The sequence below is a fragment of the Actinoplanes auranticolor genome (genome assembly GCF_018332655.1).
GTDB classification, from domain to species: Bacteria; Actinomycetota; Actinomycetes; order Mycobacteriales; family Micromonosporaceae; genus Actinoplanes; species Actinoplanes auranticolor.
Genome location: NZ_BOQL01000059.1, coordinates 1 through 57,231, shown reverse-complemented (window position 1 = coordinate 57,231; position 57,231 = coordinate 1). Strand labels below are relative to the sequence as shown.

Genomic DNA, 57,231 nt, shown 5'->3' with positions numbered 1-57,231 from the left:
TCTATACCCCCACGCGTGTGTGTTGGAGCCTGCCCCTGACCGGGGCGGGCTCTTTTTTGCGTTCCCGGGCGATCCAACGGGTCAGGCTGGGTGGCCGGCGTGATCGGGAGGCCGGGCGGATCAAGCCGACCCGCGCGGGCAAAAGCTACGATGCTGCAGCCGGCGGGACTGGGTGACTCACACGCTGGCCTTGAGGCGAACAGCGTCGGCCGCGACTGAAGGTCCCGCACGCTCGACCCAGCAGCAGTCAGACAACCACGGCCGATGGCAGCTCACATGCATGCACGGGCGGCCGCCGGCTCTTGCGCCATGGCATGCGCACGGTTAGGCGGCCTACTCGGTGGCCTTGTCAGGCGTACTCAGTTGCGGGTTTGGGCTGCGGAGCGGATCTCGCTGAGGAGTTTGGCTGAGTCCTCGACTGTGCGGCCCGGGAACATCGCCAGGGCGAGGCTGCCGTGGTCGGCCCAGCCGCATACCGGCATGTCCGTGTCGTCCGCCTTCGTTGTTCCGCATTTCATCGTGCCGCCGAGGGGACCGGCCGGCACGTCGTGCAGCCCGGTCACCGAGCCCTGCTCGTCGGAGACCAGGTCGAATGCGGTCACCAGGTCGTCTTCCGGGGTCCAGAACAGCGTTGTGCCGCCGAAGAACAGGATGTCGTTTGCCGAGCCGTCGGTGAACACTGCTCCCACCGCACGATCCAGTTGCACGTCCGCGGACAGAGCGGTCTGCAGGTACTCCGCCGTGTTGCGGCCCTCGTCGCTGCTGTCGACGGTGAAACCTGCGACGTTGGCCGGGACCGTGAGAGTCGCGTCCTTCTGGGAGGCGATCCGCCAGCCCACGTACCCCAGGACGGATGCGCCCGCCAGGCCGACCGCCAGCATTGCGCTGAGCACGATCGTCTTGGTTCTAGACCTCGGCTTCCGTTCTTCCTTCTCCTCGCCGGCGGACTCGGTGAGGGGGAACGGGTCGGCGGCGATCTCCACCGGTGTTGCCTCGGGTGGTGGAGCAGAGCCAGGGCGTTCGGACATCGTGCGAGCCTAACAACCCGCGCTTCGCGGCCGGGCGTTGTCCACAGACCCCGCCTTGTCCACAGGAAGGCGGTGCGATCGCAGGCTTCCCCCACGGGCTCCGTAGACTTGTCGGGTGAGCGAAGCAACCGACACCCGTACCCCCGACAGCCGGCCCACCGGTGGCCTTTCCGCCCAGTACCAGCCGGGCGAGGTAGAGCAGCGGCGGTACGAGCAGTGGGTATCGGCCGGCTACTTCACGGCGGACCCGGCTAGTGACAAGCCGCCCTTCTCCATCGTCATCCCGCCGCCCAACGTGACCGGCTCCATGCACGTCGGCCACGCCCTCGAGCACACCATCATGGACACCTTGAGCCGCCTCAAGCGGATGCAGGGTTTCGAGGTGCTCTGGCTGCCCGGCATGGACCACGCCGGCATCGCCACCCAGAACGTCGTCGAGCGGCAGCTCGCCGCCCAGCAGATCTCCCGCCACGACCTCGGGCGGGAGGCGTTCGTCGATAAGGTCTGGCAGTGGAAGGCCGAGTCCGGTGGCGCGATCACCGGGCAGATGCGCCGGCTGGGCGACTCCGTGGACTGGAGCCGCGAGCGGTTCACCATGGACGAGGGCCTCTCCAAGGCCGTGCAGACGATCTTCAAGCAGCTGTACGACGATGGGCTCATCTACCGGGCCGAGCGCATCATCAACTGGTGCCCCCGCTGTCTCACCGCGCTCAGTGACATCGAGGTCGAGCACACCGACGACGACGGTGAGCTGGTCTCCATCCGCTACGGCGACGGTGACAACGCGATCGTGGTGGCCACGACCCGCGCCGAGACGATGCTCGGTGACACCGCGGTGGCCGTGCACCCCGAGGACGAGCGCTACCAGCACCTGATCGGCACCGAGGTCGAGCTTCCCCTCACCGGGCGGCGGATCCCGATCGTGGCCGACGAGCACGTCGACCCGGCTTTCGGTACGGGTGCGGTCAAGGTCACGCCGGCGCACGACCCGAACGACTTCGAGATCGGCCGGCGGCACGAGCTGCCGAGCATGACGATCATGGATGAGCGGGCCGTCATCACCGTACCGGGGCCTTTTGAGGGTCTGGACCGGTACGAGGCCCGGCCTGCGATTGTCGCCGCCCTGCGTGAGCAGGGGCGCATCGTCGCCGAGAAGCGGCCCTACCAGCACTCCGTCGGGCACTGTTCGCGGTGCAAGACGACTGTCGAGCCGCGGCTGTCGCTGCAGTGGTTCGTGAACACCGGGCCGCTGGCCAAGGCGGCTGGTGACGCCGTCCGTGACGGCCGGGTCACCATCGAGCCGCCGGAGCTGGCCAAGCGTTACTTCGCCTGGGTCGACAACATGCACGACTGGTGCATCTCGCGGCAGCTCTGGTGGGGACACCGCATCCCGGTCTGGTACGGCCCGGCCGGTGAGGTCGTCTGCGTCGGACCGGACGAGCAGCCGCCGACCGGCGAGGGCTGGCGGCAGGACGAGGACGTGCTCGACACGTGGTTCTCGTCCGGGCTGTGGCCGTTCTCCACGATGGGCTGGCCCGAGCAGACCGAGACGCTGGCGAAGTTCTACCCGACCAGCGTGCTGGTCACCGGCTACGACATCCTTTTCTTCTGGGTCGCCCGGATGATGATGTTCGGCCTGTACGCGATGGACGGCGTGCAGCCGTTCGACGTGGTGGCGCTGCACGGACTGGTTCGCGACGCGCACGGTAAGAAGATGTCGAAGTCGTTCGGCAACGCCGTCGACCCGCTGGACTGGATCGACCGGTACGGCGCGGACGCCACTCGCTTCACGCTTGCCCGCGGCGCCAACCCTGGTTCCGACGTGCCGATCAGCGAGGAGTGGTGCCAGGGCTCGCGTAACTTCTGCAACAAGCTGTGGAACGCGACTCGCTTCGCCCTGATGAACGGGGCCACGGTCGAGGGTGAGCTGCCGGCGTCGTCGGAGCTGTCGAGCGTCGACAAGTGGATCCTGTCGCGGCTGCAGCACGTCATCGCCGAGGTTGACGAGCAGCTGGCGACGTACGAGTTCGCCAAGGCCTGCGACACGCTCTACCACTTCGCGTGGGACGACGTCTGTGACTGGTATGTCGAGCTCAGCAAGCCAGTGCTGGCCACCGACGGCATTGAGGCGGCGCGCTCGCGCCGGGTGCTCGGGCATGTGCTCGACCAGTTGCTGCGTCTGTTGCACCCGGTGATCCCGTTTGTCACCGAGGAGCTGTGGACGGTGCTGACCGGTGCCGAGTCCGTAGTCGTGGCCGCGTGGCCGGTTGCCGACCAGGCGCGCGTCGACGATGTGGCCGAGGAAGAGCTCGCCGCGCTGCAGAAGGTCGTCACCGAGGTGCGGCGGTTCCGCTCCGACCAGGGCCTGCGCCCCGGTCAGCGGGTCAGCGCCGCGCTGACCGGCCTCGGCAACGTCGGGATCGACGTGCACGAGCCGTTGATCCGTGCGCTGGCCCGGCTGGATGCGCCCAGCGCCGAGTTCGCGGCCACGGCGACCCTCGCGGTCACCGGCGGCATCACGGTCGACCTCGACACCCGGGGCACCATCGACGTCGCGGCCGAACGGGCCCGGCTCGACAAGGACCGCGCCGCCGCCGAGAAGGAAGCGGCACAGTGCCGGGCCAAGCTCGACAACGACGCGTTCGTCGGCAAGGCGCCCGAGCAGGTCGTGGCCAAGATCAAGGATCGGCTCGCCACGGCGGAGGCCGACCTCGCGAGAATTGCGGCGGCCCTGAAAGCGTTGCCCACAGCATGAGCACATACCAAGAGGTGGTTGCCGCGCTCGACGGGCGCGGCTTCACCCGCATGGCCTTCGACATGCAGAAGATCCGTGACCTGATGGACGTGCTCGGCAGTCCGCAGCGGGCGTACCCGTCGATCCACCTGACCGGGACCAACGGCAAGACGTCCACGGCCCGGATGATCGACGGCCTGCTGCGCGCGCACGGGCTGCACACCGGCCGCTACACGAGCCCGCATCTGGAGACCGTCCGGGAACGGATCAGCCTGGACGGCGAGCCGATCTCCGAGGAACGGCTGGCCGCCGTCTACGACGAGATCGCTCCCCTGGCCCGGCTGATCGACGAGCGGTCGGCCGAGCCGCTCACCTACTTCGACATGACCACGGCGCTGGCGTACGCGACGTTCGCCGACGCGCCCGTGGACATCGCCGTGGTCGAGGTCGGCCTCGGTGGCGAGGAGGACGCGACCAACGTCCTCGAGGCCGGCGTCTGCGTCATCGCCCCGATCGGGCTCGACCACACCGAGTGGCTGGGCGACACGATCGAGGACATCGCCTGGGCCAAGGCCGGCATCATCCACAAGGACGCCACCGTCATCAGCGCGGTGCAGACCGAGGACGCGATGCGGCCGCTGCTGGAACGCTCCGCGCAGGTCGGCGCGACCGTCGCCCGCGAGGGCAGCGAGTTCGGCGTCATCCGGCGCGACCAGGCGGTCGGTGGGCAGGTGCTCACCCTGCAGGGGCTCGGCGGCGTGTACGACGAGGTGTTCCTGCCGCTCTTCGGTGCCCACCAGGCGCAGAACGCCGCCCTCGCGCTCGCGGCGGTCGAGGCGTTCCTCGGCGCGGGCGCGGCCAAGCAGCTCGACGTGGACCTGGTCCGGGAAGGCTTCGGCGGGGTCGACTCGCCGGGCCGGCTGGAACGGGTACGCAGCGCGCCCACGATCCTGCTCGACGGTGCGCACAATCCGCACGGGATGGCGGCGACCGTGACCGCGCTCGAGGAGGAGTTCGCGTTCCGGCACCTCGTCGCGGTGGTCGGGGTGCTGGGTGACAAGGACGTGGCGGGCCTGCTGGAGCTGCTGGAGCCGGTCGCGGCCCGCCTCGTGGTGACGCAGAACAGCTCGCCGCGGGCGATGCCGGTCGACGAGCTCGCGCAGATCGCGGAGGAGATCTTCGGCGAGGACCGGGTGACGATCACGGAGAACATGCCTGACGCCATCGAGGAAGCCGTCGTGCTCGCCGAGTCGGACACCGACGGGGAGCACAGTGGCGTTGCGGTGCTGATCACCGGGTCGATCGTGACCGTGGCTGACGCGCGGAAGCTCCTGAAGAAGTGACCACGCCGCCGCCGGAGCCGTCCTCGCCCGTGCCCTCGTCGCCTGAGGAGTCGCCGGGCGAGGAGCCTCTGGCCGGCGTCGAGGGCGAGGAGCCGCGGCGGTCCGGTCTGCGTAATCCGGAGGCGGCGGTACGAGGGCTGGGGGCGGGCACGCTCGCCCTGGAAGCCATCGTTCTGCTGCTGGCGATCCAGCCGATCCGGATCCTGGGCGGGGACCTCAGCGGCTGGGGTATCGGCGTGGTGGTCGGCCTGGCGGTGCTGGCGGCTGTGGTGGCCGGGAGCATGCGTCGCCGGTGGGCGTGGCATGCGGGTACGGCGTTGCAGGTGCTGCTGTTCGCGTCCGGGTTGCTGCACTGGTCGCTGGCGGCGCTGGGGTTGATCTTCGGGTTGACCTGGGCTTATGCGACTTCGGTGCGGTACAAGATCTTGGGTTAGCCGGCGAGCGGGTCCACCCACTGCCCGTAGGCGGCGGGTGGACCGGCGGCCGGTGGGGTCAGCGGATGGCGCGCCACTGGGTGATGGCGATGTTGTGCTGGTCGGGGTCGTGGAACGAGGCTGCCCAGAGTTCGAGTTTGTCGCCCCGGTTCACCGGGCGGGGGCCGTGGACGAACTTGACGCCCTTGCGCTTCAGTTCCTCGTGGACCGCTTCGACGTCGCCTACCTCGAGGTTCAGGTAGATCAGGCGGCCGGCTGCGCCCGACAGGTCGTGGACCGTGCGCAGGACCAGCCGCGTGTCGCCGGAGGCCAGCACTGCGCTGCCCGAGCCGGTGTCGATCTCGAAGAAGCCGAGCATGTCGCGGTAGAACGCGACTGAGCGGTCGAGGTTGGTGACCAGCACCGTGATTCCTACGCCGTGGATGGCGCCGGCCGGGCCCGGGCGGGCGCTCGGGTAGGCGGTGATCAGGTCGTCGGCGCGTTCGTCGGGTTCGAAGCCGCCTTCGAGGTCGGCCCAGGGCCTTCCTCGCTTCGGGGCGGGTGCTCCGGTGGCGGTGGAGCTCGCGGCGGTTGCGCGTGCGCTGACGGCGCCGGTGCCGGCTGGATTCGGGCTGGGTGGATTCGGGCTGGGTGGCGTCGGGGTGGCTGGGGTCGTGCTGTCCGGGGCCGGTGGGGCTGCGGCCTCGGCGGCGTAGACGGTTCCGGGTCGGGGTGGGGTGGGTTCCGGCCGGGGTTTGATGTCTGCGGGGTTGCCGCTTCCGGAGCCTCCGCCCGGGCCGAAGGCGGTGGGAGAGGCGTAGACCTGGCTGGGAGCGGCTTCGGGGGCCGGTCTGGAGTGCGTGGCGGAGACAGCGCCGGCGGGCGGGCCGGATGCCGCTGCGTTCAGGTCGGATGCGGCCTCGCGGTCGGGATCAGAAGCGGGATCGGAGCCAGACGCTGACGGCGGTCCGGGCACAGAGCTGGAGCCCGCCGCAGCGCCGGCACCCGCCGCAGACCTGAAGCCCGACGCAGCGCCGGAGTCTGACGCAGAGGCGGGACCCGACGCAGAGGTGGGACCTGACGCGGAGGCGGGACCCGATGCAGAGGTGGGACCTGACGCGGAGCCGGAGCCCGACGCAGAGGTGGAGCCGGACGCAAAGTTGGAGTCCGACGCAGAGGTGCTACCCGATCCGGCGCTGGGACGCGATGCAGGGTCGCTGGACGTGCTGCTGGGGCCGGAAGCCGCAGGTGAGTCGGTTGCTGCGACCGGTTCCGGGCGGTTCGGGGTGGCCGAGCGGTCCTCAGCCTCGGGGGAGGGGCGGCGTTCTTCCTGCTTCTTGTTGCGGAAGGCGTTGCCCAGGGCGGCGAAGCCCGCGGCCACCACCGCCCCTGCTGCCGCTGCCAAGCCGGTTGTCTGCGCTGTGCTGCTGCGGGGCTGGTCGTTCGCCGCCGCCTGCTGCTGGTCGGGCGGGGAGGTCGGGCGAGGCCGGGGCTTCGGGCGGGCTTCCGGCGCCGGGCGCGGCTCCTCCGCGATCGGCGGTGGCGGGGCGCCAACGGAATCAAGGTCTGGGGCGGCAGCGCGAGCAGGATCGGGGTCTGAAGCGGCAGCGCGAGCAGGATCGGGGTCCGGGGTAGCCGCGGGATCAGGGTTCTGCGCGGCGGCGGGGACCGCGTCGGGTTGCTGGGCGCGGACCTCCCACGGGGGTGGTTCCAGGTCGCCCAGCAGGTCGTCGTCTTCTGAGCGGGGCCGGCGCTGGCGTGGTGGGGCGTTTTCAGCGTCCAGGACGCGGCCTGCTCTGTCGTTCGGCGACTCGGTGGCGGGCGACGGGTCGGGCAGGCTCGTGGTAGCCGCCGGCGGGGCGATGATGTCCTCGTCCACCGCTGCGCGGGCGGCCCGGCTCTGCTGCTCCGGGGGTGGTTCCGGGTCTCCGTCCAGGGGCAGGTCGATTTCCGGGTCGTGGTGGTTGCCCGACGACTCCGTACCGCGCTGGGCGGGTGCCGGGGAGACGGGCTGAGCCGGGTCATGCTCATCGTGTGCGTCGTCGGCCACGGTTGAGGAGGGCGGCCGGGAGGTTGCTGTGGGGGCGGGGTCCGGTGCTGCTTCTGCCGGCTCTGTGCCCGTACCTTCGTCTTCGGGGTCCAGGGTGGCTGTCGCGTGTGGTCTTGGTCTCGGCCGGGGTTTCTCCGCCGGGCGCGGCGGCGCGGCCGTCGCCGTGCGGGCGCGTTGCGGCAGTGGTGCTGTGTATTCGTAGTCCGGCTCTACCAGCTGGCCTTCGAGGATCGGGCCACCCGGGGCGTCGCGGACTATCACCGGCGGGGGCGGGTCGTCGAGCAGACCCGCCTGCGGGGGCGGCGGGGGCGGACCGTCCAGGTCGCCCAGGCGGGGCGACGGCGGCGGTGGCGGGGGCGGCTCGTCCGGGCCGCGGCCCCACTGCCGGTCGCGGTTCGCCCACGGCGGCGGCTCCGGCTCGCCGCCCAGCAGGTCGTCGTCCGGCAGGTCCTCCTCGTAGTACGCCGGGGGGACGTTCAGCGTGCCGGTGTCGTAGGTCTCCGCCTCGTCCCAGTTGATGCGGACGCGGCGCATGTCGTCCACGTCCACCGTCACCGGCAGGGTGTCGCCCACCCGGGGCCATTTGGCCACCGGGACGCGGGGGTCGCGGACCGTCACCTCCGAGGTCGGCAGGCCCGGCGCCACGATCACGATCTGCAGCTCCGCGCGGCCGTAGATCGCCGTGGCCGGGGGCTCCGAGATCGCCTTGACCTGCGCTGATCCCGCTACCCAGGCGCGGGCGCCGCGGCGGACCACGTTCACCATGCCCAGGGCGATCGCCAGGATCAGCATCGCCAGGCCCAGTGCGACTATCGCCCAGCTCGACATGCCGAGGCCGAACAGCATCACGAAGACCGCGATCGTGCCGACGACGGCCGCCACGAGTTTGCGGGCCGGTGCGATCGGCCGGCCGTTCTGGTTCGCCACAGTGGACCTCCCGGGTGTACCCGTCAGGTTACGTAGCCGCGACCGCCCGTGGAAAGTGCGCTACCGGGCGGTTGCCGCTCGCGCCGGATGGCGGCCCGATAGGCTGACCTCCCGACCGGCGTGTCGGCTTGCCACGTCCTAACCAGGAGGAACAACCGGTGTCCACTGCCACCGAGCGCACGCTCGTGCTCGTCAAGCCCGATGCGCTGCGGCGCGGCCTGCTCGGGGAGATCCTCGGCCGGTTCGAGCGCAAGGGTCTCACGATCGACGCGCTGGTCGTGCGCACCATGGACGCGGAGCTGGCCGACCAGCACTACGCCGAGCACGTGGACAAGGCCTTCTACCCGCCGCTCAAGGAGTTCATGACCAGCGGCCCGCTCGCCGCGCTGGTGCTCTCCGGCGACGAGGTCATCGCGGTCGTCCGGGCCCTGGTCGGCGCCACCGACGGGCGCAAGGCCGCCGCGGGCACGATCCGCGGCGACCTGTCGCTGTCCAACCGGGAAAACCTCGTGCACGCCTCGGATTCCCCCGACAGCGCGAAGCGTGAGCTCGCCCTGTGGTTCCCGGAGCTCTGAGACGCCTCAGACCTCCAGCGGCGGTTGATTGCGCACCGCGATCGACAGCCGGTTCCACACGTTGATCGTGGCGATGGCCATCAGCAGGTCGGCCAGCTCCTGCTCGGTGAACTCCTCGGCGGCCGGCGCCCAGACCTCGTCCGGGACGCCGTGCTCGCCGAGGCGGGTCACCGCGTCGGTCAGCGCCAGCGCGGCCCGCTCCCGCTCAGTGAAGAACGGGGCATCGTGCCAGGTCGCGACGGCGAAGAGGCGCCGGCTCGACTCGCCGGCGGCCAGCGCGTCACGGCTGTGCATGTCGGTGCAGAAAGCGCAGCCGTTGATCATCGAGGCGCGCAGCTTGAGCAGCTCGTAAAGGGTGGGGTCGACGCGGTCGCGGCAGTACTGCTCCATGCCGAAGACGGCCTGGTAGGCAGCCGGTGAGATCTTGTCGATCGCCAAGCGGGACATGAATCCTCCTGTCGTGGTGGTCGTACACGGTCAGGACGAGACGGCGACGAAGGACGTGACAAGATGGCCGACGCCTGGGCTGACATCCGGCCGCGGCTCGCCGGGCTGGCCGCTGCCCCGGCGGCGGACGAAGTGTTCGGCAGCCTCGGCCACGAGTGGCTCCTCGAGCCGCCGCTCAGCCCGGGTGAGCTGGCCGAGCTGGAAGCCCAGCTGGGCGTGGAGCTGCCGGGCGAGTACCGGTCGTTCCTCCGCACGGCCGGCCGGGGCGGCGCGGGACCGGGCTATGGGCTCTTCCCGCTGCGGCGGATCGACGGCAGCTGGCAGTGGGAGGGTGACGGCGCGGACCTGACCCTCCGCGAGGCTCTGGCGCAGCCGTTCCCGCACACCGCGGCGTTCAACCCGGCGGACGGCTTCACCGACCCGCCGGACGAGGAGGACTTCGCCTCCGAGGAGGCGTTCACCGAGGCCGAGGACGCCTACTGGGCGCGGCACGACGCGGTCGTCTTCGCCCCCGAGCACGCGATCGGCCTGCTCTACCTGTGCCATCTCGGTTGTGCGCTGCGGGAGGTGCTGGTGGTCAGTGGCCCGGCCCGCGGCCAAATGTGGGCGGACGACACCGCCGACGACGGCGGTTTCCGGCCGCTGCTCGACGGCGACGGCACGCCGCTCGGCTTCGGCCGCTGGTATCGCCGCTGGCTGGACGCGGCGCAGCCGGCCGCCTGATCTTCGGCCGCCGTCCACCTCGGTCCCGCCCGGGCTTCACCTGCCCCCGAGAGCCTGCCGTTATGACCTCCATCGATCGACGTAGCCTGCTGCGGGCCGGGGTGGCCGGCGGCGTTCTCGGCGTCCTGCCCGCCGCGCCGGTCTTCGCCGGCTGGTCGGCGCAGCGGCCGGTGCTCACCCACGGGGTGCAGACCGGCGACGCCACCGCGGACACCGCGGTCGTCTGGGCGCGGGCCGACCGGCCCAGCCGGATGTGGGTCGAGGTGAGCCGGCGCCCGGACCTGCGGGGAGCGCGCCGCGTGCGCGGCCCGGTGCTGACCCCGGACACCGATTTCACCGGCAAGGTGCGCCTGCGCGGCCTGCCGGCGGGGGAGAAGCTGCACTACCGGGTACGGGCGGAGAGCCTCGACCGCGCCGGCCTGCTCAGCGAGCCCCTCGACGGCTCGTTCAGCACCGCACCGGTACGCCGGCAGGACATCTCCTTCGTCTGGACCGGTGACGTGGTCGGTCAGGGCTGGGGCATCGACCCGGCGTGCGGCGGCCTGGCCCTGTTCGAGTCGATGCGCCGGCGGCAGCCCGACTTCCTGCTGCACAGCGGTGACACCGTCTACGCCGACGGTCCCCTCGTACCGGCCGTGACGCTGCCGGACGGCCGGGTCTGGCGCAACCTGGTCACGCCGGAGAAGGCCAAGGTCGCCGAGACCCTGGGCGAGTACCGCGGCCAGTACGCGTACAACCTGCTGGACGACGCGTACAAGGCGTTCGCCGCGGAGGTTCCGCAGGTCAACCAGTGGGACGACCACGAGGTGGTCAACAACTGGTACCCGGGGGAGATCCTCGACGACGCCCGGTACACCGAGAAGCGGGTCGACGTGCTGGCGGCGCGGGCGCAGCGGGCGTACCACGAGTGGGTGCCGACCCCGCAGCGGTCCGGGCCGATCTACCGCAAGATCTCGTACGGGCCGCTGCTGGACGTGTTCGTGCTGGACATGCGCACGTTCAAGGACGTCAACGACGGCAACACGTACGCGGACCCGCACCGCGGCCTGCTCGGCGCCGAGCAGCGCGAATGGCTGATCCGCGGCCTGCGCTCGTCCCGGGCGACCTGGAAGGTGATCGCGAACGACCTGCCGCTGGGCGTGGTCGTGCCGGACGGCGCGGCGGCCCAGGAAGGCGTGGCCCAGGGCGACCCGGGTGCGCCGCGGGGCCGTGAGCTGGAGTTCGCCCAGGTCCTGCGGTCGGCGCACCGGGCCGGCGTGACCGGGATCGTGCTGCTCACCGCGGACGTGCACTACACCGCGGCCCACCACTACGACCCGGCCCGCGCCGCGGTGCAGGACTTCACGCCGTTCTGGGAGTTCGTCTCCGGGCCGGCGCACGCGGGGGCGTTCGGGCCCAACGCACTGGACGGCACGTTCGGCCCCGAGGCGGTCTTCGTGAACGCCCCGCCGGTCGCGAACACCTCGCCGGCCGACGGTTTCCAGCACTTCGGTGAGGTGCGGATCGACGGCCGGACCGGCGCGTTCCGGGTGGACCTGCGGGACCGGGCCGGGGTCTCGCTGTGGTCGACCACCCTGCCGAAGCCGCGGAACAAATGACGGCCGGTATCGTTGTGTAGTCAGGCGTTGATCCGGCCATCACCGGGGAGCCTCCGGAAGAACGGGCGAGTGCGCCTCAGTAGAACCGGGCGGTACCGGCCCGCACCCCAGCCGGCGAACGAGCGGGCGGTCCTGTGGCCGTCAAGCGAGGTGGTACCGCGGGCTCCGGCTCGTCCTCGCAGTCCACGCAAGTGCACTGCGCGAGGAGTGACCACCGATGGCTTATCCCAAGCACACCGACGCCGCCGGCGTACCGGCGAGCCCCGACCTGCCCGCGGTCGAGCGGGCCGTGCTGGAGCACTGGGCCGCCGACAAGACGTTCGAGGCCAGCGTCGACGCGCGCCCGGCCGGGGAGAACGGCAGCAACGAGTACGTCTTCTACGACGGCCCGCCGTTCGCCAACGGGCTGCCGCACTACGGCCACCTGTTCACCGGCTACGTCAAGGACCTGGTCCCGCGTTACCAGACCATGCGCGGCAAGCACGTCGAGCGCCGCTTCGGCTGGGACACCCACGGGCTGCCGGCCGAGGTCGAGGCCGAGAAGCAGCTCGGCATCACCACCAAGGCGCAGATCCTCGAGCTGGGCGTCGACAAGTTCAACGACGCCTGCCGGACCTCCGTGCTGGCCTACACCAAGGACTGGGAGCGCTACGTCACGCGCCAGGCCCGCTGGGTGGACTTCGGCAACGACTACAAGACCCTCGACCCCAGCTACATGGAGTCGGTCATGTGGGCCTTCAAGACCCTGCACTCCAAGGGTCTGATCTACGAGGGCTTCCGGGTGCTGGCGTACTGCTTCCGGTGCGAGACGCCGCTGTCGAACACCGAGACCCGGATGGACGACGTCTACCGGGACCGGACCGACCCGGCGCTGACCGTCACCTTCCAGCTGGAGACCGGCGAGCGGATCGCGGTCTGGACCACCACGCCGTGGACCCTGCCGTCGAACCTGGCGCTGGCCGTCGGCCCGGACATCGAGTACGCGGTCCTGGAGAAGGACGGCTCCCGCCTGATCGTCGGCGCGTCCCGGGTGGCCGCCTACGCCAGGGAGCTCGACGGGTACGAGCAGGTCGGGACGGTGCTGGGCCGGGAGCTGGCCGGGCGCCGGTACACCCCGATGTTCGACTTCCTGGTCGAGCAGGCCGGCCCGAACGCGTACCAGGTGCTCGCCGCCGACTACGTCAGTGACGAGGACGGCACCGGCGTGGTGCACCAGGCGCCCGCCTTCGGTGAGGACGACCAGAACGTCTGCAACGCCGCCGGCATCCCGACCATCGTGACCGTCGACGACCACACCCGGTTCACCGCGCTCGTGCCCGACTACCAGGGCGTCCAGGTCTTCGAGGCCAACAAGCCGATCACCGCCGAGCTCAAGGCCCGCGGCGTGGTGCTGCGGCACGAGGGGTACACGCACTCGTACCCGCACTGCTGGCGCTGTGACACCCCGCTGGTCTACAAGGCCGTGTCGTCGTGGTTCGTGGCCGTGACCAAGTTCCGGGACCGGATGGTCGAGCTGAACCAGGAGATCACCTGGACGCCGGCGCACATCAAGGACGGCTCGTTCGGCAAGTGGCTGGCCAACGCCCGGGACTGGTCGATCAGCCGGAACCGGTTCTGGGGCTCGCCCATCCCGGTGTGGAAGTCCGACGACCCGACCTACCCGCGGGTCGACGTCTACGGCTCGCTGGAGCAGCTCAGCGCGGACTTCGGTGTCGAGGTCACCGACCTGCACCGGCCGTACGTGGACGAGCTGACCCGGCCCAACCCGGACGACCCGACCGGGCAGTCCACCATGCGCCGGGTGCCCGAGGTGCTGGACTGCTGGTTCGAGTCCGGGTCGATGCCGTTCGCCCAGGTGCACTACCCGTTCGAGAACAAGGACTGGTTCGAGCACCACTACCCGGGCGACTTCATCGTCGAGTACATCGGGCAGACCCGCGGCTGGTTCTACACCATGCACGTGCTGGCCACGGCCCTGTTCGACCGGCCGGCGTTCCGTAACTGCCTGAGCCACGGCATCCTGCAGGGCGCCGACGGCCGCAAGATGTCCAAGAGCCTGCGCAACTACCCGGACGTCTACGAGGTCTTCGACTCCTACGGCTCGGACGCGATGCGCTGGATGCTGATGTCGTCGCCGGTGCTGCGCGGCGGGGACATGCCGGTGACCGAGACAGCGATCCGGGACTCGGTGCGCCAGGTGCTGCTGCCGGCCTGGAACGTCTGGTACTTCTTCAGCCTGTACGCCAACGCGGCCGGTCACGAGGCCCGGTTCCGCACCGACTCGACGCACCTGCTGGACCGCTACATCCTGGCCAAGACCAGCGAGCTCGTCGCGGACACCACCCGCCAGCTCGACGAGTACGACATCTCGGGCGCAGCCGCGTCGGTGCGGTCGTACCTGGACGCGCTGACCAACTGGTACGTGCGCCGCTCGCGGGACCGCTTCTGGGCCGGCGACGCGGACGCGTTCGACACCCTGGCCACGGTGCTGGAGACCCTGTGCCGGGTGGTGGCGCCGCTCGCGCCGCTGACCGCCGAGGAGATCTGGCGGGGCCTGACCGGCGAGCGGTCGGTGCACCTGACCGACTGGCCCGCGACCGACGCGTTCCCCGCCGACCCCGAGCTGGTGGCCTCCATGGACGCGATCCGCGAGGCGGCCTCGGCGGCGTTGTCGCTGCGCAAGGCCAAGGCGTTGCGGGTCCGGCTGCCGCTGGCCAAGCTCACCGTGGCCAGCCCGGACGCCGACGCGCTCCGGCCGTTCGCGGACCTGCTGGCCGACGAGGTCAACGTCAAGGAGGTGCAGCTCAGTGCCGATCTGGCCGCGTACTCCCAGCAGGTGTTGACCGTGGTCCCGCGGGCCCTGGGCCCGCGCCTGGGCAAGCAGGTCCAGGTGGTCATCAAGGCCGTCAAGGCCGGCGACTGGCAGCTCGTCGACGGCGCGCCCGTCGCCGCCGGCGTCACCCTGCAGGAGGGCGAGTACGAGCTCAAGCTCATCGCCGCCGACGCGGAGAACTCGGCGCCGCTGCCGGCCGGCCGTGGTGTGGTGCTGCTGGACACCCAGGTCACGCCGGAGCTGGCGGCCGAGGGCCTGGCCCGCGACCTGATCCGGGTCGTGCAGCAGGCCCGCCGCGACGCCGACCTCGACGTGTCCGACCGGATCGCCCTGCGGATCGCGGCGCCGCCCGTGGTCGCGGCGGCCGTCGACGTCCACCGGGACTTCGTCGCCGCCGAAACTCTGGCGACCTCACTGACGCTGGACGAGGCCGCGACCGGCTTCAGCGGCGAGGTCGGCGACGGCGATTCGGTCACGGTGGCGGTCACCCGCGTGTGAAATCCTGCCTCCCGGCTCGGCATTTGCCGCATTGCGCGGCAAATGCCGAGCCGACCGGCGGCAACTCGACGGGAGTTTTCCGGGCTGTTTCCGTTAACCTCACTTCGCCCCCCACATCACCTGCAGTCCCCGCCCGGAGGAACACGTTGCCGCTGCTCTACTCGATCGGCAAAGTCACTGTCGGTCACGCGATGACGCTCGGCTGGCGGCCGCACGTCGAAGGTCTCGAGAACATCCCCAAGACCGGCGGCGCCATCTTCGCCGGCAACCACCTGTCCGTCGCCGACGAGCTGTTCCTCGGCTCCGTCGTGCCCCGGCACATCGCGTTCTGGGCCAAGGCCGAGTACTTCCGCGGTGGCGGCCTCGGCGGCAACATCACGAAGTTCGTGATGCACGGCCTCGGCGCGATCAAGGTCGAGCGCGGCGGTGGCCGGGCCGCGCTGACCGCCTTCGACGGCGCGATCCCGGTGCTCAAGGCCGGTGACATGGTCGCGGTCTATCCCGAGGGCACCCGTTCGCCGGACGGCCGGCTCTACCGCGGGCGTACGGGCGTGGCCCGGCTCGCCGTCGCGGCGGGCGTGCCGATCATCCCGGTGGGCATGCTCGGCACCGACAAGGTGCAGCCGATCGGGCAGCGCTTTCCCCGGCCCGGCAAGGGCAAGGTCACGATCAAGTTCGGCACGCCGATCCCGACGGTCGACCGCAGCGACGACCGCACCGCGCTGCGCGCGCTGACCGACGAGGTCATGGCCGAGATCCAGAAGCTCACCGGCCAGGAGTACGTGCCCAGGTACGCCCCGCCGCGCGGGAACACCCCGCCGGCGGAAGTTTAGGGCGCCCGGGAGCCCCGGTCCTGCTCCTGCTCGACCAGGGCGTCCAGATCGGTCAGCCGGTGCAGGCCCTGCACCGGCCGGCGCATCCGGTGGTTGCCGGCCAGCCGCTGCTCGTTGCGGGCCAGGAAAGCCCAGTAGCCGGCCGTGTACGGGCACGCGTCGTCGCCCACCCGCACCTTGGGGTCGTACCGGCAGCCACCGCAGTAGTCACTCATCCGGTTGATGTACGCCCCGCCGGCCGCGTACGGCTTCGTGCTCATCCGGCCGGCGTCGGCGTACTGGCTCATCCCGACCACGTTGGCGGTCATCACCCACTCGTAGCCGTCGACGAACGCGCGGTGGAACCAGTCCGCCACGGCCCCCGGCCGCCAGCCGCGCTGCATCGCGTAGTTGCCGAGCACCATCAGCCGCGGGATGTGGTGCACCCAGCCCCGGTCGCGGACCCCGGCCAGCACGTCGGACAGGCAGCGGGCCTCGACCGCGCCGGCGTCCAGCTCGGCGAACCACCGCGGCAGCGGCGCACTGGCCCCCAGCTCGTTGGCGCGCCGGTAGCCGGGCTCGAAGTACCAGTACAGGTGCCAGACGAAGTCGCGCCAGCCGATCAGCTGCCGGACGAAGCCCTCCACGCTCGCCAGCTCGGCCCGGCCTCCGCGGTACGCGGCCTCGGCCTGCTCGACAGCCTCCAGCGGGTCGAGCAGTCCCAGGTTGAGCGGGGCACTGAGCATGCTGTGGGCCAGGAACGGATCCCCGGCCAGCATCGCGTCCTCGTGCGGCCCGAACGCCGGCAGCCGGTGCTCGACGAAGTGCCGTAGCCGCCGTACCGCCTCGGCGCGGGTGGCCGGGAACAGCCGGGGACCGTCACGGCCGATGAAGGTGATGCCGTCGTCGCGTTCCCAGCGGTCCAGGTCCGCGCGCACGGCCGCGTCGATCTCGTCCTCGTGGATCGCCGGCGGTTCCGTGACGTCGAGCCGGGTGACCCCGCGCGGCGGTGGCTCCCGGTTCTCGGCGTCCAGGTTCCAGGTGCCGCCGGCCGGTTCCGGTCCGTCCATGAGGATGCCCGTCCGCCGCCGGGCGTCGCGGTAGAAGTCCTCCATCCGCAGCCCCCGCCGGCCGTTCGCCCAGGTCACGAAGTCCGGTGGCGAGGTCACGAAACCGCGCGGGGGCAGCAGCTCGGCGCCGAGCCGCTGGACCAGCCCGCGGGCCGCGCGGGAGGTCGGGTGGCAGACGCTCAGCGGCTCACCGAGATCGCGGACCGCCTCGGCGTAGGTCTCGGCCCGCACGAAGACGGCCTGCTCCCCGAGCTCGGCCGCCCGGTGCCGCAGTGCGGAGAGCACCAGGTGGGCCTTCTGCCGGTGGAACGCCCGACGCCGGAACACCGCCTTGGACTCCACCAGCAGAACCGGCTGGGCGGGATCGTCGAGGAAGTGCGGGCCGAGCTGGTCCGCGAACAGCCAGCGCCGGGTCATGCCGCCGTCTTACCCGCGGGAGAGCACCGCATTCCGGACGACGCCCGTCAGATCCGCGCTCTCCTCGACGGAACGCCTGGTCAGCATCACGGTGGCCAGGCTGCCGTGATCGGCCCAGGCGCACACGACGACGGCCCGGCCACCGGAACGGCCGACACCGCAGCGCTCGTGCACGCCGGTCTCGCCGAGGTCGAAGGCCCGGATGTCCTTGATGGCGTACTGGCTGGTCAGATGGGTGATCTCGGCCTCGACGTCGGATTCGGGAGTGAGCCGCAGGCCGGTCGTGCCGAACACGGTGACGCGTTTCCCGTCGCCGTCGGCGTAGACGCCCGCGAAGACGTCGCCCTGCGCCAGGCTCGTGCCGCTCAGCTGCTCGGCGAGCTTGTCGACGGCCTTACGGCTGGCGCCGTCGTCGCGCAGATTCAAATCAGCCACCGAGGAGGGCAGGGCGGCCGAGACCGGATACTGCTGGGCGGCGGGCCAGGCGAGATAGGCCGGTACGCCGCAACAGCAGATCGCGCTGACCAGCGTGAACAGGGCCAGTCGGCGGGGCCAGCGGCGCTTGCGGCGGGGTGGGGGCGGGGGCGACTTGCCGGGTGCGCTGATCTGTCCCGGCCAACCTGGCGCCGGCCTGGTCCGGGTCGGCCTGGTCTGGGCGGGCGGGGTCCAGCGTTGCGGTATGGGACGGCCCGCCGCAGTCCGTCCCGGCGAGGGTGGGGCTTGAGGGCGCGGTTGGACCGGGAGGCGGTTGGCCGTGGGCTCAGCCGCCTTCTTCCTGCGGCCCCAGCCGCGGCGCCGGGGTGGGTCTGGGGCAGCGGCCGCCGGCCCGGCGGCTGCTCCCGCGCCGGGCGGGGGCGGGGGCGGCTTGCTCGCTGACGAGCTGCCGGCGGGCGCCTGCACCGGCGAGGGCGCTGACGGCGGCTGGGAGCGGCCCGACTGCAGTGGCGCGTCCATCTGGTTCGGCGGGAGTGGCGCTTCCATCCGGGTGGGCGGGAGCGGCGCCTCCATCCGGGTGGGCGGGAGTGGTGGCTCTGAGCGGGTCGGTGGCAGCGGTGACTGCATCCCGGCCGGCGGCGGGCCGTCGATCCGGGTCGGCGGCATCGCCTCCGGGAACGGCACCTCCACCTGCCACGGCGTGTCCTGGTCGGCCCAGGGGTCGACGGCGGGCGTGGCCGACCAGTCCTCGCTGTCGGCCCACGGGTCGGCCGGGGGCGCCGGCTCGTCGGCCGCGTCCTGCGGGCGCCGGCGTGACCACCAGGCCCGCTTGGGCACGTGCGCCGGCACGGCAGCCGAGCCGCTCCATCGCGCCGGAGGCTCCGCCGCGGTCTGCGTCCTGGTCTCGTCCGCCGTCGCGCCGCCGGCATCGGCCCGCAGCGTGGAATCCGCCGGAGCCGGAGCCGGAGCCGGAGCCGGAGCTGGAGCCGGCTCGCCGGCGTGGTCGATCCGGGTGGGATCGGGGGTGACGCTGCGCGAGGTCCCGGCGGCCGGATTCTCCGGCTGCTGCTCGGTCATCCGTCGATCTCCCTCCGCTGCTCGCCCCGCTCTGCCCGGCGCCCGGAAGCCGGGCGTCTTCCGCCAGGTTAGAGCGGGTGCGCCACCCCATCGGCGATGGTCGAAGCCGGAGATCGACCGTCGTGGCCGTCCCGCGCTGGTGAGGGTTGTTCGCGTAGAACGGACACCCGGGGCGATGTGTGGGACGGTCCGGAGTCGTATGGTGACCCGGTGGTGAGTGCGAAGAAGGTGATCGAACGGAACGCGGTGACCGTGACCGGCCGGGCTCACGCTCAGCCGATGATGTTCGCGCACGGGTACGGCTGCGACCAGAACATGTGGCGCTCCGTCGCGCCCGCGTTCCTGGACACCCACCGGGTGGTGCTCTTCGACCACGTCGGTGCCGGCCGCTCCGACCTGAGTGCCTACGACGAGGAGCGGTATTCCACCCTCGACGGCTACGCCGGGGACATCCTCGAGATCATCGACGAGCTGGACCTGCGGGACGTCGTCTTCGTCGGCCACTCGGTCAGCGCGATGATGGGCGTGCTCGCCGCCAACCGTGAGCCCGGCCGCTTCGCCAAGCTGATCCTCGTCGGCCCGTCCCCGCGCTACATCAACGACGGTGACTACGTGGGCGGTTTCGACCCCAGCGACATCGAGGCGATGCTGGAGTCGCTCGACAGCAACTACCTGGGCTGGTCCAGTGCGATGGCCCCGGTCATCATGGGCAACCCGGAGCGGCCCGAGCTGAGCCAGGAGCTGACCAACAGCTTCTGCGCCACCGATCCCGAGATCGCCCGCAAGTTCGCGTACGTGACGTTCATGTCCGACAACCGGGACGACCTGGGCAAGGTGAGCATCCCCACGCTGATCATGCAGTGCGCCGACGACGTCATCGCGCCGGCCGTGGTCGGTGACTACGTGCACCGCCACGTCCCCGGGAGCACACTGGTGGCCATGAACGCGACCGGGCACTGCCCCAATCTCAGCGCGCCCGCCGAGACCATCGCCGCGATCCGGACCTTTCTGTAGAGCGATGACGGAGAACGGGGGCGGTGGGCCCGACGTGACGCAGGATCTACGGGTTCCCTGGGAGGAGGATCCCGGAGATCTCTACGAGCACGCGCCCTGCGGGTATCTGACGACGCTGCCCGACGGCACGATCGTCAAGGTCAACGAGACGTTCCTGGCCTGGACCGGCTACACGCGCGGCGACCTGATCGGCCAGCGGCGATTCCGGGACCTGCTCAGCGCGGGCGACAAGATCTACCACGAGACCCACTACGCGCCGCTGCTGAGCATGCAGAACGACGTCCACGAGGTGGCCTTCGACCTGATGCGCGCCGACGGTGAGCGGCTGCCCATCCTGGTCAACTCCACCCTCGGGCGGGACCCGAACGGGATGCCGCGGGTCATCCGTACCACGATCTTCAACGCCAGCGAGCGGCGCGGCTACGAGAAGGAGCTGCTGGCCGCCCGGCGGGCGGCCGAGGCCTCCGAGCGGCGCGTACGGGTGCTGCAGCAGATAGTGGCCGACCTGGCCGCCGCGCCCACCGGGGCCGAGGTGGCCGACGCCGTCGTGCGCGCACCCGGCCCGGCCTTCGGCGCCGCCTCGGCGACCGTCTGGCTGGCCGACCCGGACCGCGACCAGCTCGCGGCGGTGGCCGGCACCGAGTCCACCGCCCTGAGTGGCGACGACATCCCGCGCGGATCGTCGCGCGTGATCGCCGAGGTGGCCCGGCGCGGTGACCTGCACGTGGTCGGTTCGCTCGAGGAGGCGCGGGAGCACTTCCCGGAGCTCGCCACCACCATGCGCCGCACCGGACGGGCCACGGTCGTGCTGCTGCCCCTGACCGCGGCGCCCGCCACCGACCCCGCCGCCGTCGAGGTGCTCGGCGTGCTCGGGTTCGACTTCGCCGAGCCCCGTGAGCTCACCGACAGCGAGCTGCGGATGGTCCGGCTGCTCGGCCACCAGGCCGGTCAGGCCCTGGACCGGGCCCGGCTCTACGACGACGCCCGCCGGCGCGAGACGCGGGCGATCTTCCTGGCCGGGACGACCCGCGCGCTGGAGGTGGAACCGCGGCTCATGCCGCGGGCCCGGATGCTGGTCGACCGGATCGTGCCCGAGGTCGCCGAGTGGGCGGCCGTGCGGCTGCAGGTCGGCCCGGCCGGACTGGTGGCCGAGGCGGGTGGTCCCGCGCCGGATCCGGAGCGGCTGGCCGAGCGGATCGCGCAGGTGCTGCTCGACGGCGAGGCGCAGTTGACCGACGGCAAGGAGTTCGACGCGGAATGCGCGGTGCTGCCGCTGGTCGCGAACGGCCGGGCGCTCGGCACCCTGGCCCTGCGGACGGGACCGGACCGGCGGACCGCCGCGGCCGAGGCGCTCTTCCTGCGCGACCTGGCCGACCGGGCCGGGCTGGCCCTGGAGAACGCCCGCCTGTACGAGCAGGAACGGGCCATCGCCCGGACCCTGCAACGCAGCCTGCTCGCCGGTGACCTGCCCTCGGACCCCCGGTTCGCGGTGGAGACGCACTACCGGGCGGCCGCACACGATCTCGAGGTCGGCGGCGACTGGTTCGACGCCTTCCTGATCACGCCGGACAAGCTGGCCGTGGTCGTCGGCGACGTGGTCGGCCGCGGCATCGACGCGGCCACCACCATGGGACAGCTGCGCAGCGCCATCCGCGCGCTGGCCTCGGCCGAGGCGGGCCCGGCCCGGCTGCTGGAACGGCTGGACCGCTTCGTCGAGCGGGTCGAGTCGGCCCGGATGGCCACGGTGGCGTACGCCGAGGTCGACCTGTCGAGCAACGAGATGGTCTACGCCTGCGCCGGCCACCTGCCGCCGCTGCTGGCCGAGCCGGGCGGGCCACCGCGCTACCTGCTCGATGCCCGTTCCGGGGCGCTGGGCTCGCGTGCCGCCCGCCAGGCGCGGATCGAGCACCGGACGCAGCTGGTCGCCGGCAGCCGGCTGCTGCTCTACACCGACGGGCTCATCGAGCGCCGCAACCGCCGTATCGACGCCGGCTTCGAGCTGCTGGCCCGCACGTACGCCGGCAAGCGGGACTCCCCGCTGCCCGGCCTGACCACCTCGATCGCCGACCTGCTCGTCGGTAAGGAGCACGCGGACGACGTCTGCCTGCTGTGCCTGGCGCTGGGCACCGAGCAGCGGCTGGAACGCATGATCGGCGCGGACCCGGTGCAGATCGCCCTGCTGCGCAAGGATCTGCGCGGCTGGCTGGTCGCGCACGCCGTCGACGACGAGAGCACCCAGGCCGTGCTGCTGGCCTGCTCGGAGGCGGTGGCGAACGCGATAGAGCACGGCTACCGGGACAACCCGCTGGGCCAGGTGGAGGTGGTCGCCACGGTGTCGCCGGAGGCGGTCAGCGTCCGGATCACCGACCGCGGCGTCTGGACCAGTCCCGAGCCCGGGGGCGCCCGTGGTCGCGGCCTGCAGCTCATCCGCCAGGTGATGGATCAGGTGGCGTTCGACCACGACGGCGGGACCACGGTCACCATGCGGCGGATCCGCCGGGAGGCGCGACGATGACCGAGCAGTGGGTGACTTTCGCCAAACTGGGCCGGGCCGATCTGGTCCGGCTCGCGGGCGAGATCGATCTGGCCAACGCCCCGGAGATCGGCCGCGAGATCGTCCGGCAGACCGGCCGGGCCGGCGCCGTGGTGATCGACCTCACCGCGGTGTCTTTCCTGGACAGCGCGGGTGTGCGGCTGCTCGACGCGCTGGTCGGCGACCTCGATCAGCTGGGCACACCGATCCGTCTGGTGGTCGGGGCCACCGGCGCGGCGCGGATGACTCTGCAGCTGTGCGCGTTCCGGGATGATCTCCTGGCCACCGACCTGGACCGGGCCGCGGACGAATTGGGGGGTTGAGCCGCGTACCCTGGTGCCCCATGAGCGTTAGTTCCGTCTTCCCGCAGCTCGAGCAGCTGCTGCCCAGGGTCAGCAAGCCGATCCAGTACGTGGGCGGCGAGCTCGGCGCCGTCGTCAAGGACTGGGACGCCACCACGGTCCGGTGGGCGCTGATGTATCCCGACGCGTACGAGGTGGGTCTGCCCAACCAGGGCGTCCAGATCCTGTACGAGGTGCTCAACGAGCAGCCCGACGTGCTGGCCGAGCGGACGTACGCGGTCTGGCCGGACCTCGAGGCGCTGATGAAGGAGGCGGGCGTCCCGCAGTTCACGGTCGACGCCCACCGCCCGGTGCACGCCTTCGACGTGCTCGGCCTCTCGTTCGCCACCGAGCTCGGCTACACCAACATGCTCTCGGCCCTCGACCTGGCCGGCATCCCGCTGGAGTCCCAGCACCGCACGGTCGAGCACCCCATCGTGCTGGCCGGCGGCCACGCCAGCTTCAACCCCGAGCCGATCGCCGACTTCATCGACGCCGCCGTGCTCGGCGACGGCGAGGAGGCCGTCCTCGAGATCACCGGCATCATCCGGGAGTGGAAGGCCGAGGGCTGCCCCGGTGGCCGCGACGAGCTGCTGCTGCGCCTGGCCCGCACCGAGAGCATCTACGTCCCGCGGTTCTACGACGTCGACTACCTGCCGGACGGCCGGATCCAGCGGGTCGTGCCGAACCGTCCGGACGTGCCGTTCCGGGTGCACAAGCGCACGACCATGGACCTCGACGCCTGGCCGTACCCGAAGAAGCCGCTGGTCCCGCTGGCCGAGACCGTGCACGAGCGGTACGCGGTGGAGATCTTCCGCGGCTGCACCCGGGGCTGCCGGTTCTGCCAGGCGGGCATGATCACCCGCCCGGTGCGCGAGCGCTCGATCACCACGGTCGGCCAGATGGTCAAGGAGGGCCTGGAGTTCTCCGGCTTCTCCGAGGTCGGCCTGCTGTCGCTGAGCAGCGCGGACCACTCCGAGATCGGCGACATGTGCTCCGGCCTGGCCGAGCAGTACGCGGACACCAACGTCTCGCTGTCGCTGCCCTCGACCCGGGTGGACGCCTTCAATATCGACCTGGCCCAGGAGCTGTCCCGCAACGGGCGGCGCACCGGGCTCACCTTCGCGCCCGAGGGCGGCTCGGAGCGGATCCGCAAGGTCATCAACAAGATGGTGACCGAGGAGGACCTGATCCGGACGGTCGTCACGGCGTACTCCAACGGCTGGCGCAGCGTGAAGCTCTACTTCATGTGCGGCCTGCCCACCGAGACCGACGACGACGTGCTGCAGATCGGCCGGATGGCGCACGAGGTGATCCGGGCCGGGCGGATCGCCACCGGCACCAAGGACATCAAGTGCACGGTCTCGATCGGCGCGTTCGTGCCCAAGCCGCACACCCCGTTCCAGTGGGCGGCCATGGAGCGGCCGGAGGTCATCGACAACCGGCTGCGGATGCTCAAGCAGGAGATCAACAGCGACCGCTCGCTGGGCCGGGCCATCGGCTACCGCTACCACGACGGCGAGCCCTCGCTGATCGAGGGACTGCTCTCGCGCGGCGACCGCCGGGTCGGTGCGGTGATCCGGCGAGCCTGGGACAAAGGCCAGCGTTTCGACGGCTGGAGTGAGCACTTCTCGTACGCCCGCTGGGTCGAGGCGGCCGCGGAGACGCTGCCGGCCTTCGGCGTGGACCTGGACTGGTTCACCACCCGCGAGCGAGAGCAGCTCGAGGTCCTGCCCTGGGACCACCTGGACTCCGGCCTGGACAAGGACTGGCTCTGGCAGGACTGGCAGGACTCCAAGACCGAGTTCGAGCAGGACGACTGCCGCTGGACCCCGTGCTTCGACTGCGGCGTCTGCCCGTCCATGGACACCGAGATCCAGATCGGCCCGACCGGTAAGAAGCTGCTCCCGCTGACCCCGACGAACGGGCTGCGCTCGCCCGCGCATACGCACTGACCAGGAGAAATACCATCGCCAAGAACCAGCCGGTCGGCGGCCAGGCCCCGGTAGTGCAGCGGATCCGCCTTCGCTATGCCAAGCGCGGACCGCTGCGCTTCACCTCGCACCGGGACTTCGCCCGGGCCTTCGAGCGCGCGCTGCGCCGGGCCGCCGTGCCGATCGCCTACTCCCAGGGCTTCACCCCGCATCCCAAGATCTCGTACGCGAGCGCGGCGCCCACCGGCGTGGGCAGCGAGGCCGAGTACCTGGAGATCGGGCTGCAGGCCGAGGTCGATCCGGCCGAGCTGCGGGCCGCCCTGGACGCCGCGCTCTCGCCCGGACTCGACATCCTCGACGCCGTGGTGGCCCGGGAGGGCAGCCTGGCCGACCAGATCAACGCCTCCCGCTGGCTGCTGGAGTTGCCCGGCGTCGAGCCGCGGACCGCGGCCGAGGCCGTCGCGGCCTTCCTGGCGGCCGAAGAAGTGCTGGTCGAGCGCATGACCAAGCAGGGCCGGCGGTCGTTCGACGCCCGCTCGGCAGTGACGTTCTTCGCTGTGACGAAGCAGTCTGGCGCACCTTCCGAGGCCGCGGCTGCACCGTGTGCGATAATCGACCTTGTCGTGCGGCAGGTCACTCCGGCCGTTCGACCCGATGACGTCCTTTCCGGCCTGCGTGTGGTGGCTGGCCTGGAGCCGCCGGTGCCCGCACGGGTTACCCGGCTGGCGCAGGGCACTCTCACGCCGCAGGGGGAGATCGTCGATCCGTTGGAAGCGGATCGCGAGGGCGCCACCATCGGAGGGCTCTGACCGATTCGGTCGGCGTCCACGTTGGCAGACTTCGGCAGCCCGTCCGACCTGGTCGGGGCCGAAAAACTTGCGGCGACCCTGCGTGGCAGCGCTCACCCGCGCCCGGGGCCGCCAGAACTGGAGAGCGCCCCATGCTCGATAACGAGCGTAATGAGGGCGGTGAACGGGACGGAGCCACAACTCCTCCCGTCGATGCCGCCGAAAGCACCACTCCCGCGCGCCGTACGCGTGCTCCGAGGCGGAAGGCGACTCCTGCTGCCGCAGCGGCCGCAGACGCACCCGGCGCCGAGCCCGGTGCCGCCGACGAGACAGCCGGCGCGGTCGACGCGGCGGTGGAGCAGGCCCCGGCGGCTCCGGCCCGCCGGCGTCGCAAGGCGGCGGCGCCCGCCGCCGCTCCCGCGGCCGAGCCGATAGCCGAGGACCAGGCCGCGGTGGCGGAGAGCCTGCTCAGTGACAGCGAGCCGGTCGCGCCGGTGAAGGCCGTGCGCAGCCGCCGCAAGAAGGCCGCGCCCGCAGCCGCGCCGGTCGAGCCGGTCGAGCAGGTGGCGCCCGTGGTGGCAGAGCCCGCCCCGGTGCCAGAGCCTGCCCCGTCGGACGAGCCTGCCGCGGAGGAGGAGCCGGTCGTCGAGGCTGCTCTCGTCGCGCCGGTCGCGGAGCCCGCCGCCCCGTTGATCGGCGTGTTGCCGCTCGACGACGACCTGGTGGAGGAGGCGCCCGCACCCCGCAGCCGGAGTCGCAAGACCGCTCTGCCGCCGGCCGTGCTGTTCATGCCTCCGGAGCCCGAGACCGAGCCGGCGCCGACCCGGCGCACCCGGCGTGGTGCCGCCGCGGCGCCCGTCGTCGCGCCCGAGGCCGACGAGTCGATCGCCGACGAGGCCGCGGCCGACGAGCCGATCGCCGACGAGATCGCCGAGCCGGAGCCCGCCGAGGCGCCGCGCCGGGCGACCCGCAGCCGTCGCCGCCGTGGTGCGGCCGCCGACGAGCCGGTGGAGGCCGCCGAGGTCGTCGAGCAGCCCGTGCTGGAAGAGATCGACGAGACCGCCGACGACATCGAGGACGGCGCCGACGACGAGCTCGACGAGGACGGCAACAGCCGCCGTCGCCGCCGTCGCGGCCGCCGGGGCCGGGGCCGGGGCAAGGGCCCGCTCGACGAGGGTGACGACATCGAGGCCGAGGCCGAGGCCGAGGGCGGCGCGGAGGGTTCCGCGGACGCCGAGGCCGAGGACGAGGAGGACGCCGAGGACGGTGACGGGGTCACCCGCCGCCGGCGCCGCCGGCGTCGCAAGGGCGCCGGGGACAGCGAGACCGGCGGCATCGAGGACGGCGTGCACACCGTCGTCCGCGTCCGGGAGCCGCGCACCCGCGAACGCTCGGACGAGGTGCAGGGCGTGTCCGGCTCGACCCGGCTCGAGGCCAAGCGCCAGCGCCGGCGCGACGGCCGTGAGCAGCGTCGCACCCGTCCGCCGATCCTGAGCGAGTCGGAGTTCCTGGCCCGCCGCGAGGCGGTGGACCGGGTCATGGTCGTGCGGCAGAAGCCGGACCGGACCCAGATCGCGGTGCTCGAGGACGGCGTGCTCGTGGAGCACTACGTCTCGCGTACCACGTCCGGCACCATGGTCGGCAACGTCTACCTCGGCAAGGTGCAGAACGTGCTGCCGAGCATGGAGGCGGCGTTCGTCGACGTCGGCCGCGGCCGTAACGCCGTGCTGTACGCCGGTGAGGTCAACTGGGACGCCACCGGGCTGGAGGGCCGGGCCCGCTCCATCGAGCAGGCGCTGCGCTCCGGCGACTCGGTGCTGGTCCAGGTCACCAAGGACCCGATCGGGCACAAGGGCGCCCGGCTGAGCAGCCACATCGCGCTCTCCGGCCGGCACCTGGTCTACGTGCCGAACGGCAACGCCTCCGGGATCAGCCGCAAGCTGCCCGACAACGAGCGCAAGCGCCTGCGCGACGTGCTGAAGAAGATGGTGCCGGACGGCGCCGGGGTCATCGTGCGGACCGCCGCCGAGGGCGCCAGCGAGGACGAACTGGCCCGCGACGTCAAGCGGCTGCAGGCGCAGTGGGACGACATCCAGGCCAAGGCGGCCGAAGGGCACGCGCCGGCGGCCCTCTCCGAGGAGCCCGACCTGGTCATCCGGGTGGTCCGGGACCTGTTCAACGAGGACTTCCGCGAGGTGGTCATCCAGGGCGAGCAGGCGTACGGCGAGGTGGAGAGCTACCTCGAGTCGGTCTCTCCGGAGCTGCTGGACCGGCTGCACCGCTACACCGGCACGGCCGACATCTTCGCCGACAAGCGCATCGACGAGCAGATCCTCAAGGGCCTGGACCGCAAGGTCTTCCTGCCCTCGGGCGGCCACCTGGTCATCGACCGCACCGAGGCGATGACGGTGGTCGACGTCAACACCGGCAAGTACACCGGTGCGGGCGGCAACCTCGAGGAGACGGTCACCCGCAACAACCTCGAGGCGGCCGAGGAGATCGTGCGCCAGCTACGGCTGCGCGACATCGGCGGCATCGTGGTGATCGACTTCATCGACATGGTGCTGGAGAGCAACCGCGAGCTGGTGCTGCGCCGGCTGACCGAGTGCCTGGGCCGGGACCGGACCAAGCACCAGGTCACCGAGATCACCTCGCTGGGCCTGGTGCAGATGACCCGCAAGCGGATCGGTGCGGGCCTGCTCGAGGCGTTCACCGAGACCTGCGACCACTGCAAGGGCCGGGGCCTGATCATCCACACCGAGCCGGTGCCGGAGAAGCGCGTCCCGGGTGCGGCGACCCAGGTGAAGGCGGTCGCCGCGGCAGCCCGCACCGAGGCGCCGGCCCCGCAGCCGAGCACCAAGTCGCGGCGCCGGCGCGGCGGTGGCAACGAGCCCGCCCCGGCCGAGACCGAGCAGGTCACGGCGGAGGCGGCCCCGGCCGAGGTGCAGGCGGCCCCGGCCGAGGTGGCGGCGGCCCCGGCCGAGGTGCAGGCGGCCCCGGCTGAGCCGGCAGCGGCTGAGCCGGCCCCGAGCGGGCAGGACCGGACCATCGAGGACCCGGCGGCGGAGACGGCGGGCCTGCCGGCCGGCCGGCCGACGGGTACGCCCGCGGCGGGCTCCGGGATCGTGGCGCGCACCGCACCGGCGGCCACCACGGCCTCCGACGACGACTACGACATCAGTGGTTACGACCTCTCCCGGTACGACACCGGCACCAACGGCGCGGCCCATCCCGCCGAGCCGCTGCAGCTGACCGGCTCGGACGACCCGGACGTGGCGGAGGACGAGGAAGAGGACGGCGACGACGACGAGCCCGTGGGCGCGGGAGCGGGCGGCCGGCGTCGTTCGCGGCGTGGCGGCACCCGGCGGCGGACCCGCCCGTAAGCGTGGTGGCCGGGCGGTCCGGACGGGATTCCCCGTCCGGACCGCCCGGCGCAGCCACGCTGATCTATCTCGGTTACCCTCGTGATCCCCCCATGCCCCACCTGCGAGGAGTACCGATCCCCGATGCGACGCCTGTTGTGCGCGACCGCCGTGAGCGGCGCCTTCCTTCTGTTCGGCGCCGGTTGCTCGGCCGACGACCCGGCTGCCCCCACCGCGGCGCCCGCGCCGGTCACCTCGGGTGCTGCCACTCCGGCGGCCGGCGGCGGTGCCACCGGCTCGGCCGCGGCCACCGCCCCGGCACAGTCGGGCGACGCGGCCCTGTCGGGCAACAGCGCGGCGATCTGCCAGCAGGCCGCCAAGACCGGCGGTGACGCCGCCAAGAACTTCGCCCAGGACCTGAAGCTGCTCATCGACGCCAAGTCGGCCCAGGACGCCGACCAGGTCGCGAAGGCCCAGGCGAAGACCACCCGGGACGTCGAGAACTACTCGTTCGCGCTGACGGACATGTCGAAGCTCGCCTCCGACCCCGCGCTCAAGGCGGCCCTGGCAGACATGGGTAAGCAGGTCACGGCACTCAAGGGCGACGTGACCAAGCTCGACGCCGCGCGGCTCACCAAGCTGCAGGAGACCCTCGACAAGGCCTGCGGTTCACGCTGAGCGGTCCCCGGTTTGGGTCCGGGGCGTTCGATGAAGTAGTCTTTCTGACGGCGCATTTTCGTGCGCCTGTTCCGTGCGCGCCCTGGCCTATCCCCTCGGGAAGCCCGGGCGCTCGCCGGATCCAGTTTCATCCGCCAGCAGCTTTTTCGCTGCGTAAGTCTCAGGGAGTCCGCGTCGATGTACGCGATCGTCAAGACCGGCGGCAAGCAGTACAAGGTTGCCGAGGGCGACGTGATCGAGGTCGAGAAGCTCGCGGGTGTTCCCGGCGACGCCCTGACCCTCGCCGCGGTGCTCCTCGTCGACGGTGACAACCTGGTGACCGATGCGGCCAAGCTTGCCAGCGTGACGGTGTCCGGCGAGATCGCCGAGCACACCAAGGGTCCGAAGATCCGGATCCACAAGTTCAAGAACAAGACCGGTTACCACAAGCGCCAGGGGCACCGTCAGCCGCTGACCCGCGTCAAGGTGACCGGCATCAAGAGCGGGAAGTAGGGGCAGCCATGGCTCACAAAAAGGGTGCGTCCAGCTCCCGCAACGGCCGCGACTCCGCCGCCCAGCGGCTGGGCGTCAAGCGGTTCGGCGGCCAGCTGGTCAACGCCGGCGAGATCATCATCCGCCAGCGGGGCACGAAGTTCCACCCGGGAGAGCTCGTCGGCCGCGGCGGCGACGACACGCTGTTCGCGCTGGCCAAGGGCAACGTGCTCTTCGGTCACACGCGGGGTCGCAAGACCATCAGCATCGTGCCGGTGGCTGAGTAAGCACCACGTCACAGCGGGCCGCGGACCTCTCGGGTCCGCGGCCCGCTGTTTGCTTTTTGAGTTGTGAGGTAGGAGAACACCGTGGCTACGTTCGTCGACCGGGTTGTGCTGCACCTGCAGGCAGGTGACGGCGGGCACGGCTGTGTCTCCGTCCGCCGAGAGAAGTTCAAGCCGCTCGGGGGTCCCGACGGCGGCGACGGCGGGCACGGCGGGGGCATCACGCTCGTCGTGGACCCGCAGCAGCACACGCTGCTGGACTTCCACTTCCACCCGCACGTCAAGGCGCCCAGCGGCACCGGCGGCATGGGGGCCAACCGCGACGGCGCCAAGGGCCGGGACCTGGTCCTGCAGGTGCCCGACGGCACGGTCGTGCAGACCCTCGACGGCGAGGTTCTCGCCGACATGGTCGGCGAGGGCACGACCTTCGAGGTGGCCCGCGGCGGTCGCGGTGGCCGGGGCAACGCCTCGCTGGCCAACGCCCGGCGCAAGGTGCCCGGCTTCGCCGAGCTGGGTGAGCCCGGTGACCAGCTCGACGTCGTGCTCGAGCTCAAGAGCGTGGCCGACGTCGGCCTGGTCGGCTTCCCGTCGGCGGGCAAGTCGTCGCTGATCTCGGTGATGTCCGCGGCCAAGCCGAAGATCGCCGACTATCCGTTCACCACGCTGGTGCCCAACCTGGGTGTCGTGCAGGCCGGCGACCAGACCTTCACCGTCGCCGACGTCCCGGGACTGATCCCGGGCGCCGCCACCGGCAAGGGGCTGGGCCTGGAGTTCCTCCGGCACATCGAGCGGACCTCGGTGCTGGTGCACGTGCTGGACGCTGCCGCGCCCGAGATCGAGCGGGACCCGCTGGCCGACCTGGACGCCATCGAGGCGGAGCTGGCGGCGTATGGCGGGCTCGAGGAGCGGCCGCGGCTGGTCGTGCTCAACAAGATCGACATTCCGGACGGCCGCGACCTGGCCGAGATGGTGCGTCCCGAGCTCGAGGCCCGCGGCATGCCGGTCTACGAGGTCAGCGCGGTGACCCGCGAGGGCCTCAAGGAGCTGATCTTCGCGCTGGCGGAGGCCGTCGCGGCGCACCGGCTGGCCAAGCCGGCTCCCGAGGCGACCCGGGCGGTGGTCCGGCCCCGCGCGGTCGACGAGAAGGGCTTCACCATCGAGGTCGACAGCGACGGCGTCTACGTCGTCCGCGGCCCCCAGGTCGAACGCTGGGTACGGCAGACCAACTTCGAGAACGACGAGGCGATCGGCTACCTCGGCGACCGGCTCGACCGCCTCGGCGTGGAGGCGGCGCTGGCCAAGCAGGGCGCCAAGGCCGGGGATCCGGTCCGGATCGGCGACCGCGAGTTCGACTGGCAGCCCAACACCGGCGAGTACATCTCCGGCCCGCGCGGCACCGACGTCCGGCTCGAGGAGACCAACACCCGGGCCAGCGCGGCCGCGCGGCTGGCGGCCCGCCGGGCCCGCCGGGTCCGTGGCGACGACGAGCTGCTGCACATGTCCGAGGACGGCACGGTGTCGACGGTCTCGATGGCGTCGAAGCCGGTGCTGGTCGAGGACGACGAGTTCGCCGACGACGACGAGTAGGCCGTTCCGCCGGGTCCCGGCCAGATCCTCGCAACCCGGCGGAAACGGACCCGTCCTAGGGTGTCCGGTGTGCTGATCGAATCGCGGGCCTCGACCGACGCCGAACTGGCCGCTTTGGTCATCGCCCAGCAGAAGGAGCTGAGCGAGGCTGACGGCGGCGCCGACGGCGTGGTCTACATGCCGCACGACGACGCGGCGTACCTGGTCGTGGTGCTGCACGGGCGCGCGGTGGCCTGCGGGGCGTGGCAGCCGCTGGAGCCCGGCGTGGCCGAGCTGAAGCGGATGTACGTGCGACCGGCGTTCCGCGGCCGGGGCATCGCCCGCCAGCTCATCGTGGCGCTGGAGGAGGAGGCGCTGGCCGACGACCGGCCGGTGCTGCGCCTGGAGACGGGCACCTACCTGCCGGCGGCGATCAGCCTGTACCGCTCGGCGGGCTACGTGCCCATCCCGGTCTTCGGCGAGTACGTCGGCAACCCGTTCAGCGTGTGCTTCGAGAAGTCGCTGGTGGCGGTCACTTCTCGGTGATGTCGCGCAGGGCCGCCTGCAGCACCGTGGGGCTGGCGTTCCATTTCTGCAGCGTGGAGCCGTCGCAGGGGGCCATGACGGCCTTGCTGACGTCGCCGTGGCCCTGCCAGTAGTCGGCGCCCCCCCCGGTGCCGGTGAGACACCACGTCTGCCCGGCGGGCGCCCTGGTACGTGGACTCGATCCGGTACGCCGTGGCGAACACGCCGGTGGCCGCGTACCGGGTCCAGGTCATCGCCGGGCCGCCGGAGACGTCCAGGCAGCGGCCGAACTGCTGGAAGTTGACCAGCTGCTCGGTGAGCGGCCCGGCCGGTCCCGACGGCGGCGTCCGGCGCGAAGCTGCGGCTGTCGGTGTAATCGCTGTAGCAGGCCCGGTCGTACTGCGAGGTGCCGGCGGGGTCGGCCGCCTCGGCGTGCAGCTCGATGGTGCTGCCCACGGTGCCGGGCGAGGTCAGGTGGAAGCACTGGCCGTTGAGGTCGGTGCCGTTGGTGGTGCCCTCGAAGTTGGCGCGGTCGTTGAGGCTACGCGAGGACACCAGCACCAGGTTCAGGCCGGACTCGTACGCGAACCGCCGGGCGGCGGACTGCGTCGGAACCACCGGAACGGCATGATGGGCGGATGCCGAGCCTGACCCGCGCCGAGGCCACCGCCCGGGCCGCCACCCTCACCGTCACCGGGTACGACATCGACCTGGACCTGACCGCCGAGGGGGACACCTTCCGCTCCCGCACGGTCCTGCGGTTCACCGCCGAGCCGGGCGCCACGACCTTCGCCGAGCTGGAACCGGCCGAGCTGGTGTCGGCCACGCTCAACGGCACCCCGGTGGACCCGGGCGCCCTCGCCGGGGAACGGCTCGCGCTGACCGGCCTGGCGGGCGAGAACGAGCTGGTCGTCGAGGCGCTGATGGCGTACTCGAACACGGGGGAGGGGCTGCACCGCTTCACCGACCCCGCCGACGGCCGCGTCTACCTGTACGCCCACATGTTCCTGGACGGCGCCCGGCGGATCTTCCCCTGCTTCGACCAGCCCGACCTCAAGGCGCCCTTCACGCTGGCCGTGACCGCCCCCGACGGCTGGCTCGTCGCCGCCAACGGGGAGCCGGCCGGCGCGGCCGACGGCGGGCGGTTCCGGTTCGCGCCCACCAAGCCGCTGTCGACGTACTTCGTCTCGCTGATCGCGGGGCCGTACCACGCACGCACCGACGAGCACGACGGCATCCCGCTGGCGCTCTACTGCCGTCAGGCGCTCGCCCCGCACCTCGACGAGCAGGCCGCGGAGATCTTCACCGTCACCAAGCAGTGCCTGGACCGCTACCACGAGATCTTCGAGGTGCGGTATCCGTTCGGCCACTACCAGCAGGCCTTCGTTCCCGAGTTCAACTTCGGCGCGATGGAGAACCCCGGGCTGGTGGTGTTCCGCGACGAGTTCATCTACCGGTCGGCCGTCACCGACAGCGAACGCGAGCACCGCGCCATGGTCATCGCCCACGAGATGGCCCACCAGTGGTTCGGCGACCTGGTCACCATGGCCTGGTGGGACGACCTGTGGCTGAACGAGTCGTTCGCCGAGTACCTGGGCACCCGGATCACCGCCGAGGCGACCGTGTTCACCGAGACCTGGACCACGTTCGCGATGCACCGCAAAGCCTGGGGCATGCGCGCCGACCAGCGCCCGTCCACCCACCCGGTGGCCCCCACCGACGTCGACGACACCGCCCTGGCCCTGCTCAACTTCGACGGCATCTCGTACGCCAAGGGCGCGGCGGTGCTGCGCCAGCTCGTGGCCTGGGTCGGCGACGAGGCGTTCCTGGCCGGGCTCAACGAGCACTTCGCCGCGCACGCGTACGGCAACGCGACCCTGGCCGACCTGCTCGCCGCCGTCTCGAAGGCCTCCGGCCGGGACCTGACCGGCTGGGCCGACGTCTGGCTGCGCCGCGCCCAGGTCAACACGCTGCGCGCCGAGGTCGAGCGGGACGAGCAGGGCCGGTACACGGCGGTGAGCCTGGTGCAGACGGCGCTGGCGGACTATCCGACCCTGCGGCCGCACCGGATCGGCGTCGGGCTCTACGACCGGGGGCCGGACGGGGTCGTGCGGCGGCGCCGGCTGCTGGAGGTGGACATCGACCCGGCGGTGGACGGCGGCCGTACGGCGTTGCCCGAGCTGACCGGGAAGCCGGCCGCGGAGCTGCTGCTGGTCAACGACGGCGATCTCGCGTACGCCAAGGTCCGGCTGGACGACGCGTCGGCTGACGCCGTACCGCTGATGTTGCCCCTGCTGGACGACTCGCTGGCCCGCGCCGTGCTCTGGGGAGCGACGCTCGACGCCGTCGTCGACGGCGAGCGGCCGGTCGCCGAGCTGGTCACTCAGGTCCTGGCCGCGCTGCCGGTCGAGCGCGAGGTGTCGCTGGTCGAGGACGTGCTGCGGATGACCCGCACGCTGGTGGACCGCTACCCGACCCCGGAGACCCGGCCCGCGGCCCTGGAGATGCTCGCGCAGGCGAGCGACCGGCTGCTGGCCGCGGCCGAGCCGGGCGGCTCGCGCCAGCTCGCCGCGGCGCGCGGCCTGATCGGCGCGACCGCCGACGTGACGCGGCTGCGCGGCTGGCTCGGCGGCGACGGCGTGCCGGAGGGCGTGACCGTCGATGACGACCTGCGCTGGCTCATCCTGTACCGGCTGGTCGTGCTGGGGGCGGCCGGACCGGACGAGATCGAGGCGGCCCTGGCGGCGGATCTGAGCGCCACCGGTGAGCAGCAGGCCGCGCTCTGCCGGGCCGCGTTGCCGGACCCCGGCGCCAAGGCCCGGGCCTGGGATCTGATCGTCAACGACCTGTCGGCCTCGAACCGGATCCTGGAGGCCACCGCGCAGGGTTTCTGGCAGCCGGAGCAGCTCGATCTGACGGCGGACTATGTTGCCCGTTACTTTGCCGAGATGCCGGGCATGCTGCGGCGGCGGACCGGGATGAGCGGGGAGCGGGTGGCCGTCGTGGCGTACCCGTCGGTGGCCGTCAGTCCGCGGACCAGGGAGCTGGCCGCCGAGTTGCTGGCGGCGCCGGATCTCTCGGCCATCCTGCGTCGGGTCGTCACGGACGGCGACGACGACGTTCGGCGTGCCCTGGTTGCCCGGGGATAGCGGATTTCGCCCGTTGTCCCCGGTTCGAGCCGTTAGCCTCGGCTTAACGGGGGTGGGGGCTGGTGGAGTGGTCCGAGGAGCTGTCCAGTGGTCTGCTGCAGGCCGCACCGGACGCGATCGTGGTGATGGACGACGGCCGCATCGTCCTGGTCAACGACCGGGCCGAGGACGTCTTCGGCTGGCCCCGCGGCGAGATGCTGGGTCTGCCGGCCGACTCTCTGCTGCCGGACGCCGATCGGGTGCCGGAGCTGGCCGGGCTGCGGCGTGAGGCCGACGAGCGCGGCCCCGGCACCAGCCTGATGGGCACTGTGGCCCTCAAGGTGCGCCGGCGCAACGGCACGATCTTTCCCGCCGAGGCGTCGCTGTCGCGCGTGCAGACGCCGCAGGGCCGGCTCACGGTCGCGGTGATCCGGGACATGACCGAGCGGCAGCGACTGCAGGCCGAGGCCGAACGTCAGCGCGGTGAGGTGCAGGAACACCGCAACCAGCGGCTGGAGGCGCTCGGTCAGTTGGCCGGCGGCATCGCGCACGACTTCAACAACATGCTCGGCGTGATCGTGAACTACGCCAACTTCGTGATCGAGGAGGCCGAGGCGCCGGAACCGGACCTGAAGGCGATCGCCGCCGACGCCCGGCAGGTCATCCGGGCCGGCCAGCGCGGCACGGACCTGACCCACCAGCTGCTCAAGTTCGCCCGCCGGGAGGTCGTACGCCCGCAGGTGCTGGATCTCAACGAGGTCATCGCCGACACCGAGACCATGCTGCGCACCTCGATCGGCGAGCACATCACCCTGATCCTCCGGCCGGCCGAGCAGCTGCCGCCGGTGACGTGCGATCCCGGCCAGATCGAGCAGCTCCTGGTCAACCTGGCGGTGAACGCCCGCGACGCGATGCCGGCCGGTGGCAACCTGGTCATCGACACCGCCTGCTCGCGCCTGGGCGTGGACGACCATCCCGACCTCGCGCCCGGTGACTACGTGCGCCTGCGGATCTCCGACTCGGGCCAGGGCATGGCTCCCGAGGTCATCGAGCGGGCCTTCGAGCCGTTCTTCACCACCAAGGCCAGCGGCGAGGGCACCGGGCTGGGTCTGGCCACGGTCTACGGCATCGTGACCCAGGCCGGCGGCAGCGTCAGCCTGACCTCCGAGCCCGGTCTGGGCACGACCGTGACCATCCTGCTGCCGGCCGGCGCGCCGGAGCAGGATTCGGCCGAGCCCGCGCCCGAACCCGTGGGCACCGCCGGGCACGGCGAGACGCTGCTGGTCGTCGAGGACGAGGCCGCGCTGCGCGATGTAGCGGGCCGGATCCTGTCCGGGGCGGGTTACCACGTGCTGACGGCCGACGGCGGTGCGCAGGCCCTGGAGCTCGCCGCCGTCCACGAAGGTGTCATCGATCTGCTGGTCAGCGACGTGGTGATGCCCGGCATGCTGGGCAAGGAGCTGGCCGAGCGGCTGGTCGGCGTGCGGCCGGACACCCGGGTGCTCTACATGTCCGGCTACGCCCAGCCGGTGCTCGCCTCCCAGGGCACCCTCGAGCCGGGGGTGGCGTTGCTGGAGAAGCCGTTCACCGCCGCCGCCCTGCTCACCGCCGTTCGGCGCCGCCTGGACGGCTGATCTAGGATTCGCCGGATGCGGGAACGGCGACGAATCGGGATCATGGGCGGCACGTTCGACCCGATCCACCACGGTCACCTGGTGGCCGCGAGCGAGGTGCAGAGCCGCTTCGACCTCGACGAGGTGGTGTTCGTCCCGACCGGTCAGCCCTGGCAGAAGGGCGCGGTGAGCCCGGCCGAGGACCGGTACCTGATGACCGTGATCGCCACTGCCTCCAACCCGCGCTTCCAGGTCAGCCGGGCCGACGTGGACCGCGACGGGCCGACGTACACCGTCGACACGCTGCGCGACCTGAACGCCGTCTTCGGCGCCACGGCCGACCTGTTCTTCATCACCGGCGCCGACGCGCTCGCCAAGATCCTGTCGTGGAAGGACGCCCTCGAGATGCTCTCGCTGGCGCACTTCATCGGGGTCACCCGGCCCGGTTTCGAGCTCTCCGACGCCCATCTGCCGGCCGACACGGCGGTCACGCTCGTCGAGGTGCCGGCCATGGCCATCTCGTCCAGCGCCTGCCGCCAGCGCGTGGCCGACGGCGAGCCGGTCTGGTATCTGGTACCCGATGGTGTGGTGCAGTACATCGCAAAGCGCGGACTTTATCGGACCGAGGGTCCGGTTTAGGGCCATTCATCCGGGTAGAGATGTCATACCGGTATGAGAGGCTGGTAACTCTGAAACCGAACGAGGGGAGACCGGTGCCCGTCACCGAACGCGCCCGCGAGCTCGCGCTGACCGCCGCGCAGGCCGCGGCCGACAAGAAGGCCCAGGACATCGTCCTGATCGACGTCGCCGACCAGCTCTACATCACCGACGCGTTCGTCATCGCCTCGGCTGCCAACGAGCGCCAGGTCGGCTCGATCGTCGACGCCATCGAGGAAGCCCTGCTCAACCTGCCCGAGAAGGCCAAGCCGGTCCGTCGCGAAGGCGAGCGACAGGGCCGCTGGGTGCTGCTCGACTACATCGACGTCGTGATCCACATCCAGCACGCCGAGGAGCGCGAGTTCTACGCCCTCGACAAGCTCTGGAAGGACTGCCCGACCATCGAGTTCGTCGATCGTGACCTCGCCGAGGCGGACGCCTCCTCCGGCGCGGCATGACCACTCGCCTCATCGTCTGGCGGCACGGCAACACGGACTGGAACGCGGGCCACCGTGTCCAGGGCCAGACCGACGTGCCGCTCAACGAGCTCGGCCGGCAGCAGGCCGTCGACGCCGCCGAGCTGCTGGTCCGGCTGCGTCCCACGGCGCTCGTCGCCAGCGACCTGAGCCGCGCCGCGGACACCGCGGCGGCTCTGGCCGCCCTGACCGGCCTCTCGGTGACCTACGACGAGCGGCTGCGGGAGCGCTCGTTCGGCCAGTGGCAGGGCCTCACCATGACCGAGGTCATGGCGACCCGCCCGGAGGAGTACGCCCGCTGGCAGGCCGGCGCCGATGTCATCGGCGGCGACGTCGAAACCCTGGACGACCTCGGCAAGCGGGTGGCTGACGCGCTGCAGGCCGCAGCCGACCGGGTGCCGCCCGGCAGCACCGTCGTCGTCGCCACCCATGGTGCGGCCGCCCGCTCGGGCATCGGGCACCTGCTCGGCTGGCCCCGCGAGCAGCTGCGCACCCTGCGTGCCCTGCAGAACTGCCACTGGTCGGAGCTGACCCACGACGAGGAACGCGGCTGGCAGCTCGGCAGCTACAACGTGGGCCCGTTCGGCGACCGCCCCGTCCCGCCGCCAGTTTGATCTCCGGTGCCGGGAACGAGCGGGGCAGCGGGTAGCGTCCAACGACCATGACCATCCGACGCATCAGCCTGCCTCTGCTCGTCGTCCTGGCCCTCGCCGGCTGCGCCAACGGCGGCACCGCCGACTCCGCCGGTGCGCCCGCCTCCTCGATCCCGCCCGCCTCCTCGGCGTCGGCGGACCCGTCCGTGTTGCCGACGGAGGAATCCGGCTCGGTCAAGCCCCCGGCCGGGGGCCCGCAGACCCTCACCGGCACGATCGCCGCCGGGGTCGAGCCCAACTGCCTGCTCCTCGACGGCCACCTGCTGATCATCAACGATCCCGAGCAGCGTTCCGCCGCCAAACCGGGCGCCTCGGTCACCGTCACCGGCCGCGCCGAGCAGGGCATGATGACCACCTGCCAGCAGGGCACGCCGTTCGTCGTGACCACCCTCCGCGCGAACTAGGCCACCATCGGCTACGGTGCCCGCATGCCCGTCGCGGTCGTCACCGACTCCACCGCGTACCTGCCGTCCGAGCTGAGCGGGACGTACGACCTCACCGTCGTCCCGCTCACCGTCGTGATCAACGGCGAGGAGGGCCTGGAGGGCTCCGAGATCTCCCCGGCCGACGTGGCCCGTGCGCTGGGCCAGCGGCGGGTCACGGTGAGCACGTCACGGCCGGCGCCGGAGCAGTTCGTGGCCGCGTACCGCCGGCTGCTCGACGCCGGTGCGGACGGCATCGTCTCCGTGCACCTGTCCTCGCACCTCTCCGGCACCTACGACGCGGCCCTGCTGGCCGCCGGGGAGATCGGACCGCAGGTCGAGGTGGTGGACAGCGGCACCACGGCGATGGGCCTGGGCTTCGCGGCCCTGGGCGCCAGCACTGTGGCGGGCACGGGCGCGACGCTGCAAGCGGTACGCCAGGCTGCGGTCGACCACTCCGCCCAGGTCAGCACCCTGTTCTACGTCGACACGCTGGAGTTCCTGCGCCGCGGCGGCCGGATCGGCGCGGCGTCGGCGCTGCTCGGGACGGCGCTGTCGGTCAAGCCGATCCTGCACGTGGTGGACGGGTCGATCGTGGTGCGGGACAAGGTGCGGACCGCCGGGCGGGCGCTGGCCCGGCTGGTGGATCTGACGGTGGAGGCCTCCGGGGACGGAGCGGTGGACATCGCGGTGCACCACCTGGGGGCGGCGGACCGGGCGGCGGCGCTGGCGGACGCGGTGACCATGCGGCTGGGGGACCGGCTCCGGGACTGCTACATCACGGAGATCGGGGCGGTGGTCGCGGCCCACGTCGGGCCGGGGGTCGCCGGGGTGGTCGTGCACCGGCGCGTCTGAGCCGCCTGACGGTCGGTCCTGGCCCGCTGTCAGTCCTGGCCCGCTGTCAGTCGTGGTCCGCGGCTTTGGGCCAGCTCTCGCCGTGCCAGCGTGGGGGTGTCAGCTGCTGCTCGGTCAGGTGCGGTGCGACCTCCCGCCACGGCCGGATCGCCTCTCCCATCTGCACCTCGTCGGCCACCGGCAGCAGCGCCGGCCCGTCCTGCGGCCACAGAGCCCGGGTGCGGCCGTCGTCCGCGATCAGCAGCTCCGCCGCCAGCGGCAACTGCTCCGCCTGGCGGGCGTACTCCCGGGCGGCCAGCACACCCTGCGCCCGCCGCACGCAGATCTCGTACGGTGAGCCCGGCGCGGCCCGGTAAGGCACCGTGCGCCCGTCGGCGTCACTCACGTACGCCATCGGGGTGATCGCCCGCGGCGACGCCAGATAGATCGCCTCGGCCTGCGCGAACAGCCCGGGCAGATGATCGCTGTTGTCCGCCGTGACCAGCAGCGTGCTCCGGTCGGGGGCGAAGGCGACCGGTTTCCCGCCGACCTGCCCGGCGAGCCCGGCCAGCCACCCGTCGAGCAGCAGATGCGACGTCCAGTAGGCGTCCCCGTCGTCGACGAACTGCACCACGACCGGCTCGGTGGCCTTGCCCAGCAGCGTGGCCGCGGTCAGATTGGCCCGCGCGGCGGCGAACACCTCGTCGGCGTCGACCCCCCAGCCGTTGTCGACCGACACGTAGGTCATCGTCTCCGGGTGGTCCACCACCACGAACTCGGCCAGGAAGGGCAGGGCGGGCCGCCTCAGCGGCGTGCCGACGTCCGAAGGTGTGGTCACCCCCCGCAGCACCGGCCGCAGCAGCGGGCGGGCCGCGTGCCAGTCCACCGGCAGCCCCGGATTGCGGAGAAACCCGGCGACGAACCGGTCGACCCGCCGCCGGCGCCCGCGTGACCGCTGCGCCAGCAGGCCGTCGAGCTGAAGCACACTCGGAACGTCGTCACCGTCCGGAGTGAAACTTACCGAGAACGTCGCCGAGTGGTACCGGGCGTCGGCGAACCCGGCGCGGCGCAGCCTTCTGATGACCTGGCTGGCCAGCCGAGCCCGGGCGACCCTGCGGAAAAAGCCCACGCGCAGTGCCTCCTTGCTCTGCCCCCCGGCATCGGCCGCTGACCTTATCGCAGGCCTGTTGCGCCTGGAAGTTGCGGCCACCGACCGGTGACGGCTCTCGCCTCCAGATCCTCGTCCTCGACGATGCCCGCGATCAGGCCCGCGGCGCGGACTGCGGCCCCGGCGGCCCCGGCCTGCGCCTCGGTGATCTCGGAGAGCAACAGCCCGCCGGGGGCCAGCCAACCGGCGGCACCGGAGACGACCTCGCGGAAGACGTCGAGGCCGTCGGCGCCGCCGTCCAGGGCGGTGCGGGGCTCGTGCAGCCTGGCCTCGGCGGGGAGCAGGGCGATGTGCTCGGTGGCGACATAGGGGACGTTGGCCAGGAGTACGTCGATGTGGCCGCGCAGGGTCGCGGGCAGGGCGGCGAACAGGTCGCCCTGGAAGACGTTCCCGCCGAGGTTGTCGCGGGCGCAGGCGACGGCGACAGGGTCACTGTCGGCGGCGAACAGGCGGATGGCCGGCGCTTTCTCGCGGACGGCGAGGCCGAGCGCCCCGGAACCGCAGCAGAGGTCGACCACGGTCCGGCCGGGTGTCCGGAGCTCGGCGAGGGCGGTGCGCACGAGGAGCTCGCTGCGGACCCGCGGCACGAAGACGCCGGGACGCAGGCGGACCCGGACCCCGCAGAAGTCGGCGAAACCGACCACCTGCTCCAAGGGCTCGCCCAGCGCGCGGCGGCCGACGAGCTCGCTGAGATGCGCGGGGTCGGTGGCGGCCCCGCCGAGCACGGCGGCCTCGTCCTCGGCGAAGACGCAGCCGGCGGCACGCAGCCGGACTGTCGCCTCGGTCAGGTCGGTAATTGTCACAGCGCCATGTCTAGCAAAGCGGGGGAGCCGGCCGGGGGTTATCCACAGTCCGTTTTCATCCACAGGGGTCGGGGCGACGGAGCAGCGCGGAGACCTAGTTTCGGCCGGTGCGTGAGGCGAGGAATCCCGACGAAGTGAGCGTCAGGCTGCGGACGGTCCTGGCATCCCCAGCTGCACCGGTACGCGCCCAGCCGGCATCGCCGCCTGCCCGTCCGGGGGCGCCTCCGCATCCTTCGGGGTCACCGTGGGCCACACCGCCACGGCGGCTGGGTTCTCCGGCGGCGCTGGTGGGCGACGCTGACCTGGGTGGCTCCGCCGCTGCTACGACGCCGATGTCGGATGATTCGGACGTTCCGTCGCGACCCGGCGAGCCGTTCGCTCTGGACCAGCCGTTCTATCGCGCTGCGCCTGTTCCTGCCGACCCAGGTCCGCAGGATGTCTCACACAGGACGGTAGCGGCGCCGCCCCCCTCGGCTCCCGGAGCGCAGGCAGCCTTCGTCGACGCAGGTGAAGGTGGTGGTGGTACCGCTTCTCTGCCTCCTCACCGGACGACGGACTGGTCCGGCGGGGCAGGGAGTGGCAGCGCCTGGCCGGTGCCCGGTGGGCCACCGCTCACCTGGGCTGATCTGCTCCCGGGCTGGCCGGACGACGTGACGCTGGAGCCCGCCGAGCCCCGCCCAGCCACCCCCGTCAGCCCGCCCCCACCGCTCGTCCCGGCGGCCGAAGACCTGGCGATCCGGCCGCCGTGGGCTCCCGCTGCGGCAGCTCAACGTCCCCTGCGTCCCCCCGCCCTGTTCGGACCCGACGCCGACGAAGACGACGACGAGTACCCCCAGGACGACCCGCCGCTCACCGGCGCCGGCGCGTTCGACAGCGCTCCGCGCTCGCGTCTCGGCGCCTTCGATCCTGGTCGCCGCGGGGTGAAGGCTCTGGCCGCAGTCGCGGTCCTGGTGGTCGTGATCGCGGCCCTGCTGGCGTGGCGAGCCCGCCCGCGGGTCGACCCGGTTGCTCCACCCCGCATCGACCCCGCCGCTGCGGACGCTTCCCTCACCGATGCCGCGGATGATGCCGACCCGGCGACCAGCGCCAAAGCCGCACCTGGCGCCAAGCCCTCCGCACCGGCTGCCGTCGTGGTGGCCGTCGGCGGCAAAGTCCGCAAACCGGGCCTGGTCCACCTTCCGTCCGGTGCCCGCGTGGCGGATGCTCTGCAGGCCGCCGGCGGCGCCAATCCGGGCGTGGACGTGGCGCCACTCAACCTGGCCCGCAAAGTCACCGACGGCGAGCTGATCATGGTCGGCGTCACGCTCGCGCCGGGCTCCGCCCCGACAGCACCGGCCGGTCCCGCAGCACCGGGTCAACCAGGCGCCGGCCCGATCAACCTCAACACCGCCACCCTGGCCGACCTGGACACGCTCCCCGGCGTGGGCCCCGTCCTGGCCCAGCGAATCCTGCAGGCCCGCGATGCTCAGGGCGGCTTCCGGGCGGTCAGCGATCTGCGTCAGGTCAGTGGCATCGGCGCCGCCCGCTACGAACAGCTCAAGGAACTGGTGACCGTATGAGCCGGCCCCACCAGGGCACGTCCGGCGCCACGACCGCGAGCAGCAGGTCAACGCCGCCCTCGCGTCCGGCCGGCAAACGTCTGGCGTCCGACGATCGCGCACCCGATCTCCGGCTGGCGAGCTTTGCGGTGGCCCTGTGGCTCGCGGCACTGGCCTCGCTCTACCTGTCCGCCCGGTGGGGCCTCTTCCTCGGCGGCGCGACGCTGATAGCGGCCGCGGGCACAGCGTTCGTCCACCGGCGCAGGAGGCCGCCGTCGCGCAGGCCGTCGCGCATGCCGAGGGCCTCGCAACCGCGGCCCGCCGGGCCGGTCCGCGCACGACCCGGCCCTTCCCGACCCCTCAAGCAGCCGCGAGGGCTCAGCGACCGTGAAGGCGGAGCCGTGCGCTGGCTCGTCGCTGCTGCCCTGCTCGGCGCCGGTTGCGGGGCCGTGGCCACCGCCGCGCGGGTCGCTATCCGGGATGCCGGGCCGCTCGCTCAGCTTGTCGACGCCGGTGCCACCGTACGTGTCGATCTTGTGGTGCGGGACGATCCCCGGGCCTTGCGGGGGTCGCCCGGGTTGCCGCCCACCTACCTGGTCGCTGTTGACCTGACCTCGGTCTATCCCGAGGACGGGCCTCGGCTGCGGCTGTCGGTACGGGCGCTCGTGCTGGGCTCCGATCCCGCTTGGCGTCCGCTGCTACCGGGCCAGCGTGCGTCGGTCAGCGGGCGCCTGATGGCTCCGCGCGGCGGTGATCTGCGGGCGGCCGTCCTGTCGGTGAAGGACCCGCCGCTGCTGCACGGGCGTTCGTCGTGGACGCAACGTGCTGCGGGCACCCTGCGGGCCGGCCTGCAACGCGCCTGCGCGCCACTGCCCGACGACGTCGGCGGCCTGCTGCCCGGCCTGGTCGTCGGCGACACCAGCCGGCTCGACGACGCGCTCGAGGAGGACTTCCGCACGACCGGCATGACGCATCTGAACGCCGTGAGCGGTGCCAACGTGGCGATCGTCCTCGGTGTGGTGCTGTTCGCGGTGCGGTGGACCCGGGCCGGGCCGGTGGTGACCGCGCTGGTCTGTGCCGTTGCGCTGGTCGGCTTCGTCATCCTCGCCCGGCCCTCACCCAGCGTCGTGCGGGCCGCCGCGATGGGGGCCATCGGCCTGATCGGGCTGGCCGCCGGACGTCCGCGAGCGGCACTCCCAGCCTTGGCGGCCGGGGTGGCGGTGCTGGTCGTCATCGACCCGGAGCTCGCCGGGGACATCGGTTTCGCGCTGTCCGTGCTGGCGACCGGCGGCCTGCTGCTGCTCGCGCCGAAATGGCGGGACGCCCTCCGGCGCAGGGGATGGCCACATCTCGCCGCTGAGGCGCTTGCCGTGCCGGCTGCCGCGCAGGTCGCGTGCGGTCCGGTCGTCGCCGGGATCTCGGGCACCGTCAGCCTGGTCGCCGTACCCGCGAACTTGCTGGTCGTGCCCGCGATCGCGCCCGCCACCCTGCTCGGGGTGTCCGCCGCTGTGCTGTCGCCCGTCTGGCCGGTCGGGGCCGAGTTCGCCGCCTGGCTGGGGCAGTGGCCGGCCCGGTGGCTGGTGCTGGTCGCGACCTACGGCGCCCGGGTGCCCGCCGGTGCGCTGCCGTGGCCGGGTGGGGTGCTGGGCGCCCTGTTGCTGGCCGTGGTCACGGTGGCGTTGCTCATCGCCGTACGGCGGCCGCTGATCCGGCGGTTGGTGGCAGTCGTGTCGCTCGGGGCGATGCTCGGGGCTCTGCCCGTACGGCTGATCGCGTCGGGGTGGCCGCCGCCGCGCTGGCTGATCGTGACCTGCGCCGTCGGGCAGGGTGATGCGATCGTGCTGCCCGCGGGGGCCGGACGGGCCGTTGTGGTGGACGCCGGACCGGAGCCGACCTCCGTCGACCATTGCCTGCGGCGGCTCGGTGTCCGGCAGGTTGTGCTCTTCGTCGTCAGTCACTTCCATGTCGACCACGTCGGCGGGGTTGCCGGGGTCTTCCGTAACCGCTCGGTCCTGGGCGTGATCACGCCGGACTGGCCGGAGCCGCCGGGCGGGCGGGCCGTGGTCGCCGCGCAGGCTGCCGGGGCGCGCGTGCCGATGCTGGCGGTGGGTCCGGGCTGGTCCTACACGGTGGGCGGGCTCGAGGTGACCGTGCTGGGGCCGTACGAGCCGTTGCACGGCACGAACTCCGATCCGAACAACAACTCCCTGGTGCTGCGCGCCCGCCTCGACGGCCGCACGGTGCTGCTGCCCGGCGACGCCGAGACCGAGGAGCAGCAGGCGCTGCTCAACCACCTCGGGCCCGCTGGGGTACGCGCCGACGTGCTCAAGGTGGCGCACCATGGATCGGCGTACCAGTCGCCGGAGTTCCTCGACGCCGTCGACCCCGCCGTGGGGCTCGTCTCGGTCGGGGCCGGCAACGTCTACGGGCATCCGAATCCGTCGCTGCTCGCGCGGCTGAGCCGGGGCGGGGCGCGGATCCTGCGTACCGATCAGGGCGGTGACCTCGCCGCGGTCCGCACCGGCTCGGGTCTCGCCGTCGTGGCCCGGGGTGACCCGCCTCGGTGACCTGTCACGTGTGGTGGGCCTGGCTCGTCCTGATGACAACGACGAAAGTGAGGGACACGAGCATGAAGGTCGCAGTGGCCGGCGGCACGGGCCTGACCGGCCGCCACGTCGTCCAGGCACTCAGGGACGCCGGTCACCAGCCGGCGGTGCTGGCCCGGTCGGCCGGCGTCGATCTGGTGACCGGCGCCGGGCTCGACGCGGCGCTCGCCGGGGTCGAGGCCACCATCGACGTGAGCAACGTGACGACGATGAAGCGGGCCGAGGCGGTCGGCTTCTTCGAACGGGCCGGGCGTCAGCTGCTCGACGCCGCCGCGCGGGCCGGGGTACGGCATCACGTCGTGTTGTCCATCGTGGGTATCGACCGGGTGCGCACCGGCTACTACCAGGGAAAACTGCGCCAGGAGGAGATCATCCGAGGTGGCTCGGTGCCGTGGACCGTGCTGCGGGCGACCCAGTTCCACGAGTTCGCCGAGCAGATCCTCGAGCGGCTACCGGGACCCGTCGCACCGGTGCCCCGCCTGACCGTGCAGCCTGTCGCCGTTCGGGAGGTCGCCGAGGCCCTCGTCGACCTCGTCGGCGGCGAACCGCAGAAGGCCGCGCCCGATCTGGCCGGGCCGCGGGTCGAGTCGCTGCCCGACATGGCCCGCCGGCTGGTCCGGACCGGCACTGTCCGCCGGCGTCCAGTGGTGCCGCTCTGGCTGCCCGGGGCGATGGCGCACGGCGGTCTGCTGCCCACCGGTCCCGGGCCGCGGGGAACGCAGACCTTCGAGCAGTGGCTGGCCGGACGACGCGGATGACGGTTCGCGCAGCGTTCACCCCGCGGCCGGGCGCGGGGCAATGGGTGATCATCAACGCCGTCGTAGGGTCCACGTATGTCGATGTCTCGTGTTCGCGCAGCGCTCGCCGGGGTTGTCGGGGCGCTCCTGGTCGTGACGCTCGCTCCGGCCGGGCCGGCCGCCGCCGCGCCCGCCGTGGTGCCCCTTGTCGAGGATCCGGCGAGCTATGTGGATCCGTTCATCGGGACCACCCGCGGCGGCAACACGTGGCCCGGCGCGACCCGGCCGTTCGGCATGATGGCCTGGAGCCCGACCAGCACCACCGGCGATCAGACCAACACCGGCGCGGCCAACGGCTATGAGTACAACGTCACCAAGCTGCGGGGCTTCAGCCTCACCCACGTCAACGGCGCGGGCTGCAGCCCGGGGGCCGCCGGCGACGTGCCGATCATGCCGTACGTGGGGGACGTCACCACCTCGCCCACCGCGGACACACGCGACCAGCAGTACGTCTCCACGTTCGCGCACGCCAACGAGGCCGCCACTCCGGGCCGGTACACCGTCGGGCTGGACAACGGTGTGCGGACCGATCTGGCCGTCAGCACCCGCGCCGGGATCGGCGACTTCACCTTCCCCGCCGGCTCGGCCGCCAACCTGCTGTTCCGCACGTCCAACTCGCTCAACGGCAGCGAGGACGCCGAGATCACCATCGACGCCGGCCGCCGCAGTGTCACCGGGTCCGTGCTCACCGGTGGTTTCTGCGGGCGCCGGGGCAACGGCGGCGGGGCGACCAATCCGAACCGGCGCTCGTACTACCGGCTGTACTTCAGCGCCACCTTCGACCGCGACTTCGCCCGGACCGGGACCTGGCGGAACGCGACCGTCACCCCGGGTGGCACCACGGCGACCGGGGGAGAGGGCTACCTCACCGGCGCGGACCGCGCCGGCAAGGGCTCCGGCGGCTGGGTCGGCTTCGACACGGCCGGCGGCGGAGCGGTGCGCATGCGGATCGGCATCTCGTACGTGAGCCTGGCCGGCGCCGCAGCCAACCGCGACGCCGAAATCCCCGCCACCGCCACGGTCGAGTCCGTCGCCGCGGCCGGCCGGGACGCCTGGAACACCGAGCTCAAGCGCATCCGGGTCGGCGGCGGCACCGAGCCGCGCACCACGGCCTTCTACACCGCCGTCTACCACGCGCTGATGCAGCCGCAGACGATGAACGACCTGGACGGGCGCTACCTGGGCGCGGACCTGAAGATCCACCGCATCCGGGCCGGTCAGCGAGCGGCGTACGGGACGTTCTCCGGCTGGGATCAGTACCGGGCGCAGATCCAGTTCCTCGCCCTGCTGCGGCCCGACGTGGCCGGGGACATGGCGCAGTCGATGCTGGACTTCGCCACCCAGAACCGCGGCATCTGGGACCGCTGGCTGCACCTGGGCGCGCCGACCCACGTCATGACCGGCGATCCGGCCGCACCGACGCTGGCCACGTACTACGCCATGGGCGCGCGGAACTTCGACGTCCGGGCGGCGCTCGACTCGCTGGTCCGGCAGGCGACGGTGCAGAATCCGGACGCCCTCTCCGACGCCGGCTGCCCCGGGCAGTGCCTCGGTCAGCGGCCGACGCTCGACACGTACCTGGCGCTGAAGTACGCGGCCAACGACATCTGCCACTGCTGGGGCGGTGCCGCGGAGACTCTGGAGAACTCGCTGGCCGACTTCTCGCTGGCGATGTGGGCGCGCCGGGCCGGGCGCAACGACCTGTACCGGCAGCTGCTGCCGCGCGGCGACTACTGGAAGAACACGTACAACCCGGCGGTCGGGTACCAGGCGGCGCGGCGTGCGGACGGCAGCTGGCAGAGCGGCTTCACGCCGTCGACGGACGTGGGCTTCGCGCAGGGGTCCAGTGCCACGTACACGTGGATGGTGCCGCAGGACGTGTCCGGGCTGGCGGCGCTGATGGGTGGGCGTACGGCGGCGGCCACCCGGCTGGACGGGCTCTTCCACGACGAGAACGGCAACTGGGCGGTGCTCGGTGGCAACCCGCTGCGCTACGACCCGACGAACGAGCCGGGGATCCACGCGCCGTGGCTGTACAACGGGCTCGGTCAGCCGTGGAAGACCCAGGAGACAGTGCGGCAGATCGTCGACACCGCGTACGGGACGGGCCCGGCGGGTCTGCCCGGCAACGACGACCTGGGCACGATGAGCGCCTGGTACGCGTTCGCGGCGATCGGCATGTTCCCGCAGGTTCCCGGCCGGGCGGAGATGTTGCTGGGCAACCCGGTGTTCACCCGCGTGGTGATCGACCGCGCCAACGGCGTCCGGCTGACCGTGAACGCCGACACCACCGACACGTACGTCCAAGGGGTGAAGCTGAACGGTTCGACGCTGCGTCGCTCGTGGCTCCCCGAGTCGTTCGTGCAGAGCGGCGGCACGGTGACCTTCACGCTGGCGACCACGCCGAACAAGTCCTGGGCCACCGCCTCCTCCGAACTCCCGAAGGACCACTGACGACACGCCCGGATTAGGCCGACCGTTCCCTTCGACCCCGGGCGATCGGTCGGGATGTGGGTGGGATCACCTTCGGCCGGTGAGCCAGACATTCAGCCTGATCGAGAACCATTACGGCGGCGGCCGCATGGCGGATCACCGATATGTCGGCTTTCGCGTTCCATGGTCAGCGGGCTGCGCGCAGGAGTGAGTCGTACGGAAGCGTCAGACCTTCGTGCGAAGATTTCCGACGTGAACACCGCGTCTCCAGCACCGTTGCTGCTCGTTCAAGGCGACGAGGAGTTGCTTGCTGCCCGGGCGATCGCCGCCGCGGTCGCCGCGGCGCGCGCCGACGAGCCCGGCGCGGACGTGCGCGAGTACGAAGCCGGCGCGCTGAGCGCCGGTGAGGTCGCCGAGATGCTCAGCCCTTCGCTGTTCGGCGGGCGCCGCGTGCTGGTCGTGCGCAGCGGTCAGGACGCGCGCAAGGACCTGGTCGCCGCGCTGCTCGCCTACGCCAAGAATCCCGACCCCGATGTCTCGCTGATCGTCTCGCACGTGGGCGGGGCCAAGGGCAAGGCGTTCGCCGACGGGCTGCGGTCCGCCGGCGCGACCGTCGTGCCCGTGGCCAAGCTCAAGGGCGAGCGCGAGCGGATCGCGTTCGTCCGCGACGAGTTCCGGCGCAACGGTGGCCGTTGTGACGAGTCCGCCGCGGCCGCCCTGCTCGCGGCGGTCGGCTCCGACCTGCGGGAGATCGCCGCCGCCTGCTCACAGCTGCTCGCCGACACCGACGGCAAGATCAGTGCGGCCGTCGTCTCGCGGTACTACAAGGGCCGGGCCGAGGTCAGCGGGTTCGCGGTCGCGGACGCGGCGATGGTCGGTGACGTTCCGGGCGCGCTGGAGGCGCTGCGCTGGGCCCTGCACGTGGGTGTCGACCCGGTGCCGATCGCGGACGCGATCGCCGACGGCGTTCGTACGGTCGCCCGGGTCGCTTCGGCCGGCCGCGGTAACCCGTACCAGATGGCCAGCTCCCTCGGCATGCCCGCGTGGAAGATCCAGAAGGCCCAGGAGCGCAGCCGCGGCTGGACCCCGGAGGGCCTGGTCGACGCGATGCGCGCGGCGGCCGATTGCAACGCGGCGGTCAAGGGCGGTGCCGAGGACCGGGGGTACGCCCTGGAGCGTGCCGTCTTCGCCGTCGCCGCCGCCCGCAACTCCGGTGGCACCCGGTGACCAGGTCACGCCGCGCCGGTCTGTCCCGCGACGAGGCCCGTCAGCAGCCGCTCTACGCCCGCATGCTCGGCCTGCAGTATCTGGCGCCGGGTGGCTTCCTCTGCTTCGTGTTCCTGGAGGGCGCCGTCGCGCTGGGCATCCTGCTCGCGCTGGCCGAGCTGGTCAGCTGGTGGGGAGTGCTGGCGCTGCCGGTGACCGTCGCGGCCATGGTCAAGCTCAACGACGTGGTCGCCGGCGCTCTGATCCGTCCCGCGGGCGCCGGCCGGCCGCCGGTTGCCGGGGTTCGTGCGTCCGCGGCTTCGCCGGGAGCTGCGACGGTGCGCTTGTCACCCGCGGTGATCGCGAAGGTCAGCGCCGCGCCGCCGGCGCTGCGACCGGCCGTCATCGGGCGACCCGCCACCGACCCGGTTGCCGGGATGCCCGGCGAGGACCGCCGGACCCCGGCGGCGATGGATGCGAGCGCGCTGAACGGTCCGCCGGTCACCCGGCAGTGGACCGAGGACCTGGACGACAGTCAGCAGCGCGCCCGGCAGTCCGCAGCCCGCCGCTACGAGTAGGCGGCCCGGCCGTCCCCGCGTGATCAGCCGGTCCCGCTCGGCCCGGCGCCGGTTCACGTCCTTCAGGCCCGCGCCGGTCGCTCGCCTGGCGCTGCCGTCGATTACGAAAACATCAGGCGCCCGATAGCCCGGCCGTGTCTGCGCCGAGTCGCGCGCCGGCGATACGCGGAAACAACTCAGGCACCGCTGAACCCGGAGGTTCGGCGGTGCCTAGAGATGTGATGACGCTGGAACCAGCCTGCGGTCAGGCAGACAGCGAGGCGATCCGCTTGGCGATGGCCGACTTGCGGTTCGCCGCCTGGTTCTTGTGAATGACGCCCTTGCTCGCAGCCTTGTCGAGCTGGCGCGAGGCGTCACGCAGCAGCGCGGTAGCCGTCTCGGTGTTGCCGGACGCGCTCGCCTCGTTCAGCTTGCGGATCACGGTCTTCAGCGACGACTTGACCGACTTGTTGCGCAGCCTGGCCTTCTCGTTCTGCCGGTTGCGCTTGATCTGGGACTTGATGTTCGCCACGCGACAGCCTTGTCCTGACTAGTTCGGATGATTACTCGGACGGTGGCGACGCAGCAAACAGCAACGTCACCACACGCGACGAACTAATGTATCAGGCCCGCTTCGTGCCGCCCAAATCGCTCGGCTGACCGCCGGCCCGGGGCGGCGGGAAAAGCGCAGCTCGCGACTCATCCGATGGGCGTCCAGCCGCGGCGCTCGGCCAGCCAGGCGAGCGCCTGTCCGCCGCTGAACCGCTGGTGCTGCCGGCTGTGCGGCGACGCGCTGCTGGGACCCCGGGCGGCGCTGGCCAGCCAGTATCCGCCCAGCGCGGCCAGGGCTCCGTCGACACCGTCGCGCGGTGGTTGCCACGGCTGCAGGGCGGCGTCCACGTCGAGGCCGCTCGCGTACGCCGTGATCAGCAACGTCACCGTGTCGAACCAGGGCGCGCCGAGACACGGCCAGGTCCAGTCGCAGAGCCACGCTGCGCCGTACCCGTCCAGCAGAACGTTGTCCACCCGCAGATCGCCGTGCAGCATGCCGGACCCGGCGGCCAGCTCCGGCAGCCCCCGCTCCAGCGCGGCCAGCTCGCCGAGCCGGCCCGGCACCCAGTCCGGCGCCGGCGGCAGCGGCGCCCGCCCCGCCGCGATCTCGGACCACCACGACATCTCGTCGCGCACGATGTCGCCGAGCCGGGGCAGGCCCGGCGCGAGCAGTTCCGGGCCGGGCCGGCTCAACGCCACCGCCGACGTCTGCCAGGCCGCCAGCGCCGCGCTCAGGTCGTCCGGCGCCCACGGCAGAGCCGGCACGTGCCCCGCGATCGCCTCCAGACACAGCACGAAGTGCCCTTCGGCCACGAGCGTCCACCGCGGGCGGGCGGCCGGGACCTCCGCCGGTAATGCGGCTGTGACGCCCGCCTCACGGGCGTACCAGTCGGCGATCGGCTCGGTCAGCGGCGCGGCCTTGACGAAGACCCGGTCCCCGGCCGCCGTCGTCAGCAAGGCGGCGAAAGCCCTGGTGAAGCCCCCGCCCGCGCTGGCCGCGCCGACGACCGGCGCGCCGAGACGCAAGCTGATCTCTTCCCGCAAGGTCGCGGGCAGATCCTCCCAACCCGGACGTACGGCGGTAGCGCCGTAAGGGACCTCGGGCAGTGTGACAGCGCGCATACCCCCATCCTGCCTCCCCGTTTTTGTCGTACCCGGCTGGCAGGCTGTGCCCATGAGAACGGACGACTTCTGGGCGGTCATCGACCGGGCTACCGCCGACCGGCCGGGCTCGCCCGACGAGGTGGCCAAGCGGGTGACCGCCGAGCTGGTGGGGCGCGACCCGGCCGAGATCGTGGCCTGGGGCCGGCACCTCGACAAGGTGATGGCCGCCTCGGGCAAGGAAGACCTCTGGGCGGCGGCCTACCTGATCAACGGCGGGTGCTCCGAGGACGGCTTCGACAACTTCCGTGGCTGGCTGGTCGCCAACGGCCGGGACGTCGTCGCGCGGGCGGTCCGCGAGCCGGATTCGCTGGCCGAGCTGCCGGCGGTGCGCTCGGCTGCCTCGACCGGGGCGGTGTTCGAGGCTGAGGAGGTGCTGGGCATCGCGGAGGCGGCCTATCAGCAGGCCACCGGTGGGGAGCTGCCGCCCAGCGAGACGCCCCGGACCCGGCCCGACCCGGCGATGCTGTGGGACTTCGACAACGAGGAAGAGATGCAGAAGCGGCTGCCCCGGCTGTCCGCCCTGTTCCTCGAGCCGCCGGACTGAATTGCTGGTCCGGCCGGAGGGCCGGGGAGATCTGGCCCAGGGGGCGGGAAACGGGGTCGAAAGGGGTGGCCGGGTATGGGCAGACTCGGGCGCATGGACGTTCATCAGCAGGAGACGGACGCGGCGGAGCAGCGGCTCTCGACGCGGGGGACGGTCGCATCGGTGAGCTGCAACGACGTGTACTCGTTCAGCAAGCCGGTCCGGGACGAGATCGTGCTGATCGCCGGGCTCGGGGTGGCCGGTGATGTGCATGCCGGATTGACGGTCCGGCACCGCAGCCGGGTCGCTGTGGATCCGGACCAGCCGAATCTGCGCCAGGTGCACCTGATCCGTGCCGAGCTGCACGACGAGGTGAACGAGGCCGGCTACGACGTCCCGGCCGGTGGCCTGGGGGAGAACGTCACCACGACCGGGATCGACCTGCTCGCCCTCCCAGTGGGCACCGTGCTGCGCTTCGGCCCGGCCCCCGACGCCGCCCTTGCCGGGCTGGATCGCTCGCCGGCCACACATACCGAGCTCGTGGGTCCGCCGGGCGGTGCCTCTGCTGTCGTGGCCGCCGCTGCGCGCGCCAGCCTCGACGCTCCTACCGCCGAGGCCGTGGCCGCTCTCGCCGCCTGCATCCAGGCCGAGCAGCCCGCCGGGCAGACCGCCGAGCCGACCGCCGGGTCGATCATCGAGCGCAATCCGGCCGGCACCGACACCGGGCACCCCGGAGCGGATCGCGCCTCCGATGCCCGTCCGGCGATCGTCGTCACCGGGCTGCGCAACCCCTGCCAGCAGATCAACCACTACCGCCCCGGCCTGCTCAAACGCGTCCTCGGCCGGGAGCCCGACGGCTCGGTCAGCCGCCGCGCGGGCGTCATGGCCGTGGTCCTGCGCGGTGGCCCGGTGCGGCCCGGCGCCGAGATCCATGTCGAGCTTCCGCCCCCGCCGCACCGGCCGCTGGACCGGGTGTGAGCCAGGCTCGCCGCGCGGCGTGGGACGATAGACGTTGCCGGTGCTTTCATCGGCAGCCAGCCCGCTTGAAGAGAACGGACGATCGTGCCTGGACCGCTCGACCCCGGCGTGAACATCATCGGAGCGACCGATCCTGGTCGGATCCGCAACTTCTGCATCATCGCGCACATCGACCACGGCAAGTCGACCCTGGCCGACCGGATGCTGCAGATCACCGGCGTGGTCGACCCGCGGCAGATGCGCGCGCAGTATCTCGACCGGATGGACATCGAGCGCGAGCGTGGCATCACGATCAAGAGCCAGGCCGTGCGCATGCCGTGGGTCGTCCGCGAGGGTGACCGCACCGGCGACACCGCCGTGCTCAACATGATCGACACGCCGGGCCACGTCGACTTCACCTATGAGGTCTCCCGCAGCCTCGCCGCCTGTGAGGGCGCGGTCCTGCTGGTCGACGCCGCGCAGGGCATCGAGGCGCAGACCCTCGCCAACCTGTACCTGGCGATGGAGAACGACCTGCACATCATCCCGGTGCTCAACAAGATCGACCTGCCGGCCGCGCAGCCGGAGAAGTACGCCGAGGAGCTCGCCAAGCTCATCGGCTGCGAGCCCGACGACGTGCTGCGGGTCTCCGGCAAGACCGGGGTCGGCGTCGCGCACCTGCTCGACGAGGTCGTCCGCCAGTTCCAGCCGCCGGTCGGCAACCACGACGCCCCGGCCCGCGCGATGATCTTCGACTCGGTGTACGACGTCTACCGCGGCGTGGTCACCTATGTCCGGGTCATCGACGGGCGGATCGAGGCTCGCGACAAGATCAAGATGATGTCCACCGGCACCGTGCACGAGCTGCTGGAGATCGGTGTCGTCTCGCCCGAGATGGAGAAGGCCGGCGCGCTCGGGGTGGGCGAGGTCGGCTACATGATCACCGGGGTGAAGGACGTCCGTCAGTCCCGGGTCGGCGACACGGTCACCAACAACCAGCGGCCGGCCACCGAGCCCCTGGGCGGCTACTCCGACCCCAAGCCGATGGTCTACTCCGGCCTGTATCCGATCGACGGCTCGGACTACCCGGCGCTGCGTGACGCTCTCGACAAGCTGCAGCTCAACGACGCCTCGCTGACCTACGAGCCGGAGACGAGCACCGCGCTCGGGTTCGGCTTCCGGTGCGGCTTCCTCGGGCTGCTGCACCTGGAGATCATCGGCGAGCGGCTCGAGCGCGAGTTCAACCTCGACCTGATCTCCACCGCGCCGAACGTGGTCTACCGCGTCTTCACCGAGGACGGCGCCGAGGTCGTGGTCACCAACCCGAGCGAGTTCCCGGACGGCAAGATCGCCGAGATCCACGAGCCGGTGGTCCGGGCGACCGTCCTGGTCCCCAACGACTACGTCGGCGCCGTCATGGAGCTCTGCCAGGGCCGCCGCGGCCAGCTGCTCGGCATGGAGTACCTGTCCACCGAACGGGTCGAGCTGCGTTACACCCTGCCGCTGGGCGAGATCATCTTCGACTTCTTCGACCAGCTGAAGTCCAAGACCAAGGGCTACGCCTCGCTGGACTACGAGCCCTCGGGCGAGCAGGCCGCCGAGCTGGTCAAGGTCGACATCCTGCTGCACGGCGAGCCGGTGGACGCGTTCAGCGCGATCGTGCACAAGGACAAGGCGTACAACTACGGCGTCACGATCGCGGCCAAGCTGCAGAAGCTCATCCCGCGCCAGCAGTTCGAGGTGCCGATCCAGGCCGCCATCGGCAGCCGGATCATCGCCCGCGAGACCATCCGCGCCATCCGCAAGGACGTGCTCGCCAAGTGCTACGGCGGTGACATCAGCCGTAAGCGCAAGCTGCTCGAGAAGCAGAAGGAAGGCAAGAAGCGGATGAAGATGGTCGGCCGGGTCGAGGTGCCTCAGGAGGCCTTCATTGCCGCGCTGTCGACCTCGGACTCGGGCGAGAGCAAAACAAACAAAAAATAGGGCGGTTTGGTTTTCCGGCCGGTCGGGAACTCTGGGGTCAGACGAACGCAACAACTGTTCTACCCCCCAAGGAGACCTTCAATGACCGTCACCGGCATCATCACCGCGCTCATCGTCGGCCTGATCATCGGCGCCCTCGGCCGCCTGGTCGTACCCGGCAAGCAGAACATCCCGATCTGGCTGACCATGGTCATCGGTGTCGTGGCCGCACTGCTGGGCACGGTCCTCGCCCGGGCCTTCGGCGTCGACTCGACCGGCGGCATCGACTGGATCGAGCTGCTGTTCCAGGTCCTGCTCGCCGCCATCGGTGTGGCGCTGGTCGTCGGTATCGGCGGCCGTCGCGGCGTCACCCGCTGAACCCGGGTCAGCTGAGGCTGATCTGACAGAACCACAGGAACGCCGGACCGAAAGGTCCGGCGTTCCTGCTTTTCCGCCGTTCCACCGACGTGGGCGCTGGAGCGATGCACATCACAAACCACAAGATCCAGATCGAAAGCCATGAGATTCAGAGCAAATTCCGGTCGTAGGTCCGTGCGTGTTGCTGGCCGTCGCTCCCGCCGAGACCGGTCGCTTCGCTCCCTGCCATGTCCGTGCTGAGTCACCCTCCGTGCGCTTCGCGCACACTCAGGCTTCGCCTTCGGCCAGGCTTCGCCTTCCGGCCTGAGCTTCCCTTGCGGGCCGGGCT

44 protein-coding genes and 1 pseudogene are annotated in these 57,231 nt (G+C 71.9%); 36 read left to right on the top strand and 9 right to left on the bottom strand.

The genetic code is table 11. The features are described 5' to 3' along the window. Window positions 1–359: 359 nt before the first annotated feature. Window positions 360–1,028 carry a hypothetical protein gene (locus tag Aau02nite_RS34300; protein WP_212992768.1) on the bottom strand — a complete coding sequence of 223 codons (669 nt, stop codon included), beginning with the start codon at window positions 1,026–1,028 and terminating at the stop codon, window positions 360–362. A 115-nt stretch (window positions 1,029–1,143) separates the two neighbouring features. Here Aau02nite_RS34300 and Aau02nite_RS34295 point away from each other — a divergent pair, with 115 nt between their 5' ends. The 3 genes from Aau02nite_RS34295 to Aau02nite_RS34285 are packed head-to-tail and all read left to right on the top strand — an operon-like array spanning window position 1,144 to window position 5,539. Then, a complete protein-coding gene (locus Aau02nite_RS34295; protein ID WP_212992767.1) occupies window positions 1,144–3,783 on the top strand; it encodes a valine--tRNA ligase in 2,640 nt (879 codons plus the stop codon). Then, the gene (locus Aau02nite_RS34290; RefSeq protein WP_212992766.1) at window positions 3,780–5,105 is read left to right on the top strand and encodes a bifunctional folylpolyglutamate synthase/dihydrofolate synthase; all 1,326 of its coding nucleotides are present in this window, start codon (window positions 3,780–3,782) and stop codon (window positions 5,103–5,105) included. Before Aau02nite_RS34295 ends, Aau02nite_RS34290 begins: the two co-directional genes overlap by 4 nt. Further along, window positions 5,102–5,539 (top strand): DUF4233 domain-containing protein, encoded by a 438-nt coding sequence (locus Aau02nite_RS34285; protein ID WP_438841201.1) that lies wholly within the window; start codon window positions 5,102–5,104, stop codon window positions 5,537–5,539. Before Aau02nite_RS34290 ends, Aau02nite_RS34285 begins: the two co-directional genes overlap by 4 nt. Window positions 5,540–5,597: 58 nt before the next feature. Here the strand turns inward: Aau02nite_RS34285 and Aau02nite_RS47540 are convergent, their stop codons facing one another. Then, window positions 5,598–8,495 carry a VOC family protein gene (locus tag Aau02nite_RS47540; RefSeq protein WP_281421097.1) on the bottom strand — a complete coding sequence of 966 codons (2,898 nt, stop codon included), beginning with the start codon at window positions 8,493–8,495 and terminating at the stop codon, window positions 5,598–5,600. A 158-nt stretch (window positions 8,496–8,653) separates the two neighbouring features. Between Aau02nite_RS47540 and ndk the strand changes: the two genes are divergently transcribed. After that, entirely contained in the window at window positions 8,654–9,070 is a 417-nt protein-coding gene (ndk, locus tag Aau02nite_RS34275; protein WP_212992765.1) for a nucleoside-diphosphate kinase, read from the top strand. Window positions 9,071–9,076: 6 nt separating this feature from the next. Here ndk and Aau02nite_RS34270 read toward each other — a convergent pair whose 3' ends face one another. Further along, the gene (locus Aau02nite_RS34270; protein WP_212992764.1) at window positions 9,077–9,517 is read right to left on the bottom strand and encodes a carboxymuconolactone decarboxylase family protein; all 441 of its coding nucleotides are present in this window, start codon (window positions 9,515–9,517) and stop codon (window positions 9,077–9,079) included. A gap of 63 nt (window positions 9,518–9,580) precedes the next feature. Between Aau02nite_RS34270 and Aau02nite_RS34265 the strand changes: the two genes are divergently transcribed. From Aau02nite_RS34265 to Aau02nite_RS34250, 4 genes are all read left to right on the top strand, one after another. Further along, a complete protein-coding gene (locus Aau02nite_RS34265; protein ID WP_212992763.1) occupies window positions 9,581–10,240 on the top strand; it encodes an SMI1/KNR4 family protein in 660 nt (219 codons plus the stop codon). Window positions 10,241–10,302: 62 nt separating this feature from the next. After that, a complete protein-coding gene (locus tag Aau02nite_RS34260) occupies window positions 10,303–11,838 on the top strand; it encodes an alkaline phosphatase D family protein (protein ID WP_212992762.1) in 1,536 nt (511 codons plus the stop codon). Window positions 11,839–12,055: 217 nt separating this feature from the next. Continuing rightward, on the top strand, window positions 12,056–15,169 hold the full coding sequence (gene ileS / locus Aau02nite_RS34255; protein WP_212992761.1) for an isoleucine--tRNA ligase: 3,114 nt from the start codon (window positions 12,056–12,058) through the stop codon (window positions 15,167–15,169). A 146-nt stretch (window positions 15,170–15,315) separates the two neighbouring features. After that, window positions 15,316–16,002: a lysophospholipid acyltransferase family protein gene (locus Aau02nite_RS34250; RefSeq protein ID WP_212992760.1), complete on the top strand. Its 687-nt coding sequence runs from the start codon at window positions 15,316–15,318 to the stop codon at window positions 16,000–16,002. Here the strand turns inward: Aau02nite_RS34250 and Aau02nite_RS34245 are convergent. Together Aau02nite_RS34245 and Aau02nite_RS34240 are read right to left on the bottom strand one after the other, a co-directional pair. Then, entirely contained in the window at window positions 15,999–17,468 is a 1,470-nt protein-coding gene (locus tag Aau02nite_RS34245; protein WP_212992759.1) for a cryptochrome/photolyase family protein, read from the bottom strand. The genes Aau02nite_RS34250 and Aau02nite_RS34245 overlap by 4 nt on opposite strands. 9 nt (window positions 17,469–17,477) lie before the next feature. Next, window positions 17,478–18,980: a hypothetical protein gene (locus Aau02nite_RS34240; RefSeq protein ID WP_212992758.1), complete on the bottom strand. Its 1,503-nt coding sequence runs from the start codon at window positions 18,978–18,980 to the stop codon at window positions 17,478–17,480. Between the two features lie 210 nt (window positions 18,981–19,190). Between Aau02nite_RS34240 and Aau02nite_RS34235 the strand changes: the two genes are divergently transcribed. From Aau02nite_RS34235 to Aau02nite_RS34150, 18 genes are all read left to right on the top strand, one after another. After that, window positions 19,191–19,994, top strand: coding sequence for an alpha/beta fold hydrolase (locus Aau02nite_RS34235; protein WP_307857972.1), 804 nt, complete (start codon window positions 19,191–19,193; stop codon window positions 19,992–19,994). Window positions 19,995–19,998: 4 nt separating this feature from the next. Continuing rightward, window positions 19,999–22,509: a SpoIIE family protein phosphatase gene (locus Aau02nite_RS34230; RefSeq protein ID WP_212992757.1), complete on the top strand. Its 2,511-nt coding sequence runs from the start codon at window positions 19,999–20,001 to the stop codon at window positions 22,507–22,509. Further along, the gene (locus tag Aau02nite_RS34225; RefSeq protein WP_212992756.1) at window positions 22,506–22,850 is read left to right on the top strand and encodes an STAS domain-containing protein; all 345 of its coding nucleotides are present in this window, start codon (window positions 22,506–22,508) and stop codon (window positions 22,848–22,850) included. The genes Aau02nite_RS34230 and Aau02nite_RS34225 overlap by 4 nt, the downstream gene beginning before the upstream one ends. A 20-nt stretch (window positions 22,851–22,870) precedes the next feature. Beyond that, on the top strand, window positions 22,871–24,823 hold the full coding sequence (locus Aau02nite_RS34220) for a TIGR03960 family B12-binding radical SAM protein (RefSeq protein ID WP_212992755.1): 1,953 nt from the start codon (window positions 22,871–22,873) through the stop codon (window positions 24,821–24,823). Between the two features lie 53 nt (window positions 24,824–24,876). Then, complete coding sequence (locus tag Aau02nite_RS34215) at window positions 24,877–25,611, top strand: TIGR03936 family radical SAM-associated protein (protein ID WP_212992754.1); 735 nt, start codon at window positions 24,877–24,879, stop codon at window positions 25,609–25,611. Window positions 25,612–25,742: 131 nt separating this feature from the next. Continuing rightward, window positions 25,743–28,973: an Rne/Rng family ribonuclease gene (locus tag Aau02nite_RS34210; RefSeq protein ID WP_212992753.1), complete on the top strand. Its 3,231-nt coding sequence runs from the start codon at window positions 25,743–25,745 to the stop codon at window positions 28,971–28,973. A 123-nt stretch (window positions 28,974–29,096) separates the two neighbouring features. Beyond that, on the top strand, window positions 29,097–29,630 hold the full coding sequence (locus tag Aau02nite_RS34205) for a hypothetical protein (protein WP_212992752.1): 534 nt from the start codon (window positions 29,097–29,099) through the stop codon (window positions 29,628–29,630). A gap of 177 nt (window positions 29,631–29,807) precedes the next feature. After that, window positions 29,808–30,122: a 50S ribosomal protein L21 gene (gene rplU / locus Aau02nite_RS34200; RefSeq protein WP_203770857.1), complete on the top strand. Its 315-nt coding sequence runs from the start codon at window positions 29,808–29,810 to the stop codon at window positions 30,120–30,122. Window positions 30,123–30,130: 8 nt separating this feature from the next. Further along, entirely contained in the window at window positions 30,131–30,388 is a 258-nt protein-coding gene (gene rpmA / locus Aau02nite_RS34195; protein ID WP_203770859.1) for a 50S ribosomal protein L27, read from the top strand. An 81-nt stretch (window positions 30,389–30,469) separates the two neighbouring features. Further along, window positions 30,470–31,972, top strand: a complete 1,503-nt coding sequence (gene obgE / locus Aau02nite_RS34190; protein ID WP_212992751.1) for a GTPase ObgE — start codon at window positions 30,470–30,472, stop codon at window positions 31,970–31,972. A gap of 69 nt (window positions 31,973–32,041) precedes the next feature. Continuing rightward, on the top strand, window positions 32,042–32,497 hold the full coding sequence (locus tag Aau02nite_RS34185) for a GNAT family N-acetyltransferase (RefSeq protein WP_212992750.1): 456 nt from the start codon (window positions 32,042–32,044) through the stop codon (window positions 32,495–32,497). Window positions 32,498–33,114: 617 nt separating this feature from the next. Further along, entirely contained in the window at window positions 33,115–35,625 is a 2,511-nt protein-coding gene (gene pepN, locus Aau02nite_RS34180; RefSeq protein ID WP_212992749.1) for an aminopeptidase N, read from the top strand. Between the two features lie 62 nt (window positions 35,626–35,687). After that, the gene (locus Aau02nite_RS34175) at window positions 35,688–37,238 is read left to right on the top strand and encodes a hybrid sensor histidine kinase/response regulator (RefSeq protein ID WP_212992748.1); all 1,551 of its coding nucleotides are present in this window, start codon (window positions 35,688–35,690) and stop codon (window positions 37,236–37,238) included. Between the two features lie 15 nt (window positions 37,239–37,253). Then, the gene (gene nadD / locus Aau02nite_RS34170) at window positions 37,254–37,856 is read left to right on the top strand and encodes a nicotinate-nucleotide adenylyltransferase (protein ID WP_212992747.1); all 603 of its coding nucleotides are present in this window, start codon (window positions 37,254–37,256) and stop codon (window positions 37,854–37,856) included. 74 nt (window positions 37,857–37,930) lie between these two features. Then, on the top strand, window positions 37,931–38,332 hold the full coding sequence (gene rsfS / locus Aau02nite_RS34165; RefSeq protein ID WP_203770871.1) for a ribosome silencing factor: 402 nt from the start codon (window positions 37,931–37,933) through the stop codon (window positions 38,330–38,332). Next, window positions 38,329–38,964 (top strand): histidine phosphatase family protein, encoded by a 636-nt coding sequence (locus tag Aau02nite_RS34160; protein WP_212992746.1) that lies wholly within the window; start codon window positions 38,329–38,331, stop codon window positions 38,962–38,964. Before rsfS ends, Aau02nite_RS34160 begins: the two co-directional genes overlap by 4 nt. 47 nt (window positions 38,965–39,011) lie before the next feature. Beyond that, window positions 39,012–39,407, top strand: a complete 396-nt coding sequence (locus Aau02nite_RS34155) for a hypothetical protein (protein ID WP_212992745.1) — start codon at window positions 39,012–39,014, stop codon at window positions 39,405–39,407. A gap of 24 nt (window positions 39,408–39,431) precedes the next feature. Beyond that, the gene (locus tag Aau02nite_RS34150) at window positions 39,432–40,280 is read left to right on the top strand and encodes a DegV family protein (protein ID WP_212992744.1); all 849 of its coding nucleotides are present in this window, start codon (window positions 39,432–39,434) and stop codon (window positions 40,278–40,280) included. Window positions 40,281–40,326: 46 nt separating this feature from the next. Here the strand turns inward: Aau02nite_RS34150 and Aau02nite_RS34145 are convergent, their stop codons facing one another. Both Aau02nite_RS34145 and Aau02nite_RS34140 read right to left on the bottom strand, forming a co-directional pair. After that, the gene (locus Aau02nite_RS34145) at window positions 40,327–41,388 is read right to left on the bottom strand and encodes a DUF1444 domain-containing protein (RefSeq protein ID WP_212992743.1); all 1,062 of its coding nucleotides are present in this window, start codon (window positions 41,386–41,388) and stop codon (window positions 40,327–40,329) included. Window positions 41,389–41,432: 44 nt separating this feature from the next. Next, window positions 41,433–42,230: a putative protein N(5)-glutamine methyltransferase gene (locus Aau02nite_RS34140; protein ID WP_307857971.1), complete on the bottom strand. Its 798-nt coding sequence runs from the start codon at window positions 42,228–42,230 to the stop codon at window positions 41,433–41,435. Window positions 42,231–42,886: 656 nt separating this feature from the next. Between Aau02nite_RS34140 and Aau02nite_RS34135 the strand changes: the two genes are divergently transcribed. The 6 genes and pseudogenes from Aau02nite_RS34135 to Aau02nite_RS47760 all read left to right on the top strand — a co-directional run. Continuing rightward, a complete protein-coding gene (locus Aau02nite_RS34135) occupies window positions 42,887–43,789 on the top strand; it encodes a ComEA family DNA-binding protein (RefSeq protein WP_438841203.1) in 903 nt (300 codons plus the stop codon). Beyond that, window positions 43,786–46,335, top strand: coding sequence for a ComEC/Rec2 family competence protein (locus tag Aau02nite_RS34130; RefSeq protein WP_438841200.1), 2,550 nt, complete (start codon window positions 43,786–43,788; stop codon window positions 46,333–46,335). The genes Aau02nite_RS34135 and Aau02nite_RS34130 overlap by 4 nt, the downstream gene beginning before the upstream one ends. A 62-nt stretch (window positions 46,336–46,397) precedes the next feature. Further along, a complete protein-coding gene (locus tag Aau02nite_RS34125; protein WP_212992741.1) occupies window positions 46,398–47,132 on the top strand; it encodes an SDR family oxidoreductase in 735 nt (244 codons plus the stop codon). Between the two features lie 75 nt (window positions 47,133–47,207). Beyond that, entirely contained in the window at window positions 47,208–49,625 is a 2,418-nt protein-coding gene (locus Aau02nite_RS34120; protein WP_212992740.1) for a GH92 family glycosyl hydrolase, read from the top strand. A gap of 222 nt (window positions 49,626–49,847) precedes the next feature. Continuing rightward, on the top strand, window positions 49,848–50,831 hold the full coding sequence (holA, locus tag Aau02nite_RS34115; protein WP_438841202.1) for a DNA polymerase III subunit delta: 984 nt from the start codon (window positions 49,848–49,850) through the stop codon (window positions 50,829–50,831). After that, window positions 50,828–51,071 (top strand): annotated as a pseudogene (locus Aau02nite_RS47760) (hypothetical protein); the annotation flags it as partial. The gene holA and the pseudogene Aau02nite_RS47760, both read left to right, overlap by 4 nt. A 561-nt stretch (window positions 51,072–51,632) precedes the next feature. Here Aau02nite_RS47760 and rpsT read toward each other — a convergent pair. Further along, window positions 51,633–51,899, bottom strand: coding sequence for a 30S ribosomal protein S20 (gene rpsT / locus Aau02nite_RS34105; RefSeq protein ID WP_212992737.1), 267 nt, complete (start codon window positions 51,897–51,899; stop codon window positions 51,633–51,635). A 167-nt stretch (window positions 51,900–52,066) separates the two neighbouring features. Further along, entirely contained in the window at window positions 52,067–53,041 is a 975-nt protein-coding gene (locus Aau02nite_RS34100) for a phosphotransferase family protein (RefSeq protein ID WP_212992736.1), read from the bottom strand. A 52-nt stretch (window positions 53,042–53,093) separates the two neighbouring features. Between Aau02nite_RS34100 and Aau02nite_RS34095 the strand changes: the two genes are divergently transcribed. The 4 genes from Aau02nite_RS34095 to Aau02nite_RS34080 all read left to right on the top strand — a co-directional run bounded on the left by Aau02nite_RS34095 (window position 53,094) and on the right by Aau02nite_RS34080 (window position 56,903). Beyond that, complete coding sequence (locus Aau02nite_RS34095; RefSeq protein ID WP_212992735.1) at window positions 53,094–53,627, top strand: DUF4240 domain-containing protein; 534 nt, start codon at window positions 53,094–53,096, stop codon at window positions 53,625–53,627. 93 nt (window positions 53,628–53,720) lie between these two features. Further along, entirely contained in the window at window positions 53,721–54,584 is an 864-nt protein-coding gene (locus Aau02nite_RS34090) for an MOSC domain-containing protein (protein ID WP_212992734.1), read from the top strand. A gap of 84 nt (window positions 54,585–54,668) precedes the next feature. After that, a complete protein-coding gene (lepA, locus tag Aau02nite_RS34085) occupies window positions 54,669–56,546 on the top strand; it encodes a translation elongation factor 4 (protein WP_212992733.1) in 1,878 nt (625 codons plus the stop codon). 81 nt (window positions 56,547–56,627) lie between these two features. Continuing rightward, window positions 56,628–56,903, top strand: a complete 276-nt coding sequence (locus tag Aau02nite_RS34080; RefSeq protein ID WP_212992732.1) for a GlsB/YeaQ/YmgE family stress response membrane protein — start codon at window positions 56,628–56,630, stop codon at window positions 56,901–56,903. The last annotated feature ends 328 nt before the right edge of the window (window positions 56,904–57,231 follow it).

Excerpts from the sequence above, each read along its gene's own strand:
- Aau02nite_RS34300 (WP_212992768.1), bottom strand. The coding sequence starts at position 1,028 with ATGTCCGAACGCCCTGGCTCTGCTCCACCACCCGAGGCAACACCGGTG.
- Aau02nite_RS34290 (WP_212992766.1), top strand. The coding sequence starts at position 3,780 with ATGAGCACATACCAAGAGGTGGTTGCCGCGCTCGACGGGCGCGGCTTC.
- Aau02nite_RS34270 (WP_212992764.1), bottom strand. The coding sequence starts at position 9,517 with ATGTCCCGCTTGGCGATCGACAAGATCTCACCGGCTGCCTACCAGGCC.
- Aau02nite_RS34265 (WP_212992763.1), top strand. The coding sequence starts at position 9,581 with ATGGCCGACGCCTGGGCTGACATCCGGCCGCGGCTCGCCGGGCTGGCC.
- Aau02nite_RS34260 (WP_212992762.1), top strand. The coding sequence starts at position 10,303 with ATGACCTCCATCGATCGACGTAGCCTGCTGCGGGCCGGGGTGGCCGGC.
- ileS (WP_212992761.1), top strand. The coding sequence starts at position 12,056 with ATGGCTTATCCCAAGCACACCGACGCCGCCGGCGTACCGGCGAGCCCC.
- Aau02nite_RS34245 (WP_212992759.1), bottom strand. The coding sequence starts at position 17,468 with ATGACCCGGCGCTGGCTGTTCGCGGACCAGCTCGGCCCGCACTTCCTC.
- Aau02nite_RS34240 (WP_212992758.1), bottom strand. The coding sequence starts at position 18,980 with ATGACCGAGCAGCAGCCGGAGAATCCGGCCGCCGGGACCTCGCGCAGC.
- Aau02nite_RS34230 (WP_212992757.1), top strand. The coding sequence starts at position 19,999 with ATGACGGAGAACGGGGGCGGTGGGCCCGACGTGACGCAGGATCTACGG.
- Aau02nite_RS34225 (WP_212992756.1), top strand. The coding sequence starts at position 22,506 with ATGACCGAGCAGTGGGTGACTTTCGCCAAACTGGGCCGGGCCGATCTG.
- Aau02nite_RS34220 (WP_212992755.1), top strand. The coding sequence starts at position 22,871 with ATGAGCGTTAGTTCCGTCTTCCCGCAGCTCGAGCAGCTGCTGCCCAGG.
- Aau02nite_RS34210 (WP_212992753.1), top strand. The coding sequence starts at position 25,743 with ATGCTCGATAACGAGCGTAATGAGGGCGGTGAACGGGACGGAGCCACA.
- Aau02nite_RS34205 (WP_212992752.1), top strand. The coding sequence starts at position 29,097 with ATGCGACGCCTGTTGTGCGCGACCGCCGTGAGCGGCGCCTTCCTTCTG.
- rplU (WP_203770857.1), top strand. The coding sequence starts at position 29,808 with ATGTACGCGATCGTCAAGACCGGCGGCAAGCAGTACAAGGTTGCCGAG.
- rpmA (WP_203770859.1), top strand. The coding sequence starts at position 30,131 with ATGGCTCACAAAAAGGGTGCGTCCAGCTCCCGCAACGGCCGCGACTCC.
- pepN (WP_212992749.1), top strand. The coding sequence starts at position 33,115 with ATGCCGAGCCTGACCCGCGCCGAGGCCACCGCCCGGGCCGCCACCCTC.
- nadD (WP_212992747.1), top strand. The coding sequence starts at position 37,254 with ATGCGGGAACGGCGACGAATCGGGATCATGGGCGGCACGTTCGACCCG.
- Aau02nite_RS34160 (WP_212992746.1), top strand. The coding sequence starts at position 38,329 with ATGACCACTCGCCTCATCGTCTGGCGGCACGGCAACACGGACTGGAAC.
- Aau02nite_RS34155 (WP_212992745.1), top strand. The coding sequence starts at position 39,012 with ATGACCATCCGACGCATCAGCCTGCCTCTGCTCGTCGTCCTGGCCCTC.
- Aau02nite_RS34150 (WP_212992744.1), top strand. The coding sequence starts at position 39,432 with ATGCCCGTCGCGGTCGTCACCGACTCCACCGCGTACCTGCCGTCCGAG.
- Aau02nite_RS34130 (WP_438841200.1), top strand. The coding sequence starts at position 43,786 with ATGAGCCGGCCCCACCAGGGCACGTCCGGCGCCACGACCGCGAGCAGC.
- Aau02nite_RS34125 (WP_212992741.1), top strand. The coding sequence starts at position 46,398 with ATGAAGGTCGCAGTGGCCGGCGGCACGGGCCTGACCGGCCGCCACGTC.
- Aau02nite_RS34120 (WP_212992740.1), top strand. The coding sequence starts at position 47,208 with ATGTCGATGTCTCGTGTTCGCGCAGCGCTCGCCGGGGTTGTCGGGGCG.
- Aau02nite_RS34100 (WP_212992736.1), bottom strand. The coding sequence starts at position 53,041 with ATGCGCGCTGTCACACTGCCCGAGGTCCCTTACGGCGCTACCGCCGTA.
- Aau02nite_RS34095 (WP_212992735.1), top strand. The coding sequence starts at position 53,094 with ATGAGAACGGACGACTTCTGGGCGGTCATCGACCGGGCTACCGCCGAC.
- Aau02nite_RS34090 (WP_212992734.1), top strand. The coding sequence starts at position 53,721 with ATGGACGTTCATCAGCAGGAGACGGACGCGGCGGAGCAGCGGCTCTCG.
- Aau02nite_RS34080 (WP_212992732.1), top strand. The coding sequence starts at position 56,628 with ATGACCGTCACCGGCATCATCACCGCGCTCATCGTCGGCCTGATCATC.